A 40,846-nucleotide genomic window follows, 5' to 3' on the forward strand; every position below is an offset into this window, starting at 1 on the left:
CCATCTCTGCGAGAAACCGTTCGCGGCGAGTTTGCTTACGTTTGCCGGCGTATTCGAAGTCGGAAAAGCTCATCTGGCTCATGAGGGGCTCGGGTCAGGTGGTGAGGCTGTATTTCATCACGATTGAGGAATTGTTCGGAGTTTCCCTAGCTGATATTAAACCGTCGTCTACCATGGAAAATGCGACTGGTAGCCCTGTGCCTGCAACACTGGGTCGCTCTTCACACAGGATGTAAGTGCTTCATTAGCTGGGAGGCTAACAATATGTCTATCGCAATGCAGTCAATGACTTCCACATCATCCAGTGCGGCTCGCACTTGAGTAATAAAACAACTACGCCTGTCAGGACGTATCCACGGTCTGTGGTAACTATTAATTCAAAAGAGTGAAACCTATGAGCCTTAGAACGGTACTCAGTCGACTGATGTTGTGTCTGTGTGGTTTATTCGCGGTCTCATCGGCTTGTGCGGAAAATGTGATCATTGCCACTCCCCAAAAAGGTGTGGGGATCGAAGTGGACGTATTCGACAGTCCTGATGCCATCAATGGAAAACCGTCTGCAACCAGCAGTGTGCCATCCACTTCGGTTGGGTTGTTTACACCCGCAGTGCAATCGTTCAAAGGCAAGATGTATATGTTCTGGGTCAGCGATAGTGATACCGCTCATATCTATTTTTCCACTTCGGCGGAGGGAAATAATTGGTCTCCTCCACAGTCCATCCCCGTCGCCAATATCCTGGGTAATGTTTCAGTAACGGTGTTCAAGCAAAAGCTGATACTGACCTTTACCGACCAGGCTCAAATAAATAGCATCAGTTCCGAAGATGGCATGACTTGGTCCAACGCTAGCCCTGTCACGGCCTCCAGTGATGCCGCCTATAACAGTCCTGTGGTGTACAACAGACAATTGTTTGTCTTCTACTGCGAGGAGGACGACGACACTGTTTACTACGTGACCTCGGACGATGGTCTTCAGTGGAGCCAGCCAAATCTCGGGTTCAAGGCAAACGCTTACAGGGTCCTGAGCATAGTGCCGGTGGTTTATAACGGTGAGCTGTTGCTTTACTACTCTTATGATGTTGGCCATTTGGCCGTGCGTGCTTACGACCGCAGTGCTCATTGGGGCGATGAGCAAACGCTGTCGGGAATCGCCAATGAGCTTCTCCTGAGCCGTGCAACAATGATCGGCAACCGCATTTTTATCAGCAGTGGCACTAATACGTTTGCTTCAACCGACGGAGTCAACTGGAGCCCCTATTTTTCCAAGACGTTCCCCGGGGATTTGACGGGCGCGCCGGGACTGGGCGTTTCCTATGCCATTACCACGAGCGATCTGACAGCAAACAACCCACAACTGCCTGCGGACCTGGCAACGGGTCTTAGCCATACCGACTATGCAACGTTCGCCTGGCGAAGTTTTTTCGCACTGAACAATACGGCCAAGACCCCGTTGCCGGCTAACCGTGGCGTCGGCAATCCCGGTAGCAGCTTTGCCGATTCGGGCAAGGTGCCGCAATCGCCCAATCCCTTGTTGTGGCAAACCTTCGCCCATCGCAGCGAGTTGTTTCCGGCGGTAGCGCCAAACCCCGCTGGCGGTCCTACGCGTCCATTCACTTCTGAACCGCAATACACCTATTTCAGTTTTCCCAGCGGTGTGCCTTTGGCGCCAGGGGCCAGTTATGCCTATTACAACAATCTGGACGAGGCGACCCAGATAGGCCAGAACGCGATATTTTTTCCGGTCAACCCTCCGCAAGCGGCAAAAGCAGGGAGTAACTATGCGCCTTCTAACGACAGTCAGATCCTGTTCGAAGCCAAGGCGAACCCCGTCGTCTACGAGTATGCGAAAGGCTTGAGCAGCTTCCCGGATCATATAGTGCTGCCTGACGGCGCAGTGGAGGTCAAGGCTGCGTGGCGCAAGCTGGCAGACATTCCGGTCCAGAATCGCGGGCGCTACCATACGGCGACGGTGGTGACCTATCAGGGCAAAGACGATGCGCCGGTGGCGCACAATGAAGACTACGCGTTGGTAGCCCTGCATATCATCCATAAGACGCCCAATTACCCGACCTTCATATTCGCCACGTTCGAGCAAGAGGATGCCCTGACGCTGCCCGATGGCAAGTCGCCGACGGGTCTTTACTACGTTGCCAACTACGACACGATTGACTATCCCGGTTTCGATAAAAACAATCCCCCAACGGCCACCTTCTCTGACGGCAACAAAACCTATATGGCTTCCTTGCCAAAGGCGGGCGCAGTCGCCAATTCGAACCTTAGTCCGCCCGTCTACTCCGGCAGTAACGGGATTCCTGAGGGGCAAGCCGGCCCGATCCGTGTGGTGCAACCGCTGACCATTTATTCCGAAGTCGCAGCGGTGAACAATCAGGTCAAGCAGCTGATGGACGGCAGTAGCGAATTCAACAATTCGGTCTGGAAGCACTATCGGCTTAAAGGGGTGCAGGCTATCCCGTCGAGTACTCAAACCGACCCGGATTATTACCTGGCCAATATCGTGGTCGAAAGCAGCCAGCCGGGGATTCAGCTGTTTCGCGGGAGCAACGTATTCCCCATTCCGAATAACAACACCCTGACCAATGCGCGCAACCAAACCAACATCATGGTGCCGGATTATGACCACAGCACTCAAAGCCTGACCATGGGCGGCTGTATGGGATGTCACGGCATCGCCCAGAGCTCGCTCAAACAAGGTTTCAGTTTCCTGTTTGATGCGATCAATCCCATGCTCGGGCAGAGCAGCACCGGCTTCGCGAACCCGGAGACTGTAGGTTTGCCGGACCCTCGCACCATGAAAGAACGGGCCCTGAAATATTCTTTCGGTCCTCAGAATAAGATTGCAATCGAGAAGGCGAACAAGTAGTAGCCAAATACCTCGAAGGCTAAACTTGAAAAAGGTGACAGATTTATTTATTAAAATATATCTGCCACCCTTTATCTTATGAGGAGAACATTGCTGCGAAGTCGCGAGGACCAGGCTTAGAGTTGTGTGGGGGTTTTAATGCAAGGATCAAAAGTAGTTCTAGCGTCAGCCTATCAGTTTCACTGCTGATCTGAATGAAGCGGACAGTCTCCCAGCGATCCCACCATGTGGTTTTTTTGTGAGGCGAAGTCTGATCGTGCTGTCGCATCTTAATTGTGCGACCTGTCACTCCAACGTACAGCGCTTGCCCTTCTTTATCAAAATAAGCGTAGACCGCACCTGTTCCGTTATCACCTAGCTTTCCCTTTGCGAAATAGGTTTCGCGATTGTTCGGGGCCGTGGCTGATAAAAAGAGATCTTTAGCATCAGTTGATGCCCTCTCAATCGACTGGCGTAAACTAGCGAACATTGGCATGAAATCGACCTGACTGGTGTTGGAAGCGGAAAATCAGTACGTATATTATTAGAAGACGGATAAGAGATGACGGATCTATTTTTCAAATAAATCCACCACCTTTTAATTACCGGTACAACGGCCTCCCCCATCAGCCAGAAGTAGACACCACCAACCGGCCCTCTCTCAGCTCCAACCGTCTATCACGCGTCAATTGCTCGATTCTTTCTTTCAATGGCGCTGTCACCTTGGCCGTGGCGCGACCAAAACCGAGCAGTCTCAAGGCGCCAGAGATCGCGTCGTCATGACTCATGGAAAACCCCGAAATGATGATTTCTATCAGGGCCTGGTCGAGCTTTTCCGGCGCGACCCACTCCAGTTTGCGCTCGGCAGACTCCCAATGTGCTCGGCTGCGAATGACAACGGGGCGATTCTCGACAAGGTGAAGAAATTCGCCACGGCGCAAGAAGTGCCTCTGCTTAATCCCCATGCCAATGGCGTTCTCCACGGCGGCAGTGATTCTTGAGCCTTGCCGTGTCACCCCGAAAGCCTCCATTAGCCGCCGAGTGACCTCTACTGAATGCACCGGAGATTCGACATCGACCACTGAACGGATCAACCGCAGCAGGTGTTCAGGCTGGTGTTGATGTAGCTCCACTTGGGTGCTGACTGCAGAGAGCCGCGCCTTTTCATAAGGTTGGCTGGCGACCAGCTCGACTTCGGCAATGGTTTCGTCACGGATAATTTCATGCTGGGGTTCGCTCAGAGTTTCTGTAACCGAGACGCTACGACGATTGGCTATATGTTCGCGGGCCGCTTCGATTGCCGCCACTGTGCGTGTGATTTCTTGCTTAGGATTGCGGAACCAATCGGTACTCCAGATACGATGGAAGTTCCAGCCCAAGCCCTCAAGCACACCTTGGCGCAAGCGATCGCGATCACGTGCAGAGCGCGAGCTGTGATAGGCCGCGCCATCGCATTCAACAGCCAGCACGTATCGGCCTGGGAACTCGGGGTCTCTCACGGCGAGGTCAATGAAGTAACCGGCAGTACCGACTTGTGGCTCTACCTGGTAGTCGAGATCACGCAAGGCCCGGATAACCTCATCCTCAAAGGGCGAGTCTGTAGCCTTGCCGGTTTCCTTGGCGACTTCCAGTTCCCCCGTTTCCGCGTACTTGATGAAGTTTTTCAAGGCTCGTACGCCATGCTTGGCAGTGGCATCGATCTCCAGTTCATCGCCACGGAAGTTACAGAACACGCGCATAGCCAATTTGGCCCGTGTGATCAAAACGTTGAGTCGGCGATGCCCGCCATCTTTATTGAGCGGGCCAAATTCACGGGCGATTCGACCGGACTCATTGCGGCCATATCCAATGCTGATGAAGATCACGTCGCGCTCATCACCCTGAATGTTCTCAAGGTTTTTTACGAAGAACGGCTCGCTGCCCTGTGCGGTGAAAAATACTTCAGCCTGAGGTGTCTTGCGCCGCAACAACTCAACCTCAACGTTGATCAGATCACGCTGAGGGACGCTGAACGCGGCCACCCCCAAGGACAGTTCCGGTGTCTCCAGCGCGTGCTTCATCACCGCTTGGGCGACTGCTTTGGCCTCATCCTTGTTGGTCCGTGTGCGGCCACGGTCATACAGTGCCTGCGGAAGGTAATCGAAGCTCACGCCCTTCGCGTGTGGGTGCTGGCCAGCGGAAGGGAATACCACCAGTTTGCTGTCGTAGAACTCCACGTTGGAGACGGCGATGAGTGATTCGTGTCGGCTGCGGTAGTGCCAGCGCAGGTAGCGTTCCTGGCTGCCCGCCGCCTTGAATAGACTGAGGATGCTTTCGATGTCGGCGGTGGCTTCGTTGTCGTCATCAGCTGCAATGTCGCGGCTGAACAAATCGCTAGGCGGCATCTGCCGGGTGTCACCAACCACCACCACTTGCTTGCCACGTAAAATCGCGCCAAACGCATCAACGGCCTTGACCTGAGAAGCTTCGTCGAACACCACCACGTCGAACGCTAACTTGCCTGGGGGCAGGAAGTTGGCGATGGACATGGGGCTCATCATGAACACCGGCTTGATTTGCTGAATCGCCCGCCCGGCCTTGTCGATCAGTTGACGGATCGGAATGTGCCGGCGCTTCTTGTTCAGTTCTGCGCGCAAAATTGCCATTTCACCCGGCTGGTTCACATTAGGCATATGTTCCCAAACCTGCCGCGCTAGAAACGTTTGCGCATGGTTCAACGAAGCCGCATCGAGGGTTTTGAACTTGGCGATCTGATGCTCGTGTTTGATGCGGTCAAATTGCTGTAGTGCTGGCTTTTCGGCGTAGGCCTTCTGCACCAGCCCCGAATACCAGGAAAAGTCGAGGATCGCCGGTAGCTGATCGGGCGCATCGCTGCGCAGGGCAATGTTCAACAACTCGTCCAGTTGGGCCTGATGAACTTCGCCCGACAGTACGTTGAAGCGGGCCATTTGGTAGAGCGCGCCCAGGCTGGCCTGCCACAGTTCCAAGCGCGCGCCCAAAGCCGGCAGATCTAAACTACGCAGCATTTGTGCGGTGTCATCCTGCATACCGATGACTTCCAGACCAGCTAGCAATGCCTGATCGAGGCCAGCAAGATGCTCCTCGATGTCACTGACCGTCTCCCCAAGCCCGCTGGCGTCCGTGTGTCCGGCAAGGAACGCAATAATCCCCTGCGGTACATTGCCGTTGCCGAGGTCTTCGTAGAGCTGCACAACCCAGGCGCTTACGCGCTCAAGCACCGCCCAATCAGACTGCTGACGTTGCCATTGAGCACCGAAGAGAGCGCTGCCCAGCCCCTCATGTTGGTGGTAAACCTTCAGACTTTGCTGATAGGCAAGGACCGAATCGACCAGAGTGAGTTGCTCGGCGTTGCTGCCAGGCAGAGTGCCCTGCACAAGCCCTTGCAAGCGAGCCTTGGCCGCACGATAGCGCCCCGAAAATACTTTCCACCACTTGTCTCCGTAAGCCAGCAGATTCTGCCGAACTTCCAACAGGTCCTGCTCCCATGCGGCCTCGATCAGCTGGGTCCCGTGGTTGCCCCTACATGTGCTCATGCGCTGACCGGCATCGAGCAACTCACGAATTGCATCGCGGCGCAGCTGCCAGTCCCCTGTACTTAGCTCTACACCTTGCAAACGAGGCGCTTCGGCCGCCCGCCTTGCAGCGCGGCATATGACAGCAACGTCCGCGAGTGTGGCGGGCTGGGTCAGCATCAGTCGAATCGATAGCGCCTTGGCTGCAGCGTCCAGAGCGGCTAAATGCGCACTTGCTTGTTGCAACGCATCGTTCGCATTGTTCTGTTCAATAGGAGAGAAATAAGTTCGCTTGCTTCCCCAGAACGCGTTTTGGTCTGGACGGCCCATTTCCTTAAGATGAAGTGTCAATTCTTCAACCAACTGGCGGCGTTTTAGCTGGTCGGTCTGAGTCCATGACACCATTGGCGCGAAAGCAATCGTCGGCAACACGCCGTAACTGCGCTTGAGTTTGAGGTAACGGCCCAACACTTCTACAAAACCCATGCCGCTGGCACCCACTGGCGCACTCACCGCTTCACAGTACCGGTTTAAGTTGCCTTGCAATTCCGCCAGATTGACCAAATCATCTTCACCCACCTTGGTCAGCGGGCGACCCTGTTCAAGCGTGCGACCCAGCTCTTTGATCACCGATTGTTTGGTCGACTTGTGGCTGTGCAGCTCCAGCACCGCATCCCCCAAGTGACACTCGTCGAGCCGACGTTTAACCACTTCGAGAGCAGCCATTTTTTCGGCCACGAATAACACGGTTTTTTTCTGGGCAATCAATTCCGCGATGATGTTAGTGATGGTCTGCGACTTACCAGTGCCCGGAGGCCCTTGGATAACCAGGTTGGCGCCCTCGCGCACTTCGAGGATAGCTTCGGTCTGGCTGCTGTCCGCATCTTTGACGAATCGGACTTCCCCAGGCTTGAGCACCGAGTCGATGTTCACATCCTCGGCATAAGACGGCCGCTGGTCACCGAAGCCAGACCCCAGAAGCCGGTTGATTACCGGGTGGGTATCGGGTTGATGGTCTTGCGGCCAACTCTTCGGGTCCAGGTCCTTGAACATCAGGAACTTGCCAAAGGAGAAGAACCCGAGCGCAACCTCGTTTGTTGAAACCTTCCAGCGGGGTTGTTTGCTTACCAGGTCCGTCACTTCAGCATAAAAGCTGTCGAGGCTACCCTCTGCAGCATCGAAGCGATCCTCACTGAACTCACAAGCCGCGAGGTCGAGACCAAAATCGGTCTTGAGCTTGGCGATCAACGACAAGTTAGGCATCAACTCGTCGCCGGAATACTTCAGTTTGAAGGCGTCCTTTGCGCCGCTGCGTTCAAGGGTTACCGGCAACAACATCAAAGGAGCCTTGCGAAGGGTCTCTGAGCTGTCCGCTTCGTACCAATGAAGGAAGCCCAGCGCCAGAAACAGGGTGTTTACCCCTTGCTCCTCGACAAAGGCTCGCGCCTCACTGTGAATCCTCAACAGCTGCAGGAAAAGGCGCTCCTCATCCAGTGCCGTCTGCAAGCGCGTATCCGTATGCCGCCGCGCTCGACCCGACTCATCCACCTCATCGTCGACAGTACTCAATTCACCCAAGCCGTCGAGTTCATGCAACAACAACTCATCAGTCACTACGTCCTGAGCGTCTTCTCCTTCGGGGGGAGCGACCTTCGCCAACGCCGCCAACTTCTGGCGGGCCATCGGCGAAAAACTCATGGCTTTCTCCTGCCGATAAAGCAGGTGGAACACCGACTCAGACAGTTCATCCACCACCGCCAACGTCTTGGCTGACGCGCGGAAGTTCAGCATGGTGTTGCGAAGGCCGATATCGAGTAGCTCCTTGCGGCTACCCTGCAGCTTTTGACTAATCCCTGAACTCATGAAGACTCTCTTGAAGCGTGGCCGAGGCTGGAAACGATGGGAAACAGATTACCGTCGGTTAACGGCAGATGCATGATCATGGACGACGATCATCGCTATCACAACGAACTAACGTTGCCTGTAGAATTATTTTTCGTTAGGTCCACAGGTACTGAAAAGTAAGCCTTGGCGCAATCAACCCATGCCAACTTCACAAAACCCCCGTCACCATAGGAACACAAGCCAACTGAAGCCCGGAAGGTGAATAGTAAATCCCATGTAACCGCATCGCCGGTAAAAGTCAGCAGCGTTCAACATAGCGTCCAGATTGACTTCCTCCAACCCCAGATCCCGAGCAAGGCACTCAAGGTAGTTTAGGACTTTCATGCCAATACCTTGTTGCATGAAACCCGGTAGCACGAAGATCGCGCCGGGCACGAAACACGTACTCCTGATCGCGAGGCGGTTGATCAAAGGCAAAAAAGTCCGCCAAAGACATAGAAATGCCTTCAAGCAGTTTCTTGAGAGAGCTAACGAAAGGGCTTACTCGATTCTCTTCGATGAGGGAGATGCTGGCATCGGTGACGCCGCCACCGGGCCAGGATAACGACCAGCATCCCCAACCAAACGGTCTAAGCTCATCCGATCGGACCTTATCGTGCTTCAGAAGACTCGCCATTCTGATCCTATCGGCTTGCTACTGAATGGCACATGCCGATTTTGTGCATCACGTTACGCGGTCAACTCCGCCGCCAAGCGACACGCACATTGACTCGGGCCCCCTTCCACGCGCACGTCCGGAGACACCATCATGCCCCGCGTCCTACTGACCGCTTTCATGCTGCTAGCTCTAAGCCTCCCCGCACATGCTCAGGTGACGCCATTTCCTGCCTCCTTTCGTATTCAGGACATCCCTGTAGAAGGCGTCAAACTGCATGTGCGTGTCGGCGGCAAGGGGCCGGCCGTGGTGCTGTTGCATGGCTTTGGCGATACCGGCGATATGTGGGCGCCACTGGCTGCCGATCTGGCCCGGGATCACACGGTCGTGGTGCCGGACCTTCGCGGCATGGGCTTGTCGTCGATCCCGGACAGCGGCTACGACAAGAAGACCCAGGCGGGCGACATCCGCGCGGTGTTAGCCGCGCTGGGTATCGAACACTCGGTGGTCATCGGCCACGACATCGGCACCATGGTCGCCTACGCCTACGCCGCGCGTTATCCGCAGCGCACCGATCGCCTGGTGGTGATGGATGCGCCCGTGCCGGGCATTCCGCCCTGGAACGAGATTGTCCGCTCACCGATGCTTTGGCACTTCGACTTTGGCGGGCCGGATGCTGAACGCCTGGTGGCCGGTCGTAAGCGCATCTACCTGGACCGGTTCTGGAACGAGTTCGCGGGCAATCCCACCAAGGTGGATGAAGCAACCCGTCAGCATTACGCCAAGCTCTACGCCCGCCCCGGCGCCATGCACGCAGCCTTCGCCCAGTTCCGCAGCATTCGTCAGGATGAGGTGGACAACAAAGCCTCGATGGCGACGCGACTGACGATGCCGGTACTGGCCATTGGTGGAGAAAAGTCTTTTGGAAGTAATGAAGCGATCGTGATGCGCAATGCGGCGAACAAGGTCACGGAAGTGGTGGTGCCGGGGGCAGGACATTGGCTGATGGAAGAGGCGCCGACGCAGACTATTCGGGCGGTTCGCGACTTTATTGCGCAGTGATGGGTTGAGGTCTCGGAGGGGATTATTGGAGGGCACTGCACTCAGGGCCTGCCCCGCGTTCATTTAAGGGGCTAGACGATAGCTGTAAATAAATCTGAAAATCATCTGGCTAGCCTCCCCCACCTCTCGCCAGGGTCTATCAATGCCGCTTAGCTTTCATAAAATGCACGCCAACGGCGATGACTTCGTTATCGTGGACTCGCGAAACTCGTCCAATCCAATGACAAGTAACATGGCTCGGCGGATGGGGGATCGGAACCAAGGAGTCGGATTCAATCAACTCGCAGTGGTGCTCGATTGCGATGATGCAGATGCGCGCTTGATGTTTTGGAATGCAGATGGTTCCACGCTGGACGTTTGTGGCAGCGCAACGCGGGGTGCCGCGGATATGCTGATGCGCGAATCCAATATTACTTCGATAGCGCTCCGAACCAACCGTGGTCTACTGACTTGCGAACGAACCTCAACCGGCGCCATTTCTGTCGACATGGGAGTGCCGCTTTTCGGCTGGTCGGATATTCCTCTGGCTTTGGAAATGGATACTGCTGTTTTGCCACTTGCTGGCAGCCCAACAGCTTGCAGCATGGGAAATCCGCACTGCTCCTATTTTGTGGATGATCTAGCAGCCGTTGATATAGCGACAATTGGACCGGCAATTGAAACTAATCCCCTATTTCCCCTCAGGACGAACGTGCATTTCGTCCAGATCATTGACCGAAAGCACATTCGATTGCGCATTTGGGAGCGCTGGGGCGGTATTCCGCTTGGTTCAGGTTCCTGCTCTTGCGGCGCTGCTGTTAACGGAATACGTCGTGGTTTGTTAGACAACTCCGTGGAGGTTGAATGTGATGGCGGGACTGTAACGGTTCAATGGGATGGCGTGGGACCTGTCTTTCTGACCGGACCGGTCGAGGCGATTTTTTCGGGAATAATCACAGATAGCCTGTTACAGGCTTTGTAGTTTCTATATCTGTGATAAACAGAGCAACAAAGGAGGACAGTTTTATTTTCGACTAAAAGGCTTCTCTAATAACGAAGTCCGCTAAGATGGCAAATAAATCTGTCACCTTTTACACGACGCCAAGCTGCAAATTTTCCAGGATCACGACCTTGGTTTTGCAGACACTACTGAAACTCCGCTTGACCGATTTCTACCTGTAGCAACTGGCTTAATGGGTCGACTCCGGCCTGTGACGACCGGCAACAGTCAACCCGATATGGCAGTCCACAACGCCTCACCAATGAGGCCACTGAGAAGCCGCTCTTAATGCGGGTGTACCGTTAAAGAAACCAGTTTGAGCACAATGGGGCGAACGACCAGTATGCACAGGAATGCAACGGGCATAGCCAATTTATAGGCGCGCAGTGTATTACTTAGATAATCAGTCCCAATGCCGGAGTTTGCCGCCGTGATCACGAGTGACATCAAGAACGCCATGATGGTGGCCATATAGAGTGCGAAAATATAGTGAGTGGTGCGAGCCGAGAGCTTGCGCCGTTTGAAAAATAGAGTTTTAGAGGATGCTTGGGGATTCATATCAGACCTTTGTGATCGTCCATTGATAGGTAACGAGCACCATAACAAGATCAAAAATCAGCAACTAGACGATTAACGGTAATTACTTTATAAAGAAAATCTTATGAATGATTCTTCCCATTGGGTTAAAGATGAACCTGTTAGGTGCGATTGATAGCTTTATCAAGGTGGTTGAGGCGGGCTCCATTGTGGGCGCTGCCAAAACCCTGGGCGTCAGTGCCGCAGCCGTTAGCCAGACCATAAATCGCTTGGAAACCCATCTAGGCACGCGCCTTCTCCAGCGCACCACACGTAGCATGGTGTTAACCGAGAGCGGCGCGGTGTACTACGAAAAAGTGAAGCGCATAGCGCGTGATCTCGAATCGGCGCAAAGTGCGATCACCAGCGCACAGACTCAACTCCAAGGGCGACTGTGCATCGCTTCTACCTCGGCTTTCGGGCGGCATGTGCTGGCTTCAATAATCGCCGGTTTCGGTACCCGTTACCCACGCCTGACACTTGAACTCTCAACCACAGATCGCAAAATTAATCATATTCAAGATGGCATTGATCTGAGCCTGCGGATCAAACCACAACTAGAAGAGGGGATCGTCGCTCGCAAGATCGTTTCGGTCCCTTTTATCATCTGCGCGTCCCCCACCTATTTGGAACGAGCCGGCTGGCCACGCAGCCCTGACGAACTCCAACAGCACGCCTGCCTGGCCTTTCGCTACCCGCTGGATGGACGCTTTCTACGTTGGGTTTTTATCCGGGATGGGCAACGTTACGACGCTACTATCAATGCGACCGCAATCAGTGACGATATTGACGCTCTAGCCCAAATGGCTATCCACGGCGCGGGAATTATCCGCTTGGCAGAGTTCGTGGCCGCGCCCTATATCGAGAGTGGCCAACTCGTTCCTCTGTTTGAACATCGCCACGCTTCAACTTATGCCTACGCTGAACCGCTCGATATTTATGTATGCGTCCAAGAACGCGCCGCCATCACACCCAAGGTCAAAGCGTTTATGAGTTATTTGACTGAATGTCTAGAAATGCGCTGGCCGGTGAACAATACCTTTACTGCGTCCTGACACCGCGCTTTGCCGCTTTCATGAATTTAATGGCCGAGCGGCGCTATTCCCACTGACACAGACTGGCTTGCTTACCATTCCGCAATTTCGCTGAAAATCAACATCTACGGCTATGTCAATAAGTGCCATTCAGATTTGTCACCTTTTAGGCATGGTCATTCCATGCGCTGGCGTGAGCATCCTGGATTATTCGAAAGAGCTTTCGCCTCCTTGCATTGAGATAAATATCCTCGGCGCCCCACATCACTTATATGAGAAATTATTTACTCAACACGTTGCTTCGTACGAATACCCGTTTAGCTAAACGAATGTGAAGGCAGCCCCAGTGACGTCAAACGGGCTACCTATAAGGGGATTTCTTGCAAGGCCCTGTCTCCAGGGCCTGCCAGACAATAGCGGTTAGTAAACCTGCACCCGCCACAGCTCCCGCGAGGAGGAAGCCGGCGACATCGGCAGTCGGCCGTGCAGTGTCCGATAGTTGTCGATCAGCACCAGATCACCTTCGCTCCATTGATGGGCGATCAGGCAATCCGGGTCATAAACCAGCGCGTTGACCTGTTCAAGCAGCGCCTGCTGGGCCTCCTCGTCATGGTCCTGCACAGACTGGCTCAGGGTCTGCAATGTCGAGTCGGTGCCCTCTTGGTAACGCAGGATGAGTTCGCCGCTACGGGGGTGATGATCCACCAGGCTGTACATGCGCGGCGAACCGCCGAAGTAAGTCATCTTGGTGTAGTAGGTGATGTTCACCGCCTGCCATTGTCGGGCGACGTGCTGTCCGACTTTTCGCAGCACGTTTCGGCTGTCGACGATGGTGGTCTGCCCCTCGCCCGGCTGCGGCGCGGTCTTGCAATACAGCATGAATTTGCTGGCGCAGAATTTCGGATTGCGCTGAACCTGTGGGTCGCTGTCGGGCAGCATGTTCAGGTCCCAGTGCAACGGCGTTTTCTCCAGCGAGTGCACCACGCCTTGGGGTTTGTCCGCGGGCTTGACCACATGCACGGCACCGAAGGCCCACTCGTACAGCGTGCCAAAACGTTCGCAGCTACGAGCAAAACTGTCCTGGTCGTCGAAGCGACAGCCCTTGAGGCAGACGAAACCAAAGGTTTCCACCAGTGCCTCCAGCAGGCTGGTGGACAGTCGCTCGAACCCCAGCCCCAGCGGGTCTCGCACCACCAGGCCAAATAGCGGAAGCTTTTGCAGTTCGTATTCGAAACCTTGGGCCTGCGGGTTTTCTGTTTGGTGGTAGAGCCATGGCCGCCCCTGCCAGGTGACCAGCACATGGTGGTCGAGGTCGACCTGGGCCCGTGCGCGAAGTCGCTGGCTACCATCGATGTTGCACACCGGCACGGCATGCCAGGGGCTGTCGACACGGGTCAGCCCTTCAGCCAACCCAACGGTGAATTTGGGTCCGGCATTGTTGTACTGATGGACCGACAATCGAATGTCATCGCCGAAGAAACGATCCACTGCCGCATTCAAGGCCTGCCCGCGAAACATCATCTGGTAGGCCTTGAAGTTGATTTGCTGCAGGTACTCGTCCTCGCTCTGCCCGTCCTCACGGCACAGGCGCAGGTCGTTGTACAAATGACTGCAGAGGTTGTCATGGGCCTGGCTGAGGGATTCGTCGTGCCGGCTCTGCTCGATCAGTTCTCCAAGGTTTTTCCAGGGTAGACGGGCCTGCTTGACCAGGCTGGCGCGGACCGCCTCGGCACTTTGGGCCTGCGGGAACAGGTCTTCCATGCTGACCCACTGAATCGTATGGGTGGTGCACAGTTCACGCAAAGCCCGGTTGTAGGCTGCGCGAACGTCGTCGGCCACCCCAACGATGTCATTGAACGTCGTCCCGTCGCTGAGGATCGACACCACACAGCCCGGTGTGTGCAATGCGGCGATGGCTTGGCCGAGCTGGTCGAGGCGCTCGATGGCCATCACCTCACCATAATCCGGCAGCACGCCGAAGGTCTGGTCACTGGCATTGGCGACTTGCAGGGGAAACCTGGCAGTACCAGACGTACTGGCAGGTTCTGATCAAAGCACTGCCCCAGGCTGCGCGCCAGATGCGCCCGGCCTTGTGTTTCGAAACAATCATCCGTGCCTTTGAGCAGATAACCAGACAGCAAATCGCTGACGGCAGCGATCCAGGCATCTCTATGTTCCATAGAACAACTTCCTTGAGGGTTTGTGTGTATCAATAGGATTTGACGGTATCGCCATGCTCGGTGAGCGCATGCGCTGTCCCGCAGACTTGCTGCAGAATGCGCAACAACCCGGCCGGTTGCTCACAGCAGAAGTTCGGAGCCTGGGCCTGCAACGTATGGGTCAGGCCATACCCCCAGGTGACCGCTGCCGAGTACATACCTGCGGCACGGGCAGTTTTCAGGTCGATCTCTGTGTCACCGACGAACAAGCAGCGTTGCGGATCAACCGACAACCGCCACGCGGCTTCCCAGGCCACATCCGGCTGAGGTTTGAGTGACCTGCCCGTGCGATGCCCCAGAATCGGCCCGAAAGCATGCTGCGGCAGCAATGCTCTGGAAACCTGCAAGGCCATTTCCTCGGCCTTGTTGGTCACGATAGCCAGCGGCAGCTGTAACTGGCGGCAGCCTTCGAGCAATTCCAGTACACCGCTGAATGGCCGGGAAAATTGAACCAGGTTGTGCTGATACAGCGTCACGTAGCGCTGGTGCAGGGCGATCGCATCCGCGATACCAAACTGCGCGGCAACCCGCTCAATCATCGCAGTGGTCCCGCCACCGATATAGCCCCGCACTGTTTGCGCGGTCAGCGCCTGGCAACCGTGTTCGAGTAACACCTGATTCAGGCACCAGGTGATGTCCGGCAAGGTGTCGACCAAGGTTCCATCCAAATCGAAGAGTACGGCTTCGACCCGCAACCGAGGCGCCATCATTGAGCACTGGCGTAGTGACAAGGACGCCCCTTGCGAAACACCAGACGGTGGTAGCGCTCATCGACATTACTGCGTTTTTCGAGGGTGACCACACCCCGTCGCTTGATGGCTACCGAATGCCAGGGAGTGCGCCACAGGTCACTGGTGGGCACCAGTCGGATACCGATCTTCGTCGACACCGCCAGTTGCGGGTGAATCGACAGGCGCAGGCAATGCGGGTAGCGCGCCAGTAACAGGGCGCTCCAGGCTTCACTGCGCTGAATCACCCGCTGGGAGGCCGGCTTGGCGACCTTCTTCACCGCATTCAGGCTCATGCCGGCGAATACCTTGAGCCCCGAGTAATCCTCGGACAGAAAGCGATGGATACCGCAGTACATCAACATCATGTGCGGTTCATCTTTGAAGCGCTGCTGCAACAGGATCAATGACTGGCCGTGCTCGATCATCATCTCCTCACGCATGGCGTCCAGACAATCAAGCTGAGGATAGGCATCCCTGAGGTCGAAATGGGCGAACGTACCGGGATAGTGCTGATCGGCGTAGTCCTGGATAGCGTCGGTGTAAGCCTTGACGTCAGAATCGGGAACATGCACCAAGTCAGAGAACACATAACCATCGGAGCAGATATGAATCAACGCGCCCGGCGCATAGATCTCCCGGATCTCCTCACACAGGCGGTGTAACTCGTCGATTGCATGGTGTTCAGCAAGATCAGGGAGATGGCTCAGGGTTTTCTTGCGGCTAGGCGACTTGCCGGGAAAGGCTGGCAAGACCATTTCGACCTTGCGACCGCTCTCGACCGCCTGCATTACCTTCGCCAGATGGGGTTCCAGCACCTGCAACGAAAGCTCATGATCCTGTTCCGGGGCAAGACTGCGACGCCGAAACAGACATTCGAGAATTTGCTGGGCAATGTTCATGTGCGGGGTGTTCTGATGCGCATGCACCAGCTGACCGTCCGCCGGTTGGGCAACGGTGTTTGAACCTTGCATAGACAATCCTTTGTGTGGTGAATAACGGCTATTTTTTGGCCGTAAGCAGATATGCCTTACCTGCGGGCGGCTAAATTCCTACAAGTCGTGAGAGTTTGTCAATCGTGGCCATCTGGAATATTAAGTCCTTCGCGAGCCCCGCCCCCCGGGGGCTGCAGCCAGTTACTGCCTAGCCTACAAAAGCCCTTTCACCATCGGCACACAAGCCAGCTGAAGCCCGGAGGGTGAGTAGTAAATAGCAGGTTCATCACCCACGTAACCGCATCGCCGGTAAAAGGCGGCAGCGTTCAACGTAGCGTCCAGATTGACTTCTTTCAGGCCTAAGTTCCGTGCCAAGCATTCCAGGTGGTTCAGGATTTTCAAGCCGATGCCTTGCCGCATAAAACCCGGGAGCACAAAGATCGCGCCAATTTCGCCGCTCTCCAGATCAAGCATTCCCGTCGCCACCGGTTCCCCTTGAACACAGCCCAGATAAAAGTGTTTTTCCATCAGGTCGCTGTACCCGTCCTCGGCTGATCCTGCCGTCCAGGCCAGCATTTGCTCTGTGGAATAGGCGCCGATGCATTGATGCCGTATCGCTTGAAGCCGAATGTCGAAGGCTGTTTGGGAATCGCTTGGCGTGGCGCGTCTGATCTCGAACATTTCACTCTCCGTTAGCCATCGGTGGACGGAGAACTAAAAAGCCCCGTCCATTTCTGGCGGGGCCTTGGGTAATTACGTCAAATCCTATGAACGCATGACCTCACGACCCGCCAGAGGCGGTCATGGAGGAGCACATCATGTTCATGCGGCGTGTGTGGGTCATGGGGCGATAGTGTTTGGGATGATCCGGCGTGTCAATCTCGGAGCCGCGTTACAAAACATCCGCGTCCGACTTGGATTGTTTGAAACGTTTGGGCTCGAAAACAGCCTCCGAGGCTGCTTTCACATCAGAAGTTAGCGGGCGTATTCGCACTAATAATCTCTGCCTCATCCGCCCCGATATTCCGAAACCTGTGCGGTAACGTCGTCGGAAAGTAATACCCGTCACCAGCGTTGAGCACACTGATCTGCCCATCCACGGTCAGCTCAACCGTGCCACGGGTAACGAGCCCGCACTCCTCCCCTTCAGCATGCACAATCGGCTCTTCCCCCGAACTGGCCCCAGGCGCGTATTGCTCGCGCAACAGCCGCATCTGCCGGCTCGGCACCGACGCGCCGATCAGCAAAAGACGCAGGCCATCACGGCCCAGGTCGGGCTGCTCGTTGGCGCGGAAGACGTATTTGTGCTCTTGGGGCGGTTGATCGAAGGTGAAGAAGTCCGCCAAAGACATGGGGATGCTTTCGAGGAGCTTTTTCAGGGAGCTGACAGAAGGACTGACTCGATTCTGTTCGATCAGGGAGATGGTGGCATTGGTGACGCCGCTACGCCGGGCCAGCTCGCGCTGGGACAGTTTGTAGCTTTCGCGTACTAATTTGAGTCGAGAACCCGTATCCATGACAGCCTTATGCTAGAACGACTTAAGGGGTAATGGGGGTGGATGGCGGGCGACTTTTGGCCGCGAAGAACACCGCTTCCCTGTCCCTGAACCGTGAAAGTCGGGTATTAAATCACGTTTGTTGGTGTTGCTCAGCAGGTTCGATAAATGGTTGGGTAAAAAGGCTGTTGAGCCTGATCTCACTCAGTTTAGATGGGCAAATTGTGGGAGCGAGCCTGCTCGCGATGGCGGTGTGTCAGGCGGCATCAATGTTGATTGTGCCGACCTCATCGCGAGCAGGCTCGCTCCCACAGTTTGGTCCCGGTCGCCCACGGATTTTGTGTCCGCCATCAATCTCCTGTGGGAGCGAGCCTGCTCGCGATGGCGGTGTGTCAGGCGGCATCAATGCTGACTGTGCCGGCCTCATCGCGAGCAGGCTCGCTCCCACAGGGATTGTGGCGTTTAGATGCCGAAACGGTCACGCAGTGCGTAGTACGCGGCGCCCATGGCGGTGAGCGGGGCCTGGAAGGTGCGACCGCCGAACATGGGCATGTGCGGCAGGGAGGCGAATGCGTCGAAGCGTTCGGCGTCGCCGCGGATCATTTCCGAGATCAGTTTGCCGGCCAGGTGCGAACAGGTGACGCCGTGGCCACTGTAGCCCTGCATGTAGTAGGCGTTTTTCTCGATGCGGCCGAATTGCGGCATGCGTGACATGGTCAGCAGGAAGTTGCCGGTCCAGCGGTAGTCGATCTTCACGTCCTTCAATTGCGGGAAGGTCTTGAGGATTTTCGGGCGGATCAGTTGTTCGATGTCGTCCGGTTCGCGCGCGCCGTAGACCACACCGCCACCGTACAGCAAGCGGTTGTCGGCAGTCAGGCGGTAGTAGTCGAGCAGGTAGTTGCAGTCTTCGACGCAGTAGTTGTTGGCGATCAGGCTCTTGGCGACTTTGGCCGACAAGGGCTCGGTGACAACGATTTGCGAACCGCAAGGCATGCTCTTGCGGGTGACACGGCTGTCGAGGTCCTGAGGCAGATAGGCGTTGCCGGCGATCAGCAGGTATTTGGCCCGCACCACGCCTTTGGCGGTGCGCACGGTGATCGGCTCGCCGTAGGTGATTTCCACCGCCGCCGATTGCTCGTAGATCTTGCCGCCCAGGCCGATGATCGCCGCGGCTTCACCGAGGGCCAGGTTCAGCGGATGGATGTGGCCGCCCTGCATGTCCAGCAGGCCGCCGACGTAGTTGTCGCAACCCACTTCGCGCTTGATCTCAGCCGCGTCGAACATTCTCAGGTTCTTGTTGCCGTAGCGCTCCCAGCTGCTTTTCTGCTCGGCCAGGCCTTTGAGCTGCTTCTTGTTCAGCGCCGCGAAAATGCCGCCGGGCTTGTAGTCGCACTTGATGTCGTACTGCTTGATGCGCGAACGGATGATGTCCGCGCCCTCGAAGATCATGCTGCCCAGCACTTCGGCAGTCTTGTCGCCGTAACGCTCTTCGATGACATCGACGTCGCGGCTGTAGGAGTTGACCAGTTGACCGCCGTTGCGACCGCTGGCGCCGTAGCCGACCTTGGCGGCTTCGAGCACGGTAACGCTGTAGCCCGCTTCACTGAGGAACAGGGCCGAGGACAAACCGGTGTAGCCGGCGCCGATGACGCAGACATCGCACTCGACCAGCTCTTCGAGCACCGGAAAATCGATAGTCTCGTTGCGGGTCGCGGCGTAGTAGCTGTTTACATGTTTTTGCATGATTGAGTTCCCGAACGGCCGCAGGGACTTGCCTGCGACCGCCGTTGTAGAAGTGTTAGAGCTTGATCCAGGTCGCTTTGAGTTCGGTGTATTTATCGAACGCATGCAGCGATTTGTCCCGACCGTTACCCGACTGCTTGAACCCGCCGAACGGCGCGGTCATGTCGCCGCCGTCGTACTGGTTGACCCAGACGCTGCCGGCGCGCAAGCCGCGAGCGAAGGTGTGGGCCTTGCTCAGGTTGCTGGTCCAGACCCCGGCGGCCAGACCGAAGATGCTGTCGTTGGCAATCGCCAGCGCTTCCTCGGCGGTGTCGAAGGTGATCAGCGACAGCACCGGGCCGAAGATCTCTTCCCGGGCGATGGTCATGGCGTTGGTCACGCCGTCGAAAATCGCCGGTTCCACGTACAGGCCGCCGGTGTCTTCAAGGGCGCGATTGCCACCCGCAATCAGTTGGGCGCCCTGCTCTTTGCCGATGCTGATGTAGCGCAGCACGTTGTCCAGTTGGCGCTGATCGACGACCGCGCCGACGGTGGTCGCCGGGTCCAGGGCATGCCCCGGTTTCCAGGCGTGCAACGCTTCCACCAGCAGCGGGATGAACTGCTCGCGAATCGAACGCTCCACCAGCAAGCGCGAACCGGCGGTGCAGACTTCGCCCTGATTGAAGGCAATCGCACTGGCCGCAGCTTGAGCTGCCGCGCGTAAATCCGGAGCGTCGGCAAACACCACGTTCGGGCTTTTGCCACCGGCTTCCAGCCAGACGCGTTTCATGTTGCTTTGCCCGGCGTAGATCAGCAGTTGCTTGGCAATCGCCGTCGAGCCGGTGAAGGCCAGCACGTCGACGTCCATGTGCAGCGCCAGCGCCTTGCCGACGGTGTGACCGAAGCCCGGCAGGACGTTGAACACGCCTTTCGGGATGCCCGCGTCGAGCGCCAGTTCGGCGATGCGAATCGCCGTCAGCGGTGACTTTTCCGAAGGCTTGAGGATGAACGAGTTACCCGCCGCCAGGGCCGGTGCGAACTTCCAGCTGGCCATGATCAACGGGAAGTTCCACGGCACGATGGCCGCGACCACGCCTGACGGTTCACGGGTGACCAGACCCAACTGGTCGTGCGGCGTCGCCGCAACTTCGTCGTAGATCTTGTCGATCGCCTCGGCGCTCCAGCGGATCGCGTTGGCGGTCGCTGGAATGTCGATGCTCATGGCGTCGCTGATCGGCTTGCCCATGTCGAGGGTTTCCAGCAGCGCCAGCTCTTCCTGGTTCGCCAGAATCAGATCGGCGAAACGAATCAGGATGCGCTTGCGCTCCGCCGGGGCCAGTTTGGCCCAGATGCCGGACTCGAACGCCCGGCGCGCAACCTGCACCGCCACATTCGCGTCGGCTTCGTCGGTGCTGGCGACGTTCGCCAGGAAGCGGCCGTCCACCGGGCTCACGCATTCAAAGGTGTCGCGGCTGAGTGCCGAGCAGTAGTGGCCGTCAATGAATGCCCGACCTTCGATTGTCAAGGACTGGAAGCGTTGCTCCCAGTCGCTGCGAGTAATTGCCATTGAAGTGACTCAACGCAGAGGAATAAGTAATTGTCGGACCAAGGCCAACCCATTAAGGATCAGAAAAAACACCCCTTTGTGGGAGCGAGCCTGCTCGCGATAGCGGTGTGCCAGACGACATCAATATTGATTGATCCGCCGCTGGAGTTCTCGAACTCGGCCAGCTCGCTTTCCTTGCACGCCACGAACACGTCGATGTACAGCGGGTCGATGTACCTGGCCATGACTTCGCTGTCGTCCAGCTCGCGCAGTGCATCGCGCAGGTTGTTCGGCAGGCTCTGTTCGTTCTGCTCGTAGCTGTTGCCTTCGACCGGTGCCCCCGGCTCGATTTCGTTGGTCAGGCCGTGGTGAATACCGGCCAGCACCGACGCCATCAGCAAGTACGGGTTGGCGTCAGCGCCAGCCACGCGGTGCTCGATCCGCACGGCGTCTGCAGAACCGGTTGGCACACGGACCGCAACGGTGCGGTTGTCGATGCCCCAGCTCGGCGAGTTCGGCACGTAGAACTGTGCGCCGAAACGGCGGTACGAGTTGACGTTCGGGCAAAGGAAGGCCATCTGCGCCGGCAGGGTCTCGAGCACACCGCCGATCGCGTGACGCAGTGCGGCGTTCTGCTCGGGATCCTCGCTGGCAAAGATGTTGTTGCCTTCTTTGTCGAGAATCGAAATGTGCACGTGCAGACCGTTGCCCGCCTGGCCCGGATACGGCTTGGCCATGAAGGTGGTGTCCATTTCATGGTCGTAGGCGATGTTCTTCACCAGACGCTTGAGCAGCACCGCGTAGTCGCAGGCCTTGATCGGGTCGGAGACGTGGTGCAGGTTCACTTCGAACTGTGCCGGGGCGCTTTCCTTGACGATGGCGTCAGCCGGGATGCCCTGCTCTTTCGCGCCTTCCAGGATGTCTTGCAGGCAATCGACGTATTCGTCGAGGTCGTCGATCAGGTACACCTGGGTCGACATCGGACGCTTGCCGGAAACCGGCGAACGTGGCGACTGCGGACGACCGTTCACGTTGTCCTGGTCGATCAGGTAGAACTCGAGTTCGAACGCGGCGCAGATGGTCAGGCCCATGTCATCGAACTTGCGCACCACATTGGCCAGCACTTCACGCGGGTCGGCAAAGAACGGCTCGCCTTCGAGTTCGTGCATGGTCATCAACAGTTGCGCGGTGGGGCGCTTCTGCCAAGGCTCGATGCTCAGGGTACCGGGAATCGGGTAGCAGATTCGGTCGGAGTCGCCGATGTCCAGGCCCAGGCCGGTGCTTTCCACCGTGGAACCGTTGATGTCCAGAGCGAACAGGGACGCCGGCAGGTTAATGCCTTTTTCGTAAACCTTATGAAGACTGGTGCGCTCGATGCGCTTGCCGCGCACCACACCGTTCATATCCGCAATCAGAAGGTCGACGTACAAAACCTCAGGATATTTCTTAAGGAATGCGTTTGCTTCGTTGAGTTGAACGGCACGCAGAGGGACCGACATGATGCACCTATTAGCTGTTAATTATTATGTTCACTGCACTTTCGAGAGCCCAGTCAATCCGAAAGGCAAAGTGAAGTCAATAGCGAACGAAGCGCCTTTCACGTTGAATTTATTGGCCGCGTCGGCCACTCATCGGCCACTTTGCTGCCTGAAACCCGCGCCAACTCGGATTCCCAGCCGCTTTTCCGTTTAGAATTTTTTACATGAGAGTTGTTAATTAAAATCAACGAGGCTAAGCTCCGGAAAAGCTCGTTCAAGTGTGAAACTTCGAGGTGATAAAAATGGCACTCAAGCCATTGATCGGCGTTACTGCGTGCGTCAAACAGATTGGCCTGCACCCCTACCACGTCAGCGGCGACAAGTACTTGCGTGCTGTCAGCGTCGCGGCCCTGGGGATGCCGGTGGTCATTCCTTCCTTAGGTGAACTAACCGAGATTGATGAGCTGCTCGCGCATCTCGACGGTTTGTTGCTGACCGGTTCGCCGTCGAATGTGGAGCCCTTCCACTATCAAGGCCCCGCCAGCGCACCCGGCACGGATCACGATCCTGCCCGGGACAGCACCACCCTTCCCTTATTGCGTGCAGCGATTGCCGCCGGTGTTCCGGTGCTCGGTATCTGTCGCGGTTTTCAGGAAATGAACGTGGCGTTCGGTGGCAGCCTGCATCAGAAGGTCCACGAACTGCCCGGCATGCTTGATCACCGGGAAGCGGATCATCCGGACCTGGCGGTGCAGTACGCACCGGCTCATGCGGTCAGCGTGCAACCGGGCGGTGTGTTCCAAGCGCTGGAATTGCCGCCGGTGTTCCAGGTCAATTCGATTCACAGCCAAGGCATCGACCGACTTGCCCCCGGCCTGCGCGCCGAAGCCATCGCTCCCGACGGCTTGATTGAGGCGATCTCTGTCGAGCACAGCAAGGCCTTCGCCCTCGGCGTGCAATGGCACCCGGAATGGCAGGTCCCGGCCAATCCTCCCTACTTGAGTATTTTCCAGGCGTTTGGCGACGCGTGCCGACAACGGGCGGCGCTGCGTAATACCCGCTGACTTGACACTCGATTAATCCATTGACTGCCCACGTGAGTCGGGCGGACGCGCCCTTGCGCACCCGTGACTCACGAAAAAGACAAACCGCAATAACAACAAGTACGACCAGGCAGCCAGGACGGCGGCGCCGAATTGACCCAAGCCGGACGATACCCAGTAAGCGCTCCCACAAGGGATCACCGCTGAACTGACTGGCATCGCCCGGTACGGGTTCGCAATCAACTATTAAGTCAGGCCGTATTGGCCCGACGACTGACACCTGTTGGGAGTTTCACATGGCAAACGCCTCCAGCATTTACAGGAAGGCTCTGGAAGGTCATCAGCAACCGAAAAAGGTTCTGGTGAGAGTCGACCGCGTAACCAAGAAATTTGACGAAACCATTGCCGTAGACGATGTGTCCCTGGACATCCACCAAGGCGAAATCTTCGCCATGCTGGGCGGTTCGGGTTCCGGCAAATCGACACTCCTGCGCATGCTGGCAGGCTTTGAGCGACCGACCGAAGGGCGGATCTACCTCGATGGCGTGGACATCACCGATATGCCGCCGTACGAGCGGCCGATCAACATGATGTTCCAGTCCTACGCGCTGTTCCCGCACATGACCGTGGCGCAGAACATTGCCTTCGGCCTGAAGCAGGACCGCCTGCCTGCCAGTGAAATCGAAGCCCGCGTCGAAGAAATGCTCAAGCTGGTGCACATGACCCAGTACGCCAAGCGCAAGCCGCATCAGCTCTCCGGTGGTCAGCGCCAGCGTGTGGCACTGGCTCGTTCGCTGGCCAAACGCCCGAAACTGCTGCTGCTCGATGAGCCGATGGGTGCACTGGATAAAAAGCTGCGCTCGCAGATGCAACTCGAACTGGTGGAAATCATCGAGCGCGTCGGTGTGACCTGTGTGATGGTGACCCACGACCAGGAAGAGGCCATGACCATGGCCCAACGCATTGCGATCATGCACCTGGGCTGGATCGCCCAGATCGGTAGCCCGGTCGACATCTATGAAGCGCCGGTCAGCCGCATGGTCTGCGAATTCATCGGCAACGTGAACGCTTTCGACGGCACCGTTGTAGAAGACCTGGAAGGTCACGCGATCATTCACAGCCCGGACCTGGAACAGAAGATCTACGTCGGTCACGGCGTGAGCACGTCGGTGCAGGACAAGTCGATCACCTACGCCATCCGCCCGGAAAAAATGCTGGTCAGCACCGTCAAACCCGAGACCCGTTACAACTGGTCCCAGGGGAAGGTGCATGACATCGCTTACCTCGGCGGGCACTCGGTGTTTTACGTGGAGCTGCCTGGCGGCAAGATCGTGCAGTCGTTCATGGCCAACGCCGAACGCCGTGGCACACGCCCGACGTGGGACGATCAGGTCTACGTCTGGTGGGAAGACGACAGCGGCGTGGTACTGCGCGCATGAACACTCTCACTCAGCAGTTTCAGCGGTTTTTGCCGAGCGGCCGTAAAGTCGTGATCGGTATTCCATTCCTGTGGCTGTGCCTGTTCTTCATGCTGCCGTTTTTCCTGGTGATGAAGATCAGTTTTTCCGAAGCAGCCCTGGCCATTCCACCCTACTCCGAGATCTACAGCTTCGCCGAACAGAAATTCCAGCTGCTGTTGAACCTCGGCAACTACGCCATGCTGGGCGACGATGAGCTGTACATCTCGGCTTATCTGGGCTCGTTGAAAATGGCCGCCCTCAGCACAGCGATGTGCCTGGTGATCGGTTTCCCGATGGCCTACGCCATTTCCAAGGCCAGCAAGGAAGCGCAGAACGTCTTGCTGCTGCTGATCATGATGCCGACCTGGACCGCCATCCTGATCCGCGTTTACGCCTGGATGGGCATCCTCAGCAACAACGGTTTGCTCAATGCCTTCCTGCTCTGGACCGGGCTGATCTCAGAGCCGATAGAAGTCCTCAACACCAACACTGCGGTCTACATCGGCGTGGTGTATGCGTACCTGCCGTTCATGGTGCTGCCGCTGTACGCCAACCTCGTCAAGCATGACGGCAGTCTGCTGGAGGCCGCATCGGACCTGGGCTCAAGCAACTTCAACAACTTCTGGAAAATCACCGTCCCGCTGGCCAGGAACGGCATCATCGCCGGCTGCATGCTGGTGTTCATTCCAGTGGTCGGCGAGTTCGTGATTCCGGAACTGCTCGGTGGCCCGGAAACCCTGATGATCGGTCGCGTGCTGTGGCAGGAGTTCTTCAACAACCGTGACTGGCCGGTGGCGTCCGCGTTGGCGGTGGTGATGCTGGCGATCCTGATTGTGCCGATCATCCTGTTCAACCGCAGCCAAGCCAAAGAGATGGAGGGACGGGCATGAACCGTTTCGGATTTTCAAGAATGATGCTGGTGCTCGGCCTGCTGTTCATTTACATGCCGATGCTGATTCTGGTGATCTACTCGTTCAACGCCTCGAAACTGGTGACGGTCTGGGGCGGCTGGTCGGTGAAGTGGTACGTCGGCCTGCTGGACAACACCCAGCTGATGGGCTCGGTAGTGCGTTCGCTGGAAATCGCCTGCTACACCGCGATTGCCGCCGTAGCGCTAGGCACGCTGGCGGCTTTCGTGCTGACCCGCGTCACCCGCTTCAAGGGCCGCACACTGTTCGGCGGGCTGGTCACCGCGCCGTTGGTGATGCCGGAAGTGATCACCGGCCTGTCGCTGTTGCTGCTGTTCGTGGCGATGGCGCAGATGATTGGCTGGCCGCAGGAACGTGGCATCGTCACCATCTGGATCGCCCACACCACGTTCTGCGCCGCGTATGTGGCGGTGGTCGTATCGGCACGCTTGCGTGAGCTGGACCTGTCCATCGAAGAGGCGGCCATGGACCTCGGTGCCCGGCCATTGAAGGTGTTCTTCCTGATCACCATTCCGATGATCGCGCCGTCGCTGGCCGCCGGCGGCATGATGTCGTTCGCCCTGTCGCTGGACGATCTGGTGCTGGCGAGCTTCGTCTCCGGCCCGGGTTCGACCACCCTGCCGATGGAAGTGTTCTCGGCTGTGCGTCTGGGCGTGAAACCCGAGATCAACGCGGTGGCCAGCCTGATTCTGCTGGCGGTATCGATCGTGACCTTCATGGTCTGGTACTTCAGCCGCAAGGCCGAAGCCACTCGCAAGCGTGCGATCCAGGAAGCCATGGATCAGACCGCGAGCGAATCCTGGAAGCAACCGGCTTCACAACGACCTGCTACCGAACAGATCGGAGCGACGGCTTAACGCCGTCGCGTTTCATCGCGACAGCACTGAATAGATAACGGCACGCCTTCGGGCGCACCACGCAATTCCGTTCACGCAGCGCCTTACCACCGCCGCAGTTACACGAACGGCCTCACCTGGCTCCTCGGTTAAGGTGATTTTGGGCGCCCTCGGGCGCCCTTTTTGCTTCCAGCCACCCTCGTGACCTCAGTAGTAACGTCGCGGGTCGGAATCGATCAGGCTGGTCAGCTTGGTCAGGGCGAAGCGCAATTCGTCCTGACTGGTAGGCGACATCAGTACCAGCCGCACGCAGCGGGTAATCCCGGAGCGTTCAGCCTGAAATTGCGTGCCACTGAGCACCAGCACCCCGTGGGTCCGAGCCAGCATGGTGAACTCGTCGCTGGTCCACGGCTCAGGCAGCGTCAACCAGACGTGGTAGGAATACGGCTGGGTCTTGAGTTCGAAATTGGCAAAGATTTCCCGGGCAATCGCTTGCCGCCCGGCGGCTTCGTTGCGCTGGATGCGGATCAGTTTTTTGTCGAGGCCTTCGGCGATCACATTGCTGGCCAATTGCGCAGTCAGCGGCGATGGCATCCAGACGCTGCTGCGCACCATCGAGGTCAGGCGCGAGAGCAATTTGGGCGGGCTATAGAGATAGCCGATGCGTAGCGCCGGCATGACCGATTTCGACAGACTGGTCAGGTACACCGAACGATCCGGTGCAAACGCCGACAACGGCTTGATCGACGGGTCGGTGGCGAGGAAGCCGTAGATGTCATCATCCAGGATGATGAAGTCGAACTCTTCAGCCAGCGCCGCGATTTGTGCTCGGCGTTTTTGCGACATGATCGCCGCCGTCGGGTTCTGGCAGGTCGCGACGCAAACCAGCATCGCCGGCTTCTCGCGCAGGCACAGTTCGCGCAGCGCTTCGGGAATGATCCCTTCATCGTCCATCGGCACGCCACGCAAGCGGCGCTCAAGACCATGGGCCAGGGAAATGATGCCGGGGTAGCAAAGCTCTTCGCAGAGCACCAGGTCACCAGCGTTGGTCAGGGCACTCATCGCGACCATCAAGCCATGCTGGGCACCGGCGGTGATCACCACTTGCTGCCATTGCGCATCGGGCAATGAATGGCGCAACCACTGCGCACCCGCCTCGCGATGAGCCGGGTGACCGCCGTCCGGCGCGTAATCCAGGGTACGGGCGAAATCGGTGCTCTTGGCCATGCCCACCAACGCGCCGCGCAACCAGTATTCCAGGGTTTCGCTGTTGGGCTTGATGATCGACAGATCGAGTAATTCGGGTTGCCCCAGGTTCAGCGGCGCGGCGCTATTGCTGGCAGGCAGTTCCAATTGCTTTTGATTGAGCACATAAGTGCCCCGCCCTACTTCCCCCTGCACCAGACGACGTCGATGGGCTTCGCTGTAGGCCCGACTGATAGTGCCCGGCGTGACATTCAGGGTGGTAGCCAGCTCCCGCAGGGTCGGCAGGCGATCACCCTCCCTCAACACGCCGCTGCTGATATCGCGCGCCAATGCATCGGCAATCGACAAATACATCGGCTGGCTGAACTCGCTTAGCTGCGGAACCCACATGAATGTTCACTGCCCATCGTAGAAATGATGAATGTCCGAGCATATCACATGGAGGTTAGGCAATTAATAAATCGACCCAATCGATAAATTGAGTCGATTGATTCAACAACTTAGCCGATACACAGCGCGACACCACGATATTTTTACAAGAACTAATAAGCTTATAAATCAAATAATTAAACGCCAATCAGCCAAAAAAACAGGCACCGAGAGCAAAAAAACTCTCGTAACAATCTTGCCTGCTATTGAGTCAACTCAATTCATTCAAATACACTCATATCGAATCGAATCAATCAACTCAATCCTCCCCACCTGATCACTGCGCGACTCTGCCGCGCCAAATCGAGACATCATGGACACACTCAGAAAGGATCTATCCCTGTCAGCGGTCATTGCGGGCTTCATCGCGGTGATCATTTCCTATGCCGGCCCTTTGATCATCGTGTTTCAGGCAGCCAAGGAAGCCCATCTGCCCAGCGACGTGGTGTCTTCGTGGATCTGGGCCATCTCCATCGGCAGCGGCATTACCGGCCTGTTCCTGAGCTGGCGCCTGCGGATTCCGGTGATCACGGCATGGTCGACGCCGGGCGCGGCATTGCTGGTATCGATGTTGCCCACCGTTACCCTGCCCCAAGCTATCGGCGCCTATGTCGTGGCGTCGGTGATTATCGCCGTGGTCGGTTTGTCCGGGGCGTTCGACAAACTGATGAGTCGCCTGCCCAAAGCCATCGCTGCCGCCATGCTCGCGGGTATTCTGTTTCGCTTCGGCGCAGAGCTGTTCACCTCGATCAAGCTGCAACCGGCACTGGTGCTGGCGATGATCGCAACCTACCTGATCTTCAAACGCTTTTCGCCGCGCTACGCGATTCTCTCGGTGCTGATTATCGGTTGCGCCGTGGCCGCCTCGTTCGGTGAACTCAACAGCAGCTCGATCACCATCGCCGTAGCCCACCCGGTCTTCATCGCCCCCGAGTGGAGCTGGCATGCAATCATCAACATCGGTCTGCCACTGGCCTTGGTGACCCTGACCGGCCAGCACGTTCCCGGCATGGCGGTGTTGCGCACCTCGGGCTACAACACCCCGGCGCGCTCGATCATTTCGGTCACCGCGATTGGCTCGATTCTGATGGCCCCGTTCGGCTCCCACGGCTTTAACCTGGCAGCGATTACGGCGGCGATCTGCACCGGCCGCGAAGCCCACGAAGACCGTGACAAACGCTACATCGCCGGGATTGCCTGCGGGGTGTTCTACATTCTGATGGGCACCTTCGGCGCGACCCTGGCCTCGGTGTTTTCCGCCCTGCCTAAAGAGTTGATCGCCTCCCTCGCCGGCCTGGCCTTGTTCGGTGCAATCAGCGCCGGGTTGACCGGCGCCATGGCGGACGAGAAGCAACGTGAAGCGGCGCTGATCACCTTTCTGGTCACCGCCTCGGGCATGAGTTTCCTCGGTTTGGCCGCCGCCTTCTGGGGTTTGATCTTCGGCCTCGTGGCGCATTTCGTACTGACTTACACCCGGGAAAGCAAAGCCGCCGTCATCGCCGAGGGCAGCCGACCATGACGGCTCTGTGAGAGAACGTGACGCCGGGCTCTCGCGTCAGAGCTTGGCGATCGACACCTCGGTGGATTTGACGAACGCGATGACCTCGCTCCCCACCACCAACTCGAGATCGCGAATCGAACGCGTGGTAATCACCGACGTGACAATCCCGGAAGCGGTTTGCACATCGACTTCAGAGACCACCGGCCCTTCCAGGATTTCCTTGACGATGCCTTTGAACTGATTGCGGACGTTGATTGCTTTGATGGTCATGACTAGGCTTCCTGTCGAATTGGGCTACGTGAGCACTGCTGTGCGAGACCCTAAAATGCACTTGATTGAACATGGAGCAAAGGAATAAATAACTAGATATTTATTCCTTTTAAATATATGCAATGGATGGCGTCGAGTGTGCAATAGAACCTCTTGGCTTCGCTGCGGCCCAATTTCTACTCATCAAGTCTCGTTTGGAGGTTGTGATGCGAACGCTTGAACTGGCTGGGGTGCCCGTCCCTGTCATTGGTCAGGGCACCTGGCGCATGGGTGAAGACCCACAACAACGAACCCGTGAAATCGCCGCATTGCGCACCGGCATCGAGCTGGGAATGACCCTGATCGACACCGCAGAAATGTATGCCGAGGGCGGCGCAGAGGAAGTGGTTGGCAAAGCCATTACCGGTGTTCGCGATCAGGTGTTTCTGGTCAGCAAGGTCTACCCGCACAACGCCAGCCAACGCGGTATTCCTCAAGCCTGCGAACGCAGTTTGCGCCGTTTGGGAACCGACTACATCGATCTGTATCTGCTGCACTGGCGCGGCCAGTTCCCGCTCGCAGAGACCGTCGATGCTTTCGAACGCCTGCGCGACGACGGCAAGATTGGCCGTTGGGGCGTGTCCAATTTCGATCTGGCGGACCTGCATGAACTGGGCCCAGGAACCTGCGCGACCAATCAGGTGCTCTACAACCTCGAGGAGCGCGGCATCGAATTCGACCTGCTGCCCTGGTGCCAGCAACAGCGCATGCCGTTAATGGCTTATTGTCCGATTGCCCAGGCCGGGGGGCTTCTGGTCGAGCCGACACTGAAGCAGATCGCTGCACGCCATAACGTCACTGCGGCCCAGGTGTCACTGGCCTGGATTCTGCGTCAGGACGGCGTGATTGCCATCCCCAAAGCGATGCATCCAGAACACCTGGAGTTGAACGCTGCCGCCGCTGATCTGAAGCTCGATGCTGAAGATCTTCAGGCATTGGATCGAGCGTTTGGCGCGCCCACTCGCAAACATCCGCTGGCGATGGTCTGAGGCTTAGAACAAGCCCAATTGCCCGCCAATCAGCGTGCTGAAATCATCATCGACAAACGGCAGTATCGCGTCGGCCACCGGCTGCAGCTGGCGGCTGACGTAATGGTCGTAGTCAATCGGCGCGCTGCGGGTTTCCAGCGGTTCGGGGCCCGCCACCGTGATCACGTAACTGATCCAGCCGCCGCGTTGATACTGCAGTGGCCGGCCCAGTCGATCGTTGTATTCGTCGGCCAGGCGTGCGGCGCGCACATGGGGCGGTACGTTGCGTTGATAGTCGTCCAATGGCCGGCGCAGGCGCTTGCGATAGATCAGCAAGTCATCGTGCTCACCGGCCAGCGTCGCCCGGACAAACTCGCGAACATAATCCTGATAAGGCCGACGGTGAAAGATCCGCAGGTAGAGTTCCTGCTGAAATTGCCGAGCCAGCGGCGACCAGTCGGTGCGTACGGTTTCCAGGCCTTTGTAGACCATTTCGTCAGTGCCGTCGGCACGTGTCACCAGCCCGGCATAGCGCTTCTTGCTGCCCTCTTCCGCGCCGCGAATGGTCGGCATCAGAAATCGTCGAAAGTGCGTTTCAAATTGCAGCTCGAGCACGCTGTGCAACCCGAACTCCTTGAGCAAATGATCGCGCCACCAGTGGTTGACGTATTCGACCAGAGACCGGCCGATCTGCGCCGCTTCTTCCTGACCATGAGCACGCCGCAGCCAGACGAAGGTCGAGTCGGTGTCGCCATAAATCACCGCGTGCCCTTGCGCCTCGATCAGTTGGCGAGTCCTGAGCATGATCTCGTGCCCGCGCAAGGTGATCGATGACGCCAGGCGCGTATCGAAAAACCGGCAGCCACTGGAACCAAGTACGCCATAGAACGCGTTCATGATGATTTTCAGGGCCTGGGAAAGCGGTGCATTGTGCTCGCGCTTGGCAACTTCCCGGCCTTCCGATACACGAGCGACAATCGCTGGCAGGCAATGCCGCGTCCGCGAGAAACGCGCACCGCGAAAGCCCGGTACCGACTCGCTGTCGTCGGGGTGGCGCAAGCCCTCCACCAGCCCCACCGGGTCGATCAAAAAGGTCCGGATGATCGACGGGTACAGGCTCTTGTAATCGAGCACCAACACCGACTCGTACAACCCCGGCTGCGAGTCCATGACAAACCCGCCGGGACTGGCCTGCGGAGGACGCTCGCCGAGGTTCGGCGCGACAAAGCCCTGACGGTGCATCAACGGCATGTAGAGGTGAGTGAACGCGGCCACCGAACCGCCGCTGCGATCAGCCGGTAAACCGGTGACGCTGGCGCGCTCGAGCAAGAAGGTCAGCAGTTCGGTCTTGTGGAAGATCCGCGTGACCAGCTCGCAGTCCTTGAGGTTGTAGCGCGCCAGTGCGGGCTTGTCCTCGGCGAACATGCGGTTGATTTCGTCCATGCGCTGGTACGGATTGTCGATCGATTTGCCTTCACCCAGCAGTGTCTGCGCAACGTTTTCCAGGCTGAATGAAGGGAAACTCCAGGTCGCCGAGCGCAGCGACTCGATGCCATCGATGATCAGCCGGCCAGCGGCGGCAGCAAAGAAGTGATTGTTGCCCGAACCGTGTTCGCGCCACTGCATCTCCTCGCCGCCACGCCCCAAACGCAACAGCACGGCCAGCCGCCGGGCATGCTCGTGCAGCACGCGCAGGTCGAATTGCACCAGGTTCCAGCCGATGATTGCGTCGGGATCGTGGAGCGCAAACCACTCGTTGAGTTTTTTCAGCAACAGGGTCCGGGAGTCGCAGTACTCAAGCGCAAAATCCACCAACGAGTCATCACCATTTGGCGCCCCGAGCATRTAGACCTGSCGCTGRCCRCAGCCTTCCAGYGCAATCGAATACAGCTCGCCWTGSKCGGTGGTTTCGATATCSAGCGARACCAGTTTCAAGTGCGGGCGATAGTCCGGTGCAGGCTTGAGATGAGCGTCGAGCAGTGTGCCGGAGTCATCCACCGTTCCCGTGAACGACACCGACGCGGTGATGAAGCGCTCCATCAGGTAGCGTTCCGGCGGACGGATATCCGCCTCAAACACATCGACACCGGCCCTGCGCAACAGCGTGTCGAGGTGCATCAACTGGCGGTGCTGCTGGCAATACAGCCCGAACACCGGCCGATGCTGAAAATCCTGCAACCCCAGCGGGCGAAGCTCGACACCTTGCTCGCCACGCAACAGCAACTCGGCCTGCTCGCGCTGCTGCTCGGGAATGAACGCCACCGACGGCTGAACCGGCAGCCGGACAAGCCTTGGGCCTTGATCGGTCGCCAACCAGAACTCGACTTGCGTGCCGGCCGGGGTATCGCGCCAATGCCGGGTCAAGACGAAGCCCTGCTGTAAATCCACCACTGCAACCTCGAAGACTATTTCACAGGGTGATTCTACGCGTCATCGGTGCTCACGGCTGCCTTTGCGTTTACCGCGCAAGTGATTGTAGGACAAGGCTCTAGGCCGACCCTGCGGGCACCACAGCGTTTTATGTAGTGATTTAAAATATTCACTACAAAACCGTTGACGAGTTGTTTTTCCCCTTGCATGATGCGGACGTCTCCCCGATCGGGAGCATTGGCAAAAGTGTTGTGAAAAAGCTCGACTGACCGCCGAGCTGCTCCCGGATGTGTACTGCCCACAAGGCAGATTGATGAAGCTGACCCAGCATGAGTGTCCAGTACAAGGACGGGAAACGCTGGCGATCAATCCTCAAGATGCTTGTGGCCGAGCTGAATAATGTCGGTAGCAACGTCCAGGTAATCGCTGTTTCTCCCCGCTGTGCCGCACGTGCGTAGCAGTTTCTCGGCAAGACTACATGCATCCTGCTCAAGGCCCTGCCGATATTCGGCAGACACCCACTGTCGCCCTGGTTTCGGTACCAGATATCAACTTACCGATGCAGAGAAGTGAACTAGCGAACCAACTAGACAGATCAAACACTGGTCAAGGGGCTTACAAATGAATCTGAACAATCAACCGACTATTGATGAACTGGCTCGGATGTTCGCAGCACACAAAGACAGCCATGACAGCCATATCCTGTGGATTGCCGAGTCTGGCCAGGTGCATATCGACTGCCTGTCGCCCCACGCTCATGAAGATGAGTTCGAAAAGAACAAGCATGACTTGCGTGCCCGATTGAAGATGTACCGTCGCGGCCAGGGTTATGTTGGCAAGAAAGCGGCCGCCGACAAAGACTTTGTCGGGCGTGTTCTCGAGACGCTGAATCAGGCGTGGAAGAGTGCGCAGGGCCAGTCCGGTGTGTGCGTGATCGATCGCTACTGCTAAGCGAGTCTGCCAGGACGCTGATAACCCGCCCGGGTTATCAGCGACTGCCAAGGGCGAAACCACACTGCTGATAGCGCAAACTCCCTTCGATGACGTTTTTAGAACCCCCAAATGCCGCTTTGCCCTCTTGCTCTGTTGGCCTGCGTCTATGATTCTGTATAAGCGTCAACGCGCTTGGCGACGCCTGATAAATACAACACCGGAGAGGCCCTCATGAAGACCGTCGCGCAACTGCTCAAGTTAAAGGCCGAACAGAACCAGCAGGTTCATACCATCAACTCGCATCAGATGGTGCTCGAAGCCCTAATGGTCATGGCCGCAAAAAACGTCGGTGCATTGCCGGTACTCGAAGACGGTCGAATTGTTGGCGTGATCAGTGAACGCGACTATGCGCGCAAACTGGTGCTCAAGGGGCGCTCCTCGGTCGGTACGCCCGTCAGCGACATCATGAACTCGCCGGTCATCACGGTGGACTCCCATCAATCCGTGCAAACCTGCATGAACATCATGACCGACAAGCACCTGCGTCATTTGCCGGTGGTGGAAAATGGTCAATTGCTGGGCTTGTTGTCCATCGGCGACCTCGTCAAGGAAGCCATTGCCGAGCAGGCCGAACTGATCAAGCAGCTGGAACAGTACATTCGCGGCGAATAACGTCTCTCGCCCATCAACCCAAACCACTGACTGCGCGCTCTCGGTCCTCAAGAACTCGCAGTTGTTGGTGATGAAAGCCACAAGCTACCAGCGCTTGCCCTCCCGTATTGCCTCAAGCCTCGCACCTTGGATTTGCTCTATCGCGAGGGACTTCTATATTCATATAACGGCCTGTAGCTTCCGACTTCCCCCTGAGCGCGAACCATGACCAGGACTGATCATTTGATCATCTGTGAACATTGCGATTGCGTGTATGAAAAAGTGGCGCTCGCCAAACATCAAACCGCCCTGTGCACGCGATGTGGCGGGGTGCTTCAGCGCTACAACGGATTATCAGTGGAGCAACGCCTGGCCTTGAGCCTGACGGCCGCCGTGCTGTGGGTTTTCGCCAACTTCTATCCGGTGATGAGCATCAGCCTCAAAGGCCTGAACAATAGCGCCACCTTATGGGACTCGGTGCTGGCGCTCAGCCAGGGGCCGATCACCTTCATGGCGATGGTCGCGGCCATCGCCATGATCATCGCGCCCATCATTCAACTGCTGTTGCTGGTCTGGGTGCTGAGTTTTGCCCTCGCGGCCAAACGCTCACCGGCATTCAGGCTGTGCATGCGCTGGCTGGAAACCCTAAGGCCCTGGAGCATGCTTGAGGTTTGCCTGCTGGGGGCGCTGGTCTCGGTGTTCAAACTTGCAGGACTGCTTGATGTGCTACCGGGCATCGGCCTGTTTGCCCTCTCGGTGCTGAGCTTGCTGCTGATCCGGATTGCCGGCCGCGATGTTCGCGACCTGTGGGACACCCTATGAACACAGCACCTGAAGCCCGCGATCTGAACCTTTGCCTGTGCCACAGCTGCGGCAACGCCTGCGACATGACCGACCAGCCATGCGAGTGCGAGCGCTGTGGCGCCCCCTTGCATGCCCGCAAAGCCAACTCATTGACCCGAACCTGGGCCTACCTGCTGGCCTCAATGGTGTTTTACATCCCGGCCAATTTGTTGCCGGTGATGAACACCAGCATGTTGGGCAGCGACTCTGAAAGCACCATCATCGGCGGCGTGCTGGAGTTCTGGGAACATGGAGCCTGGGACATTGCGCTGATCATTTTCATCGCCAGTATTGCAGTGCCGGGCATCAAGTTCGTGGCCCTCTCGCTGCTGCTGATCACGGTACAACGCGGTAGCCTCTGGGCTCGCAAAGAGCGCTCAAAACTCTACCGTTTCGTCGAGCTGATCGGCTACTGGTCGATGCTCGATGTGATTGTCGTTGCACTGGTAGCGGCGCTGGTGAAATTCCAGGCGCTGGGCGATATCGAACCCCGCCAAGGGATACTGTTCTTTGGTCTGGTGGTGGTGTTCACCATGCTCTCGGCAATGAGTTTTGACCCGCGCCTGATTTGGGAAAACCGAAAATCCGAGGAGGTCATGGATGGAGTCGCAAGCCGCTGAGGGACAGCCAGTCCCCGGCCATGCCAGTATCAAGACCCGTCGCTGGAGTATTTCGCTGGTATGGATCGTGCCGATCGTCGCAGTGCTGGTCGGGGTGTCCCTGGTGGTGCACAACATACTGCAACAAGGTCCAACCATCATTCTCAACTTCAAGACTGGCGAAGGTCTCATCGCCAACAAAACCGAGGTCAAATACCGCAACGTGGTGATCGGCCATGTCTCCGACGTCGAATTGAGCGATGACCAGAAGAGCGTCAACGCCACGGTGAAACTCGTCAAACAAGCGGAATCCTTCACCCGCGAAGACTCGAAGTTCTGGGTCGTGCGGCCACGCATTGGTGCCGGCGGCGTGTCTGGATTTGACACGTTGCTCTCGGGCGCCTTTGTCGGTGCCGACGCCGGTCGCGCCGATGCCCGCGCCAAAACCTTCATAGGTCTTGAAGCCCCGCTACCCCTCACCTTTGGTGAACCGGGCAAGCATTTCATGTTGCACACCCAGGATCTCGGTTCACTGGAAATTGGCTCTCCTGTCTATTTCCGCAAGATCCCGGTGGGGCAAGTGGTCGCCTATACCCTGGACTCCGAGGGCAAGGGGGTGGATATCCAGGTCTTCGTCAAGGCGCCAAACGACGTCCACGTCACTGAAAACACTCGCTTCTGGAACGTCAGCGGTATCGCCATCGATGTGGGCGCCAATGGCTTTGCGTTCAAAACCGAGTCACTGTCAGCCATGCTGGTGGGCGGAATTACCTTTCGCGCTCCAGACTACAGTCCCAACGACCAACCGGCGGCCGAAAACATGAGCTTCGAGTTGTTCGACAATCAACAGACCGCCCTTGCCCCACCCAACGGCAAGGCGCAATTCCTGTCGCTGCGTTTCAATCAGGCGTTGCGCGGCTTGAAGGTGGATGCCCCCGTGGAATTCCAGGGACTGGATATCGGCAAGGTGGTTGCGATCAATCTGGACTACGATGAGAAGGCCCACAGTTTTCCCATCAACGTGGGCATCGTGATCTATCCGCAACGTCTGGGCCAGGCCCATATCAAGATGCTGAAGGCCCTGAACTACAACCCCGACGACGAACAGGCGGTTAATCGACTCATGGGCAGCTTTGTCGAAAACGGTCTGCGCGCCCAGGCCCGCAGCGGCAATTTGTTGACCGGGCAACTGTACATTGCACTGGATTTCTTCCCTAAAGCCGAAAAAGTTGCCTTCGACCCCAACGCCCGGCCAATGCGGATACCCACTGTTCCTGCAAGCCTTGAGCAGTTGCAAGAGCAGTTCCAGGCAGTGATCGAAAAGATCAACAAACTGCCGATCGAGCGCATCGCCAACAACCTTGATGACAACCTGACAGAACTGCGAAAAAGCCTCAAACAAGTCAATAGCACGACACTGCCTGGTGTACAGAACACCTTGCAGGAGATGAGCAAAACCCTGCAATCGGCCAACTCGACCCTCGCCGAAGGCTCGCCACAACGCGAGCAATTGAGTGAAACCCTGGACGAACTCGGGCGCGCATCACGCTCGCTGCGTGAATTGTCAGACTACCTGACCCGTCATCCTGAATCCCTGGTGCGCGGACGCCCCAAAGGCGCCCCGGCACAAGACCTGCAGCCGTCTTCGAGCCATTGACCCAGGAGCAGCCCGTGTCTTTATCGCTGAAGTGTTCATTGCTCAGTCTGGTGGTGTTGCTCGCTGCATGTCGCAGCGATCCAATTCATTACCATACTCTGACCCCGGCCCAGCTGACCGTTGGCGCGCGGGGTGGCGCAGATATCCAGATTGAGCGGGTCACCGTGCCACCTCAGGTCGACCGCCCGCAAATCGTCATTCGTCAGGGCAACAGTGGCCTGGCAATCCTGGAAACCGAATGGTGGGGGGCCAGCCTGTCCGATGAGTTGAAAAGCGCCTTGGTCAATCAACTGTCTGGCACAACGTCTCAGCGCGATGTATCGCTGCGGGTCGACGTGCAGCGTTTTGATTCAGTCCCCGGTCAGTACGCACTCGTCGATGTGAAATGGCGCCTGAGAACTGCGGGAACCGATGCGAACAAAGTACCGCTGACCTGCCGCACAACGTTACAAACACCGGCGGGGGCGACCGTCGATGATTTGGTGGCGGCTCATCAAAACAATGTAAAACGACTGGCCGGCCTGATCAGTAAAATGGCCAGCGCGCCCCTCAACGGATGCCCAGCTGTTGAGTAGCGGAGGTAGGCTATTTTCCTACTGAAGAGCCTGACCGCCTTGCAGAGGAGACTCCAGCGGTGCAGGTTCGGGCACGAGCGGCAGGTTTTTGGCGAGGCTGCCTTCTATCTGCCCCGAAATGTAGTAGACCCCCGCCATTACCCCATTGGCCTCGTTCTCTATCAACCCAAGCCACGCTTTGTCGAACGCGTCGCCCAGGCTTTTGCGTAGCTGCACTTCAGTCTCCGCTCGATCATTCTCATTCGAGACGGCACCAATACTCGCCGTCACCACAGAAATTACGGCCCCCGCTACTCGGCCAACTGCCGCGGCAACAGCGCCGGCGGCACTGCGGGTGGCAATCTCGGCTTCGAGCTTTTCGCCGGCTCGCTTGGCCACCGACGATATACCGGCGTCCGATAACCCGGCTCCCGCACCGCTGTTAGCGCTGCGGACTCGTTCGATCAAGGCCTGATAGGCTGGCAGATTGGTAACCGGTTCGGCGTGAGCAATTTGATAGAGCGAAGCGTTGCGTGCAGGCGGAGGTGCCAGCGCAATTGCCGGAATGTCGTTGAGTCGACGGTCGAATTGATCTTGAGGTGCGCTGTAGTGCTGCTGGATCTCCACCAGATGCGCGTCGAGGGTCTGTAAATACAAGGTAATTGCATCGACCATGATCGCGTTGGGATCGGTGATCCTGGCGACGGGGTCCAGCACGCGTTCATGGTATTGCTCCTGTAGATAGACCGTTAGCCGGTTGACCACAGGATCGACTTCTCCCCCGCTGCTCATCTTGTACCAGCCCACCTTCGCAGACAGCCATTGCTGGGTCCAATAGTTGGTAAACCACGGGATGAAGTCTGTTTCAGTACGCTGGTAGACCAGCTCTCTCCAGCGCTCCATGGCGCCGCGCGTGTAACGCTTGACTACCCCTTTGGAGGCCAACGATGCGGTGTCTATGTCTTGATCAATCTGTTGCCAGGTTGCTTGCGAAATAACCACCGGCGCAGTCGGCTCGGAGGCGCGATGGACTGTGGCACATCCCGCCAACACCGCTAACAAGACAACGTGCAGGAAACGCAGATTCAAGATCGCAGTCCCCTAGAAATGACACGGCAGCGCTGACCTTTACGCTGTCCGAACGAAACGAGCAGCATTTCCAACCATGGTATTTTGAGTATAGGTGGCGAGAGACAGGACAAAAAATCACCGCGTGAATCTGTGGCTTTGCTGAAGGCGAGCAGCCTTACTTCAACAAAACCGCATATTTGGCGGCTATGGAAAACAAGTGGAGGACGGAGTCGTCATGCTTTACCGAATAGCCGCTGACGGGCTGGTACTGCTTCATCTACTGTTCATTCTGTTCGTGCTTTTCGGCGGCCTGTTAACGCTCAAGTGGCGGCACTTGATCTGGTGGCACCTGCCTGCCGCTGCGTGGGGCGTGGTCGTCGAAATCTTCCAGTTGACCTGCCCCCTGACCCGCTGGGAAAACCTCTGGCGCCAATCTGCCGGACAGGACGGTTACAGTGACAGTTTCATCGAGCACTATGTGTGGCCGTTGATATACCCGGCTGGACTGACACCGGCGATACAGCTAGGGCTGGGCTGCCTGGTGCTTCTCATCAACATGATTGTCTATGTGCATCTGGCCAGGCAGTGGAAGCTGGCGCGGGCAACCTAATCAGGTTGTCCGGGCACTATTTCGCAGGCAAAACAAAACCCCTACCTGCATACGCAGATAGGGGTTTCGGAATTTAATCTTGACGATGACCTACTCTCACATGGGGAAACCCCACACTACCATCGGCGATGCATCGTTTCACTGCTGAGTTCGGGATGGGATCAGGTGGTTCCAATGCTCTATGGTCGTCAAGAAATTCGGGTACTGAG

The 40,846-nt window shown here is 57.3% G+C and carries 33 protein-coding genes, 1 rRNA gene and 2 pseudogenes; 17 read left to right on the forward strand and 19 right to left on the reverse strand.

From position 1 onward, the window contains the following. Positions 1 to 394 precede the first annotated feature (394 nt). Positions 395 to 2,881, forward strand: a complete 2,487-nt coding sequence (locus AC1DIH_RS27330; RefSeq protein WP_477773975.1) for a PQQ-binding-like beta-propeller repeat protein — start codon at positions 395 to 397, stop codon at positions 2,879 to 2,881. Positions 2,882 to 2,957: 76 nt separating this feature from the next. On the opposite strand, the gene AC1DIH_RS27335 is transcribed toward AC1DIH_RS27330, so the two are convergent. The 4 genes and pseudogenes from AC1DIH_RS27335 to AC1DIH_RS27350 form a co-directional block, all read right to left on the reverse strand. Next, the gene (locus AC1DIH_RS27335; protein WP_102667228.1) at positions 2,958 to 3,356 is read right to left on the reverse strand and encodes a GIY-YIG nuclease family protein; all 399 of its coding nucleotides are present in this window, start codon (positions 3,354 to 3,356) and stop codon (positions 2,958 to 2,960) included. A 130-nt stretch (positions 3,357 to 3,486) separates the two neighbouring features. Then, the gene (locus tag AC1DIH_RS27340; protein WP_477773976.1) at positions 3,487 to 8,256 is read right to left on the reverse strand and encodes a DUF3320 domain-containing protein; all 4,770 of its coding nucleotides are present in this window, start codon (positions 8,254 to 8,256) and stop codon (positions 3,487 to 3,489) included. A gap of 190 nt (positions 8,257 to 8,446) precedes the next feature. After that, positions 8,447 to 8,667: pseudogene (locus AC1DIH_RS27345) on the reverse strand (GNAT family N-acetyltransferase); the annotation flags it as partial. A gap of 1 nt (position 8,668) precedes the next feature. Beyond that, positions 8,669 to 8,824 (reverse strand): annotated as a pseudogene (locus tag AC1DIH_RS27350) (XRE family transcriptional regulator); the annotation flags it as partial. A 222-nt stretch (positions 8,825 to 9,046) separates the two neighbouring features. Here AC1DIH_RS27350 and AC1DIH_RS27355 point away from each other — a divergent pair. Both AC1DIH_RS27355 and dapF read left to right on the forward strand, forming a co-directional pair. After that, entirely contained in the window at positions 9,047 to 9,955 is a 909-nt protein-coding gene (locus AC1DIH_RS27355; protein WP_477773977.1) for an alpha/beta fold hydrolase, read from the forward strand. 142 nt (positions 9,956 to 10,097) lie between these two features. After that, positions 10,098 to 10,916 (forward strand): diaminopimelate epimerase, encoded by an 819-nt coding sequence (gene dapF, locus AC1DIH_RS27360; RefSeq protein ID WP_477773978.1) that lies wholly within the window; start codon positions 10,098 to 10,100, stop codon positions 10,914 to 10,916. Between the two features lie 303 nt (positions 10,917 to 11,219). On the opposite strand, the gene AC1DIH_RS27365 is transcribed toward dapF, so the two are convergent. After that, the gene (locus AC1DIH_RS27365) at positions 11,220 to 11,492 is read right to left on the reverse strand and encodes a DUF2798 domain-containing protein (RefSeq protein ID WP_427527742.1); all 273 of its coding nucleotides are present in this window, start codon (positions 11,490 to 11,492) and stop codon (positions 11,220 to 11,222) included. Between the two features lie 131 nt (positions 11,493 to 11,623). Between AC1DIH_RS27365 and AC1DIH_RS27370 the strand changes: the two genes are divergently transcribed. Beyond that, positions 11,624 to 12,565, forward strand: a complete 942-nt coding sequence (locus AC1DIH_RS27370) for a LysR family transcriptional regulator (protein ID WP_477773999.1) — start codon at positions 11,624 to 11,626, stop codon at positions 12,563 to 12,565. A gap of 399 nt (positions 12,566 to 12,964) precedes the next feature. Here AC1DIH_RS27370 and AC1DIH_RS27375 read toward each other — a convergent pair whose 3' ends face one another. The 9 genes from AC1DIH_RS27375 to AC1DIH_RS27415 form a co-directional block, all read right to left on the reverse strand. Further along, entirely contained in the window at positions 12,965 to 14,518 is a 1,554-nt protein-coding gene (locus AC1DIH_RS27375) for an isocyanide synthase family protein (RefSeq protein WP_477773979.1), read from the reverse strand. Beyond that, entirely contained in the window at positions 14,494 to 14,724 is a 231-nt protein-coding gene (locus AC1DIH_RS27380; protein WP_477773980.1) for a hypothetical protein, read from the reverse strand. Before AC1DIH_RS27380 ends, AC1DIH_RS27375 begins: the two co-directional genes overlap by 25 nt. Before the next feature lie 29 nt (positions 14,725 to 14,753). Then, positions 14,754 to 15,470: an HAD family hydrolase gene (locus AC1DIH_RS27385; RefSeq protein ID WP_477774000.1), complete on the reverse strand. Its 717-nt coding sequence runs from the start codon at positions 15,468 to 15,470 to the stop codon at positions 14,754 to 14,756. Next, complete coding sequence (locus tag AC1DIH_RS27390; protein ID WP_477773981.1) at positions 15,470 to 16,465, reverse strand: L-tyrosine/L-tryptophan isonitrile synthase family protein; 996 nt, start codon at positions 16,463 to 16,465, stop codon at positions 15,470 to 15,472. Before AC1DIH_RS27390 ends, AC1DIH_RS27385 begins: the two co-directional genes overlap by 1 nt. A gap of 174 nt (positions 16,466 to 16,639) precedes the next feature. Then, positions 16,640 to 17,107 (reverse strand): GNAT family N-acetyltransferase, encoded by a 468-nt coding sequence (locus AC1DIH_RS27395; RefSeq protein ID WP_477773982.1) that lies wholly within the window; start codon positions 17,105 to 17,107, stop codon positions 16,640 to 16,642. Positions 17,108 to 17,394: 287 nt separating this feature from the next. Continuing rightward, positions 17,395 to 17,943, reverse strand: coding sequence for a cupin domain-containing protein (locus AC1DIH_RS27400; RefSeq protein WP_019689637.1), 549 nt, complete (start codon positions 17,941 to 17,943; stop codon positions 17,395 to 17,397). Between the two features lie 441 nt (positions 17,944 to 18,384). Then, positions 18,385 to 19,665 (reverse strand): NAD(P)/FAD-dependent oxidoreductase, encoded by a 1,281-nt coding sequence (locus AC1DIH_RS27405; RefSeq protein ID WP_477773983.1) that lies wholly within the window; start codon positions 19,663 to 19,665, stop codon positions 18,385 to 18,387. 55 nt (positions 19,666 to 19,720) lie between these two features. Then, a complete protein-coding gene (locus tag AC1DIH_RS27410; protein ID WP_477773984.1) occupies positions 19,721 to 21,211 on the reverse strand; it encodes an aldehyde dehydrogenase in 1,491 nt (496 codons plus the stop codon). Positions 21,212 to 21,270: 59 nt separating this feature from the next. Continuing rightward, on the reverse strand, positions 21,271 to 22,689 hold the full coding sequence (locus AC1DIH_RS27415) for a glutamine synthetase family protein (RefSeq protein WP_477773985.1): 1,419 nt from the start codon (positions 22,687 to 22,689) through the stop codon (positions 21,271 to 21,273). 281 nt (positions 22,690 to 22,970) lie between these two features. Between AC1DIH_RS27415 and AC1DIH_RS27420 the strand changes: the two genes are divergently transcribed. The 4 genes from AC1DIH_RS27420 (at position 22,971) to AC1DIH_RS27435 (ending at position 26,957) form a co-directional block, all read left to right on the forward strand. After that, on the forward strand, positions 22,971 to 23,732 hold the full coding sequence (locus AC1DIH_RS27420; protein WP_477773986.1) for a gamma-glutamyl-gamma-aminobutyrate hydrolase family protein: 762 nt from the start codon (positions 22,971 to 22,973) through the stop codon (positions 23,730 to 23,732). Positions 23,733 to 24,007: 275 nt separating this feature from the next. Then, entirely contained in the window at positions 24,008 to 25,150 is a 1,143-nt protein-coding gene (gene potA / locus AC1DIH_RS27425; protein ID WP_477773987.1) for a polyamine ABC transporter ATP-binding protein, read from the forward strand. A 29-nt stretch (positions 25,151 to 25,179) separates the two neighbouring features. Beyond that, positions 25,180 to 26,061, forward strand: a complete 882-nt coding sequence (locus AC1DIH_RS27430; RefSeq protein WP_216741764.1) for an ABC transporter permease subunit — start codon at positions 25,180 to 25,182, stop codon at positions 26,059 to 26,061. Beyond that, entirely contained in the window at positions 26,058 to 26,957 is a 900-nt protein-coding gene (locus AC1DIH_RS27435) for an ABC transporter permease subunit (RefSeq protein ID WP_477773988.1), read from the forward strand. Before AC1DIH_RS27430 ends, AC1DIH_RS27435 begins: the two co-directional genes overlap by 4 nt. A gap of 186 nt (positions 26,958 to 27,143) precedes the next feature. On the opposite strand, the gene AC1DIH_RS27440 is transcribed toward AC1DIH_RS27435, so the two are convergent. Continuing rightward, positions 27,144 to 28,532: an aminotransferase-like domain-containing protein gene (locus AC1DIH_RS27440; RefSeq protein WP_477773989.1), complete on the reverse strand. Its 1,389-nt coding sequence runs from the start codon at positions 28,530 to 28,532 to the stop codon at positions 27,144 to 27,146. A gap of 352 nt (positions 28,533 to 28,884) precedes the next feature. Between AC1DIH_RS27440 and AC1DIH_RS27445 the strand changes: the two genes are divergently transcribed. Further along, positions 28,885 to 30,090, forward strand: coding sequence for a benzoate/H(+) symporter BenE family transporter (locus AC1DIH_RS27445; RefSeq protein WP_477773990.1), 1,206 nt, complete (start codon positions 28,885 to 28,887; stop codon positions 30,088 to 30,090). A gap of 36 nt (positions 30,091 to 30,126) precedes the next feature. Here AC1DIH_RS27445 and AC1DIH_RS27450 read toward each other — a convergent pair whose 3' ends face one another. Next, positions 30,127 to 30,342, reverse strand: coding sequence for a TOBE domain-containing protein (locus AC1DIH_RS27450; protein ID WP_054598130.1), 216 nt, complete (start codon positions 30,340 to 30,342; stop codon positions 30,127 to 30,129). Between the two features lie 206 nt (positions 30,343 to 30,548). Between AC1DIH_RS27450 and AC1DIH_RS27455 the strand changes: the two genes are divergently transcribed. Then, positions 30,549 to 31,370, forward strand: a complete 822-nt coding sequence (locus tag AC1DIH_RS27455; protein ID WP_477773991.1) for an aldo/keto reductase — start codon at positions 30,549 to 30,551, stop codon at positions 31,368 to 31,370. Positions 31,371 to 31,373: 3 nt separating this feature from the next. On the opposite strand, the gene AC1DIH_RS27460 is transcribed toward AC1DIH_RS27455, so the two are convergent. Then, complete coding sequence (locus AC1DIH_RS27460) at positions 31,374 to 33,737, reverse strand: DNA polymerase II (protein ID WP_477773992.1); 2,364 nt, start codon at positions 33,735 to 33,737, stop codon at positions 31,374 to 31,376. A 603-nt stretch (positions 33,738 to 34,340) separates the two neighbouring features. On the opposite strand from AC1DIH_RS27460, the gene AC1DIH_RS27465 reads away from it, so the two are divergent. The 6 genes from AC1DIH_RS27465 to AC1DIH_RS27490 all read left to right on the forward strand — a co-directional run bounded on the left by AC1DIH_RS27465 (position 34,341) and on the right by AC1DIH_RS27490 (position 38,977). Beyond that, on the forward strand, positions 34,341 to 34,670 hold the full coding sequence (locus tag AC1DIH_RS27465; RefSeq protein WP_427534299.1) for a hypothetical protein: 330 nt from the start codon (positions 34,341 to 34,343) through the stop codon (positions 34,668 to 34,670). Positions 34,671 to 34,883: 213 nt separating this feature from the next. Further along, positions 34,884 to 35,324 (forward strand): CBS domain-containing protein, encoded by a 441-nt coding sequence (locus tag AC1DIH_RS27470; RefSeq protein WP_477773993.1) that lies wholly within the window; start codon positions 34,884 to 34,886, stop codon positions 35,322 to 35,324. Between the two features lie 204 nt (positions 35,325 to 35,528). Further along, positions 35,529 to 36,125, forward strand: coding sequence for a paraquat-inducible protein A (locus AC1DIH_RS27475; RefSeq protein ID WP_477773994.1), 597 nt, complete (start codon positions 35,529 to 35,531; stop codon positions 36,123 to 36,125). Next, the gene (locus AC1DIH_RS27480; protein ID WP_477773995.1) at positions 36,122 to 36,766 is read left to right on the forward strand and encodes a paraquat-inducible protein A; all 645 of its coding nucleotides are present in this window, start codon (positions 36,122 to 36,124) and stop codon (positions 36,764 to 36,766) included. The genes AC1DIH_RS27475 and AC1DIH_RS27480 overlap by 4 nt, the downstream gene beginning before the upstream one ends. Beyond that, complete coding sequence (locus tag AC1DIH_RS27485; RefSeq protein WP_477773996.1) at positions 36,747 to 38,402, forward strand: PqiB family protein; 1,656 nt, start codon at positions 36,747 to 36,749, stop codon at positions 38,400 to 38,402. Before AC1DIH_RS27480 ends, AC1DIH_RS27485 begins: the two co-directional genes overlap by 20 nt. A 14-nt stretch (positions 38,403 to 38,416) precedes the next feature. Continuing rightward, on the forward strand, positions 38,417 to 38,977 hold the full coding sequence (locus AC1DIH_RS27490; protein ID WP_477774001.1) for a PqiC family protein: 561 nt from the start codon (positions 38,417 to 38,419) through the stop codon (positions 38,975 to 38,977). Between the two features lie 18 nt (positions 38,978 to 38,995). Here the strand turns inward: AC1DIH_RS27490 and AC1DIH_RS27495 are convergent, their stop codons facing one another. Beyond that, positions 38,996 to 40,045, reverse strand: a complete 1,050-nt coding sequence (locus AC1DIH_RS27495) for a hypothetical protein (RefSeq protein ID WP_477773997.1) — start codon at positions 40,043 to 40,045, stop codon at positions 38,996 to 38,998. 217 nt (positions 40,046 to 40,262) lie between these two features. Between AC1DIH_RS27495 and AC1DIH_RS27500 the strand changes: the two genes are divergently transcribed. Further along, on the forward strand, positions 40,263 to 40,637 hold the full coding sequence (locus AC1DIH_RS27500) for a DUF2784 domain-containing protein (protein WP_477773998.1): 375 nt from the start codon (positions 40,263 to 40,265) through the stop codon (positions 40,635 to 40,637). A 77-nt stretch (positions 40,638 to 40,714) separates the two neighbouring features. On the opposite strand, the gene rrf is transcribed toward AC1DIH_RS27500, so the two are convergent. Further along, a 5S ribosomal RNA gene (gene rrf / locus AC1DIH_RS27505) occupies positions 40,715 to 40,830 on the reverse strand. Positions 40,831 to 40,846: the final 16 nt, after the last annotated feature.

Source organism: Pseudomonas sp. 05N36, assembly GCF_056397385.1.

What these genes read in the sequence shown, in the direction of transcription:
- dapF (WP_477773978.1), top strand. Translation starts at nt 10,098, where the DNA reads ATGCCGCTTAGCTTTCATAAAATGCACGCCAACGGCGATGACTTCGTT.
- AC1DIH_RS27465 (WP_427534299.1), top strand. Translation starts at nt 34,341, where the DNA reads ATGAATCTGAACAATCAACCGACTATTGATGAACTGGCTCGGATGTTC.
- AC1DIH_RS27450 (WP_054598130.1), bottom strand. Translation starts at nt 30,342, where the DNA reads ATGACCATCAAAGCAATCAACGTCCGCAATCAGTTCAAAGGCATCGTC.
- AC1DIH_RS27390 (WP_477773981.1), bottom strand. Translation starts at nt 16,465, where the DNA reads ATGCAAGGTTCAAACACCGTTGCCCAACCGGCGGACGGTCAGCTGGTG.
- AC1DIH_RS27400 (WP_019689637.1), bottom strand. Translation starts at nt 17,943, where the DNA reads ATGGATACGGGTTCTCGACTCAAATTAGTACGCGAAAGCTACAAACTG.
- AC1DIH_RS27380 (WP_477773980.1), bottom strand. Translation starts at nt 14,724, where the DNA reads ATGGAACATAGAGATGCCTGGATCGCTGCCGTCAGCGATTTGCTGTCT.
- AC1DIH_RS27420 (WP_477773986.1), top strand. Translation starts at nt 22,971, where the DNA reads ATGGCACTCAAGCCATTGATCGGCGTTACTGCGTGCGTCAAACAGATT.
- AC1DIH_RS27370 (WP_477773999.1), top strand. Translation starts at nt 11,624, where the DNA reads ATGAACCTGTTAGGTGCGATTGATAGCTTTATCAAGGTGGTTGAGGCG.
- AC1DIH_RS27470 (WP_477773993.1), top strand. Translation starts at nt 34,884, where the DNA reads ATGAAGACCGTCGCGCAACTGCTCAAGTTAAAGGCCGAACAGAACCAG.
- AC1DIH_RS27445 (WP_477773990.1), top strand. Translation starts at nt 28,885, where the DNA reads ATGGACACACTCAGAAAGGATCTATCCCTGTCAGCGGTCATTGCGGGC.
- AC1DIH_RS27475 (WP_477773994.1), top strand. Translation starts at nt 35,529, where the DNA reads ATGACCAGGACTGATCATTTGATCATCTGTGAACATTGCGATTGCGTG.
- potA (WP_477773987.1), top strand. Translation starts at nt 24,008, where the DNA reads ATGGCAAACGCCTCCAGCATTTACAGGAAGGCTCTGGAAGGTCATCAG.
- AC1DIH_RS27330 (WP_477773975.1), top strand. Translation starts at nt 395, where the DNA reads ATGAGCCTTAGAACGGTACTCAGTCGACTGATGTTGTGTCTGTGTGGT.
- AC1DIH_RS27395 (WP_477773982.1), bottom strand. Translation starts at nt 17,107, where the DNA reads ATGTTCGAGATCAGACGCGCCACGCCAAGCGATTCCCAAACAGCCTTC.
- AC1DIH_RS27500 (WP_477773998.1), top strand. Translation starts at nt 40,263, where the DNA reads ATGCTTTACCGAATAGCCGCTGACGGGCTGGTACTGCTTCATCTACTG.
- AC1DIH_RS27410 (WP_477773984.1), bottom strand. Translation starts at nt 21,211, where the DNA reads ATGGCAATTACTCGCAGCGACTGGGAGCAACGCTTCCAGTCCTTGACA.
- AC1DIH_RS27335 (WP_102667228.1), bottom strand. Translation starts at nt 3,356, where the DNA reads ATGCCAATGTTCGCTAGTTTACGCCAGTCGATTGAGAGGGCATCAACT.
- AC1DIH_RS27385 (WP_477774000.1), bottom strand. Translation starts at nt 15,470, where the DNA reads ATGGCGCCTCGGTTGCGGGTCGAAGCCGTACTCTTCGATTTGGATGGA.
- AC1DIH_RS27415 (WP_477773985.1), bottom strand. Translation starts at nt 22,689, where the DNA reads ATGTCGGTCCCTCTGCGTGCCGTTCAACTCAACGAAGCAAACGCATTC.
- AC1DIH_RS27485 (WP_477773996.1), top strand. Translation starts at nt 36,747, where the DNA reads ATGGAGTCGCAAGCCGCTGAGGGACAGCCAGTCCCCGGCCATGCCAGT.
- AC1DIH_RS27435 (WP_477773988.1), top strand. Translation starts at nt 26,058, where the DNA reads ATGAACCGTTTCGGATTTTCAAGAATGATGCTGGTGCTCGGCCTGCTG.
- AC1DIH_RS27480 (WP_477773995.1), top strand. Translation starts at nt 36,122, where the DNA reads ATGAACACAGCACCTGAAGCCCGCGATCTGAACCTTTGCCTGTGCCAC.
- AC1DIH_RS27455 (WP_477773991.1), top strand. Translation starts at nt 30,549, where the DNA reads ATGCGAACGCTTGAACTGGCTGGGGTGCCCGTCCCTGTCATTGGTCAG.
- AC1DIH_RS27405 (WP_477773983.1), bottom strand. Translation starts at nt 19,665, where the DNA reads ATGCAAAAACATGTAAACAGCTACTACGCCGCGACCCGCAACGAGACT.
- AC1DIH_RS27355 (WP_477773977.1), top strand. Translation starts at nt 9,047, where the DNA reads ATGCCCCGCGTCCTACTGACCGCTTTCATGCTGCTAGCTCTAAGCCTC.
- AC1DIH_RS27365 (WP_427527742.1), bottom strand. Translation starts at nt 11,492, where the DNA reads ATGAATCCCCAAGCATCCTCTAAAACTCTATTTTTCAAACGGCGCAAG.
- AC1DIH_RS27440 (WP_477773989.1), bottom strand. Translation starts at nt 28,532, where the DNA reads ATGTGGGTTCCGCAGCTAAGCGAGTTCAGCCAGCCGATGTATTTGTCG.
- AC1DIH_RS27340 (WP_477773976.1), bottom strand. Translation starts at nt 8,256, where the DNA reads ATGAGTTCAGGGATTAGTCAAAAGCTGCAGGGTAGCCGCAAGGAGCTA.